This is a genomic window from Nostocoides vanveenii, assembly GCF_039531165.1.
Lineage (GTDB): Bacteria > Actinomycetota > Actinomycetes > Actinomycetales > Dermatophilaceae > Nostocoides_A > Nostocoides_A vanveenii.
On sequence record NZ_BAAAPN010000011.1, the window covers coordinates 57,672 to 98,885 of the forward strand.

The 41,214-nt window shown below is 69.3% G+C and carries 43 protein-coding genes and 1 pseudogene (1 of these 44 cut by a window edge); 26 read left to right on the forward strand and 18 right to left on the reverse strand.

Annotation, left to right across the window (positions count from 1 at the left end; all coding sequences use genetic code 11):
• The 4 genes from ABD209_RS02040 to ABD209_RS02055 all read right to left on the reverse strand — a co-directional run.
• Positions 1–726, reverse strand: the 5' portion of a protein-coding gene (locus ABD209_RS02040) for a TIGR01777 family oxidoreductase (protein ID WP_344061380.1). Its footprint begins 165 nt before the window's first position; 726 of the gene's 891 nt are visible here — the first part of the coding sequence; the start codon lies at positions 724–726; the stop codon falls past the left edge of the window.
• A 17-nt stretch (positions 727–743) separates the two neighbouring features.
• A complete protein-coding gene (sucB, locus tag ABD209_RS02045) occupies positions 744–2,636 on the reverse strand; it encodes a 2-oxoglutarate dehydrogenase, E2 component, dihydrolipoamide succinyltransferase (RefSeq protein ID WP_344061383.1) in 1,893 nt (630 codons plus the stop codon).
• A 98-nt stretch (positions 2,637–2,734) separates the two neighbouring features.
• A complete protein-coding gene (gene lpdA / locus ABD209_RS02050; protein WP_344061386.1) occupies positions 2,735–4,105 on the reverse strand; it encodes a dihydrolipoyl dehydrogenase in 1,371 nt (456 codons plus the stop codon).
• Positions 4,102–5,670, reverse strand: coding sequence for a leucyl aminopeptidase (locus ABD209_RS02055; protein WP_344061389.1), 1,569 nt, complete (start codon positions 5,668–5,670; stop codon positions 4,102–4,104). Before ABD209_RS02055 ends, lpdA begins: the two co-directional genes overlap by 4 nt.
• A gap of 38 nt (positions 5,671–5,708) precedes the next feature.
• Here ABD209_RS02055 and gcvT point away from each other — a divergent pair, with 38 nt between their 5' ends.
• Positions 5,709–6,818: a glycine cleavage system aminomethyltransferase GcvT gene (gene gcvT, locus ABD209_RS02060; RefSeq protein ID WP_324387015.1), complete on the forward strand. Its 1,110-nt coding sequence runs from the start codon at positions 5,709–5,711 to the stop codon at positions 6,816–6,818.
• 145 nt (positions 6,819–6,963) lie between these two features.
• Positions 6,964–7,143, forward strand: coding sequence for a hypothetical protein (locus tag ABD209_RS02065; RefSeq protein ID WP_344061394.1), 180 nt, complete (start codon positions 6,964–6,966; stop codon positions 7,141–7,143).
• Here ABD209_RS02065 and ABD209_RS02070 read toward each other — a convergent pair.
• Positions 7,113–7,331, reverse strand: a complete 219-nt coding sequence (locus tag ABD209_RS02070; RefSeq protein WP_344061397.1) for a hypothetical protein — start codon at positions 7,329–7,331, stop codon at positions 7,113–7,115. The genes ABD209_RS02065 and ABD209_RS02070 overlap by 31 nt on opposite strands.
• A 12-nt stretch (positions 7,332–7,343) precedes the next feature.
• The gene (locus tag ABD209_RS02075; protein ID WP_324387012.1) at positions 7,344–7,922 is read right to left on the reverse strand and encodes a DUF3043 domain-containing protein; all 579 of its coding nucleotides are present in this window, start codon (positions 7,920–7,922) and stop codon (positions 7,344–7,346) included.
• A gap of 87 nt (positions 7,923–8,009) precedes the next feature.
• On the opposite strand from ABD209_RS02075, the gene ABD209_RS02080 reads away from it, so the two are divergent.
• The 7 genes from ABD209_RS02080 (at position 8,010) to aat (ending at position 15,030) form a co-directional block, all read left to right on the forward strand.
• The gene (locus tag ABD209_RS02080; RefSeq protein WP_425564537.1) at positions 8,010–9,308 is read left to right on the forward strand and encodes a dipeptidase; all 1,299 of its coding nucleotides are present in this window, start codon (positions 8,010–8,012) and stop codon (positions 9,306–9,308) included.
• A 23-nt stretch (positions 9,309–9,331) separates the two neighbouring features.
• Positions 9,332–10,522, forward strand: a complete 1,191-nt coding sequence (gene nadA / locus ABD209_RS02085; protein WP_344061403.1) for a quinolinate synthase NadA — start codon at positions 9,332–9,334, stop codon at positions 10,520–10,522.
• A 64-nt stretch (positions 10,523–10,586) separates the two neighbouring features.
• Positions 10,587–11,756 carry a glycerate kinase family protein gene (locus ABD209_RS02090; RefSeq protein ID WP_344061406.1) on the forward strand — a complete coding sequence of 390 codons (1,170 nt, stop codon included), beginning with the start codon at positions 10,587–10,589 and terminating at the stop codon, positions 11,754–11,756.
• 115 nt (positions 11,757–11,871) lie between these two features.
• Positions 11,872–12,228, forward strand: coding sequence for an iron-sulfur cluster insertion protein ErpA (gene erpA / locus ABD209_RS02095; protein WP_344061409.1), 357 nt, complete (start codon positions 11,872–11,874; stop codon positions 12,226–12,228).
• Between the two features lie 241 nt (positions 12,229–12,469).
• Positions 12,470–13,042 carry a hypothetical protein gene (locus ABD209_RS02100; protein ID WP_344061412.1) on the forward strand — a complete coding sequence of 191 codons (573 nt, stop codon included), beginning with the start codon at positions 12,470–12,472 and terminating at the stop codon, positions 13,040–13,042.
• An 84-nt stretch (positions 13,043–13,126) separates the two neighbouring features.
• Positions 13,127–14,113, forward strand: a complete 987-nt coding sequence (locus ABD209_RS02105; RefSeq protein ID WP_344061415.1) for a carbohydrate kinase family protein — start codon at positions 13,127–13,129, stop codon at positions 14,111–14,113.
• Positions 14,110–15,030, forward strand: coding sequence for a leucyl/phenylalanyl-tRNA--protein transferase (aat, locus tag ABD209_RS02110; RefSeq protein WP_344061418.1), 921 nt, complete (start codon positions 14,110–14,112; stop codon positions 15,028–15,030). Before ABD209_RS02105 ends, aat begins: the two co-directional genes overlap by 4 nt.
• A 56-nt stretch (positions 15,031–15,086) precedes the next feature.
• Here the strand turns inward: aat and ABD209_RS02115 are convergent, their stop codons facing one another.
• Positions 15,087–15,359: a sulfurtransferase TusA family protein gene (locus ABD209_RS02115; protein ID WP_344061421.1), complete on the reverse strand. Its 273-nt coding sequence runs from the start codon at positions 15,357–15,359 to the stop codon at positions 15,087–15,089.
• A gap of 5 nt (positions 15,360–15,364) precedes the next feature.
• Positions 15,365–16,510, reverse strand: coding sequence for an aminotransferase class V-fold PLP-dependent enzyme (locus ABD209_RS02120; protein ID WP_344061424.1), 1,146 nt, complete (start codon positions 16,508–16,510; stop codon positions 15,365–15,367).
• Positions 16,511–16,678: 168 nt separating this feature from the next.
• Between ABD209_RS02120 and ctaC the strand changes: the two genes are divergently transcribed.
• The 5 genes from ctaC to ABD209_RS02145 all read left to right on the forward strand — a co-directional run bounded on the left by ctaC (position 16,679) and on the right by ABD209_RS02145 (position 20,440).
• Positions 16,679–17,563, forward strand: a complete 885-nt coding sequence (gene ctaC, locus ABD209_RS02125; protein ID WP_344061427.1) for an aa3-type cytochrome oxidase subunit II — start codon at positions 16,679–16,681, stop codon at positions 17,561–17,563.
• A 29-nt stretch (positions 17,564–17,592) separates the two neighbouring features.
• The gene (gene ctaD / locus ABD209_RS02130; protein ID WP_344061499.1) at positions 17,593–19,281 is read left to right on the forward strand and encodes an aa3-type cytochrome oxidase subunit I; all 1,689 of its coding nucleotides are present in this window, start codon (positions 17,593–17,595) and stop codon (positions 19,279–19,281) included.
• Between the two features lie 9 nt (positions 19,282–19,290).
• Positions 19,291–19,692: a cytochrome c oxidase subunit 4 gene (locus tag ABD209_RS02135; protein WP_344061430.1), complete on the forward strand. Its 402-nt coding sequence runs from the start codon at positions 19,291–19,293 to the stop codon at positions 19,690–19,692.
• 61 nt (positions 19,693–19,753) lie between these two features.
• Positions 19,754–20,077, forward strand: a complete 324-nt coding sequence (locus ABD209_RS02140) for a hypothetical protein (RefSeq protein WP_344061433.1) — start codon at positions 19,754–19,756, stop codon at positions 20,075–20,077.
• Positions 20,078–20,089: 12 nt separating this feature from the next.
• Positions 20,090–20,440: a metallopeptidase family protein gene (locus ABD209_RS02145; protein ID WP_344061436.1), complete on the forward strand. Its 351-nt coding sequence runs from the start codon at positions 20,090–20,092 to the stop codon at positions 20,438–20,440.
• A gap of 72 nt (positions 20,441–20,512) precedes the next feature.
• Here ABD209_RS02145 and qcrB read toward each other — a convergent pair whose 3' ends face one another.
• Genes qcrB through ctaE form a run of 4 tightly spaced genes read right to left on the reverse strand, consistent with a single transcriptional unit; the run spans position 20,513 to position 24,871 of the window.
• Positions 20,513–22,261: a cytochrome bc1 complex cytochrome b subunit gene (qcrB, locus tag ABD209_RS02150; protein WP_344061439.1), complete on the reverse strand. Its 1,749-nt coding sequence runs from the start codon at positions 22,259–22,261 to the stop codon at positions 20,513–20,515.
• Positions 22,258–23,394, reverse strand: a complete 1,137-nt coding sequence (qcrA, locus tag ABD209_RS02155) for a cytochrome bc1 complex Rieske iron-sulfur subunit (protein WP_344061442.1) — start codon at positions 23,392–23,394, stop codon at positions 22,258–22,260. The genes qcrB and qcrA overlap by 4 nt, the downstream gene beginning before the upstream one ends.
• Positions 23,395–23,397: 3 nt before the next feature.
• Positions 23,398–24,183, reverse strand: coding sequence for a cytochrome bc1 complex diheme cytochrome c subunit (gene qcrC, locus ABD209_RS02160; protein WP_344061445.1), 786 nt, complete (start codon positions 24,181–24,183; stop codon positions 23,398–23,400).
• A gap of 28 nt (positions 24,184–24,211) precedes the next feature.
• Positions 24,212–24,871: an aa3-type cytochrome oxidase subunit III gene (gene ctaE, locus ABD209_RS02165; RefSeq protein ID WP_486348459.1), complete on the reverse strand. Its 660-nt coding sequence runs from the start codon at positions 24,869–24,871 to the stop codon at positions 24,212–24,214.
• Positions 24,872–24,967: 96 nt separating this feature from the next.
• Here ctaE and ABD209_RS02170 point away from each other — a divergent pair, with 96 nt between their 5' ends.
• Together ABD209_RS02170 and trpD are read left to right on the forward strand one after the other, a co-directional pair.
• Positions 24,968–25,405: a response regulator gene (locus ABD209_RS02170; RefSeq protein ID WP_344061448.1), complete on the forward strand. Its 438-nt coding sequence runs from the start codon at positions 24,968–24,970 to the stop codon at positions 25,403–25,405.
• 7 nt (positions 25,406–25,412) lie between these two features.
• Entirely contained in the window at positions 25,413–26,495 is a 1,083-nt protein-coding gene (trpD, locus tag ABD209_RS02175) for an anthranilate phosphoribosyltransferase (RefSeq protein WP_344061451.1), read from the forward strand.
• A gap of 18 nt (positions 26,496–26,513) precedes the next feature.
• On the opposite strand, the gene ABD209_RS02180 is transcribed toward trpD, so the two are convergent.
• Positions 26,514–26,795 (reverse strand): Lrp/AsnC family transcriptional regulator, encoded by a 282-nt coding sequence (locus ABD209_RS02180; protein WP_324385833.1) that lies wholly within the window; start codon positions 26,793–26,795, stop codon positions 26,514–26,516.
• 17 nt (positions 26,796–26,812) lie between these two features.
• Positions 26,813–28,570 carry a DEDD exonuclease domain-containing protein gene (locus ABD209_RS02185; protein ID WP_344061503.1) on the reverse strand — a complete coding sequence of 586 codons (1,758 nt, stop codon included), beginning with the start codon at positions 28,568–28,570 and terminating at the stop codon, positions 26,813–26,815.
• Between the two features lie 164 nt (positions 28,571–28,734).
• On the opposite strand from ABD209_RS02185, the gene ABD209_RS02190 reads away from it, so the two are divergent.
• Positions 28,735–28,989: a hypothetical protein gene (locus ABD209_RS02190; protein ID WP_344061460.1), complete on the forward strand. Its 255-nt coding sequence runs from the start codon at positions 28,735–28,737 to the stop codon at positions 28,987–28,989.
• Here ABD209_RS02190 and ABD209_RS02195 read toward each other — a convergent pair.
• On the reverse strand, positions 28,970–30,400 hold the full coding sequence (locus ABD209_RS02195; protein WP_344061463.1) for a hypothetical protein: 1,431 nt from the start codon (positions 30,398–30,400) through the stop codon (positions 28,970–28,972). The genes ABD209_RS02190 and ABD209_RS02195 overlap by 20 nt on opposite strands.
• Before the next feature lie 115 nt (positions 30,401–30,515).
• Here ABD209_RS02195 and ABD209_RS02200 point away from each other — a divergent pair, with 115 nt between their 5' ends.
• The 5 genes from ABD209_RS02200 to ABD209_RS02220 are packed head-to-tail and all read left to right on the forward strand — an operon-like array spanning position 30,516 to position 34,473.
• Positions 30,516–30,962 (forward strand): SRPBCC family protein, encoded by a 447-nt coding sequence (locus tag ABD209_RS02200; RefSeq protein ID WP_344061466.1) that lies wholly within the window; start codon positions 30,516–30,518, stop codon positions 30,960–30,962.
• 8 nt (positions 30,963–30,970) lie between these two features.
• Positions 30,971–32,185, forward strand: coding sequence for an ArsA family ATPase (locus tag ABD209_RS02205; protein WP_344061505.1), 1,215 nt, complete (start codon positions 30,971–30,973; stop codon positions 32,183–32,185).
• Positions 32,182–32,793: a hypothetical protein gene (locus ABD209_RS02210; RefSeq protein WP_344061469.1), complete on the forward strand. Its 612-nt coding sequence runs from the start codon at positions 32,182–32,184 to the stop codon at positions 32,791–32,793. Before ABD209_RS02205 ends, ABD209_RS02210 begins: the two co-directional genes overlap by 4 nt.
• Position 32,794: 1 nt before the next feature.
• Complete coding sequence (locus ABD209_RS02215) at positions 32,795–33,793, forward strand: ROK family glucokinase (RefSeq protein WP_344061472.1); 999 nt, start codon at positions 32,795–32,797, stop codon at positions 33,791–33,793.
• Positions 33,790–34,473 (forward strand): endonuclease/exonuclease/phosphatase family protein, encoded by a 684-nt coding sequence (locus ABD209_RS02220; protein ID WP_344061475.1) that lies wholly within the window; start codon positions 33,790–33,792, stop codon positions 34,471–34,473. Before ABD209_RS02215 ends, ABD209_RS02220 begins: the two co-directional genes overlap by 4 nt.
• Before the next feature lie 21 nt (positions 34,474–34,494).
• On the opposite strand, the gene ABD209_RS02225 is transcribed toward ABD209_RS02220, so the two are convergent.
• A complete protein-coding gene (locus ABD209_RS02225; RefSeq protein WP_344061478.1) occupies positions 34,495–35,292 on the reverse strand; it encodes a hypothetical protein in 798 nt (265 codons plus the stop codon).
• Positions 35,293–35,445: 153 nt separating this feature from the next.
• Here ABD209_RS02225 and ABD209_RS02230 point away from each other — a divergent pair, with 153 nt between their 5' ends.
• The 4 genes from ABD209_RS02230 (at position 35,446) to ABD209_RS02245 (ending at position 39,580) form a co-directional block, all read left to right on the forward strand.
• The gene (locus ABD209_RS02230; RefSeq protein ID WP_344061481.1) at positions 35,446–36,267 is read left to right on the forward strand and encodes a lysophospholipid acyltransferase family protein; all 822 of its coding nucleotides are present in this window, start codon (positions 35,446–35,448) and stop codon (positions 36,265–36,267) included.
• Between the two features lie 7 nt (positions 36,268–36,274).
• On the forward strand, positions 36,275–37,501 hold the full coding sequence (gene macS / locus ABD209_RS02235) for a MacS family sensor histidine kinase (RefSeq protein ID WP_344061484.1): 1,227 nt from the start codon (positions 36,275–36,277) through the stop codon (positions 37,499–37,501).
• Positions 37,498–38,145, forward strand: a complete 648-nt coding sequence (locus tag ABD209_RS02240) for a response regulator (protein ID WP_344061487.1) — start codon at positions 37,498–37,500, stop codon at positions 38,143–38,145. Before macS ends, ABD209_RS02240 begins: the two co-directional genes overlap by 4 nt.
• 88 nt (positions 38,146–38,233) lie before the next feature.
• Positions 38,234–39,580, forward strand: coding sequence for a class II 3-deoxy-7-phosphoheptulonate synthase (locus ABD209_RS02245; RefSeq protein WP_344061490.1), 1,347 nt, complete (start codon positions 38,234–38,236; stop codon positions 39,578–39,580).
• 103 nt (positions 39,581–39,683) lie between these two features.
• On the opposite strand, the gene ABD209_RS02250 is transcribed toward ABD209_RS02245, so the two are convergent.
• Both ABD209_RS02250 and ABD209_RS02255 read right to left on the reverse strand, forming a co-directional pair.
• The gene (locus tag ABD209_RS02250) at positions 39,684–39,815 is read right to left on the reverse strand and encodes a hypothetical protein (RefSeq protein WP_344061493.1); all 132 of its coding nucleotides are present in this window, start codon (positions 39,813–39,815) and stop codon (positions 39,684–39,686) included.
• 922 nt (positions 39,816–40,737) lie between these two features.
• Positions 40,738–41,036, reverse strand: a pseudogene (locus ABD209_RS02255) (transposase); the annotation flags it as partial.
• Between the last annotated feature and the right edge of the window lie 178 nt (positions 41,037–41,214).

Below are 41,214 nucleotides of genomic sequence, written 5' to 3' on the forward strand. Positions count from 1 at the left end.
CGGGCGGTGCACGAGCCGGCCCAACTCGGCGGCCACTTCGCGTTGACGCGGTGGTTCGACGCCGACCAGGTTGACCGGGCCGGTGATCTCCGGGTGATCGATGAGGTGCATGAGCGCAGCGACCTCGTCACGCAGCGAGATGATCGGCCAGTACTGCTTGCCCGAGCCCAGCGGCCCACCGGCCCCGAGTCGGGTTGCTCGCAGCAGGGGAGCGAGGGCGCCGCCGCGCTGGGTCATCACCAGCCCGGTGCGGGCGAAACTGACGGGCCGGCCGGCCTCGACCAGGGGCGCGGCGGCGTCCTCCCACGCCCGGACGACTTCGGCGAGGAAGCCGACTCCGCGCGGGCTGCCCTCGGTCAGCACCTCCTCGCCACGATCGCCATACGCCCCGACGGCAGACCCGTTGACCAGCGCGATCGGCTCGTCGGACGCCTCGATGGCCGCGACGATCGTGCGTGTCGCCCGCACCCGGGAGGTGAGGATGGCGGCCCTGTGCTCGGTGTTCCACCGCGTGTCGCCGACGCCGGCGCCCGCGAGATTGACGACCGTATGCACGCCCGCCAGCCCCGCGTCGAAGATCTCCTTCGCGGGGTCCCAGGAGCGTTCGTCGGGTCCGGCGGCCGGGCGCCGGACCAGGACGATCACCCGATCGCCCCGATCCCGCAGGGCCTGCGTGAGCGCTGTCCCGATCAGGCCACTGGCGCCCGAGATCCCGACCGTGAGCACGGCGAGCCGCCCGAACCCTACAGGCCGAGGGAGGCCTCGAAGCGGCCCTCCTCGAGCCGCTCCTTGACCGTGCCCAGGAAGCGGGCCGCGTCGGCGCCGTCGACGACGCGGTGGTCGTAGGAGAGCGCAAGATACATCATCGAGCGGATCGCGATGGTCTCGGCGCCGTCCTCGTCCTTGACGACGACCGGGCGGCGCACGATGGCCCCGGTGCCGAGCATCGCCACTTGCGGCTGGTTGAGGATCGGGGTGTCGAAGAGCGCGCCCCGGCTGCCGGTGTTGGTGATCGTGAAGGTTCCGCCCGAGAGCTCGTCCGGGGTGATCTTGTTGTCCCGCGTGCGCGCCGCGATGTCGGCGATCGCGCGGGCCAACCCGGCGATATTGAGGTCGCCGGCGTTCTTAACGACCGGGACTATCAGACCCTTGGGGGTGTCGACCGCGATCGCGAGGTTCTCGCTGCCGTGGTAGACGATGTCGTCGCCCTCGACGCTGGCGTTGATATTCGGGTGCGCCTTGAGCGCCTCCACACTGGATAGCGCAATGAAGGGCAGGAAGGACAGTTTGGTCCCTTCTCGCTTCTCGAACTCGCCCTTGGCCCGGTCGCGCAACCGCGCGACTTTGCTCATGTCGACCTCGACGACCGTGGTCAGCTGGGCCGAGACTTGCAGCGACTCCACCATCCGCTGGGCGATGATCTTGCGCAGGCGGGTCATCTTCTCGCGTGTGCCGCGCTTGGTGGTGTCGGCCGCCGCGATAGTCGCGGCCGCCGGTGCGCTCGGCGCGGCGGGTGCCGGGGCGGCAGCAGGCGCGGGCGCCGGTGCGGCGGCGGCCTTCTTGGCCTCGGCCGCGTCCAGGACGTCCTGCTTGCGGATGCGTCCGCCGATGCCGGTGCCCGTGATCGACCCGAGGTCGATGTCGTTGTCCGCGGCCAGCTTGCGCACCAAGGGCGTGACGTATGCCGCTGCGTCCCGCCCGCCATCGCCCTCGCCGTCCGACGGCTCTGTCTCCGCGGCCGGGGCCGGGGCCGGGGCCGCGGCCGCGGGAGCGGGGGCAGCAGGAGCGGGGGCGGGAGGAGCCGGCGCTGCCGGGGCGGGGGCAGCGGCCGCCGGAGCCGGGGCAGGAGGCGCCTCGGGGGCCGGGGCAGCCGCGGCCGGCGCGGGCTCGGGAGCCTTGGCCGGCTCTGGCTTGGCAGCAGCAGCCGGTGCTGCCTCCGGGGCGGCAGCCGGGGCCTCGGCCACTGCTGTGCCGCCGATGATCGCCAGGTCCGCGCCGACGGCGACCGTCTCGTCCTCGGGGACGAGGATCTTGGTCAGGGTGCCGGCGGCTGGGGAGGGAATCTCGGTGTCGACCTTGTCGGTGGAGACCTCCAACAACGGCTCGTCGACGGCGACCTCATCGCCTTCCGTCTTCAGCCAGCGCGTCACGGTGCCTTCGGTGACGGATTCACCGAGCGCGGGCATGGTCACGGTCGTGCCGCCCTCGACGGAACCACCACCCGAGCCGGCAGCCGGGGCCGGGACTTCGGAGTCGACCGGCGCCTCGGTCGACGGTGCCTCCGGCGCCTGCTCGGCGGCGGCCTCGGCTTGGGCGGGGGCCTCGGAGTCGACGGGGGCCTCGGTCGACGGTGCCTCCGGCGCCTGCTCGGCCGGCGCTTCGGCAGCCGGTGCATCCGACCCGTCTCCGATCACGGCCAAATCGGCTCCCACGGCGACCGTCTCGTCCTCCTGGACCAGGATCTCGGTCAGCGTGCCGGCTACTGGCGATGGGATCTCGGTGTCGACCTTGTCGGTCGAGACCTCCAGCAGCGGCTCGTCGACTGCCACCTGGTCACCCACGGACTTCAGCCACCTGGTCACGGTGCCCTCGGTGACGGATTCGCCGAGCGCCGGCATGGTGACGCGTTCAGACATGGGGTCGATCTCCTCTGAGAAAAGGGTCGGTTCGGTCACATATGGAGTTTCAGATAGTCACACTCTCACGCATTCCCTGCCGTTGTGCCAGAGGCCGTTCAGGCATGCGCGTGCAGTGGCTTCCCGGCCAAGGCTAGGTGAGCCTCGCCCAGCGCTTCGTTCTGGGTCGGGTGAGCGTGGATCAGAGCGGCGACGTCCTCGGCATACGCCTCCCAGCCGACGATCAGCTGCGCCTCGCCGATCTGCTCGCCGACCCGCGATCCGAGCAGGTGCACACCCACCACCGGGCCGCCCTTCGCCCGGACCAGCTTGACAAAACCCCGCGTCCCGAGAATCTGGCTCTTGCCATTGCCGGCGAGGTTGTACTCGACCACGTCGATCTCGCCATAACGTTCGCGCGCCGCTGCTTCGGTGAGCCCGACAGAAGCCACCTCCGGCTCGCAATAGGTCACCCGCGGTATGCCGCTCTCCACGATCGGGGCCGGCTGCAACCCAGCGATCTCCTCGGCCACCAGGATCCCCTGGGCGAAGCCGCGGTGGGCGAGTTGGAGACCGGGCACCAGGTCACCCACGGCATACACGCGTGGGACGCGGGTGCGGCATACGGAATCGGTGAGGACGTAGCCGCGATCGGTCTCGACGTCGAGATTCTCGATCCCGGGCACCGGGGCAGGTCTGCGTCCGAGAGCCACGAGGACCAGGTCAGCGCTCAGCGGCTCGCCCTCGGCGAACGTCACCGTGACGCCGTCGGCGTCCTCGCTCACCCCGGTCACCGGCGCGTTGAGGCGGGTGGCGATGCCGCGCTGCCGGAAGGCGCGCTGCAGGCCGTCCGACAGGGCGGGATCCTCCGCGGCCACCAGCCGCGGCAGCGCCTCGACCACCGTCACCTGCGCCCCAAAGGAGGCGAAGACCGATGCGAACTCGACCCCGATCACCCCGCCACCGAGCACCACCACGCGCTCGGGGACCGTCGTCAGCGCCAGCGCCCCGTCGCTGGTGACCACCCGCTCGGACAACGCGATTCCGGGCAGGACTTTGGGGACCGAACCGGTCGCCAGCACCAGATGGCGCCCGCGGATCACCCGGTCGCCGACCGCGACGCTGGAGGCGTCCACGACGCGCCCCTCGCCCGCCACGACCTCGATGCCACGGCCCTTGACCAGCCCGGTCAGCCCCTTGAAGAGCCGGTTCACGACCCCTTCCCGGTATGCCGCGACGCGCCCGAGGTCGATGCTCGGCTCCCCGAGATCCACCCCGATCGCCGCGGCATGGCGGGCGGTGTCGGCAACCTCGGCGGCGTGCAGCATCGCCTTGGTCGGGATGCACCCGACGTGCAGGCAGGTCCCACCAAGCTTGTCGCGCTCGACGAGCACGACGGACAGACCGAGTTGAGCGGCACGCAGGGCGCAGGCATACCCGCCACTGCCGGCGCCGAGGATGACGACATCGGCATCGATATCGGGGCTCACGTCGCGGCCCAGCCGGCGGCGAGCGCGACGAGGGTGGCCACGGCATACCCGGTGCCGCCCTTGACGACGTGGCCGAACGGCGCATCGGTCAGATAGGCCGGGCCGGCGATGTCGAGGTGTGCCCAGGGGATCTCGGCGCCGTCGGCATCCTTGGCGAACTCGCGCAGGAAGAGGCCAGCGGTCAGCGCGCCGCCGTACTGGTCGCCCTTGTGTTGCAGGTCGGCGATCGGGCTCTCCAGCTTGGCGCGCAGATCGTCGGGCAGGGGGAGGGGCCACATCGGCTCGCCGGCCTCGCCGGCGCTGGCGAGCACACGGGCACCGAAATCGTCGTCATTGCTCATCAACCCCGCGACCTTGTTGCCCAGCGCGATCATGCAGGCGCCGGTCAAGGTGGCGACGTCGACGAGCGCGTCGGGCTGCTTCTCGCCGGCGAGGGCGAGGCCGTCGGCCAGCACCATCCGGCCCTCGGCGTCGGTGTCGATGATCTCCACGGTCGTGCCGCTGCGCATCGTGACAATGTCGCCGGGGCGTTGGGCGTTGCCGCCGGGCATGTTCTCGGCGAGGCACAGGTAGCCGCTGACGGCGACCGGCAGGCCCATCTCGGCGGCGGCGATGACGCTCGCGGCGACCGCTGCGGCTCCGGCCATATCGCACTTCATCGTCAGCATCGAGGCCGGCGGCTTCAGGCAGACGCCGCCGGTATCGAAGGTGATGCCCTTGCCGATATAGGCCAGGCTCCCGGCCGCCTTGCCGCGCGGCTTGTAGTGGAGTTCCATGATCCGCGGCGGTCGCGAGGAACCCTGGCCGACGCCGACGATGCCGCCGCACCCGAGGCCGGCCAACTGCTCCTCGTCGTGGACGACGATCTGGATCCGGGCCTTCGCCTTCGACGCGCCGACACGCGCCGTCACGCTATCGACGAAGGACTGCGGATAGAGCAGATTGGGCGGGCAGTTGACCAGATCCCGTGCGTATGCCGTTGCAGCAGCGAGGGTCTCGGCTCGCGTCACCGTGTCCTTGGCGTCTTTGTCGCCGGCGTCGGCGGCGTGCACGAGGATTTTCGCGACCTTGCCGGGGTCGGCCGCTTGGGCGCGGCCGCGCTTCGGCTTGGCCCCGGACTCGGGCTTGGCGGACTTCTGCGCGGTGTAGGCATAGCTGCCCAGCAGGGCGCCCTCGATCGCCGCGGCCAGGCGTGCCGCGTCGCCCGTGGGCAGCGCCAGCAGGACGGCGTCGGCAGATGTGACTGCGCGCAGGGCCGCGCCCGCGCCGGCGCGGATCGTGTCGGGGGAGACGGTGGTGCCCTCGCGCTTGTGCTTGGGCGCGAGGCCGGTGAGCACGACTTTGCGGGCGTTGACGCCCGGCACGAGGGCGACAGTGTGCACGTCGTCGAGGCGGCCGGAGGCCTCCAGCGCACCGAGGACCTCGGTCAGGTGCGTTGCCGCCTTGCGGGGCAGGCCTTGACCGGCGGCAAGCGCGGCTCCGGTCTCGTCGGGGACGACGCCGAGGACAAGGACATCGGCGTCCACGGTGGCGATGGGCTGATCGGTCAACAGGCACGAAGTCACCCCGGCAGGGTATCCGCCGCACCGAGTAGCGTCCTGCCATGAGCACCGAGTCATTGCTGACCTCGCCCCTGCACGATCGCCACGTCGCCCTCGGCGCGAAGATGGCCGACTTCGGCGGCTGGCTGATGCCGATCGAATACCCGGCGGGCGGCGTGATCGCCGAGCACACCGCGGTGCGTGAGCGGGTCGGGATGTTCGACGTCTCCCACCTCGGGAAGGCGCGGGTCAGCGGGCCGGGGGCCGCGGCATACGTCAATGCGTGCCTGACCAACGATCTCGGGCGCATCCACCCGGGAAAGGCGCAGTATACGCTGTGCTGCAACGACTCCGGCGGCGTGGTCGACGACCTGATCGCCTATCTGCGCTCGGACGACGACGTCTTCCTGATCCCGAACGCGGCCAACACGGCCGCCGTCTGCGCGCTGCTGGAGGCGTCCGCGCCCGAGGGCATCACGGTGGAGAACCTGCACGAGAAGTACGGCGTGATCGCGGTGCAGGGAACCTTGAGCGATGAGGTGCTGGAATCGCTGGGAATGCCGACCGGGCACGACTACATGTCGTTCGTCGAGACCGAGTGGGAAGGGCTTCCGGTCATCGTCTGCCGCACGGGCTACACGGGGGAGCGCGGCTACGAACTGGTGCCGATGTGGGAGAACGCCGGGCCGCTGTGGGACACCCTCGCGGTCGCGATCGCCGAACGTGGTGGGCTGCCGTGCGGTCTGGGCGCGCGCGACACCCTGCGCACCGAGATGGGCTACCCGCTGCACGGCAACGACCTCTCGCCGACGATCACCCCTGTCATGGCCGGATCGGCCTGGGCGGTGGGCTGGGACAAGCCGGCCTTCTGGGGGCGCGAGGCGCTGGTCGAGCAGCGGGCGGCGAAGTCGTCGCGCCTGATGCGTGGCCTGCTCGTCACCGGCCGCGGTATCCCCCGCTCGCACTGCGCGGTGCTGGACGCCTCGGGTGCGCAGGTGGGTGAAGTGACGTCCGGGACGTTCTCGCCAACCCTGAAGCAGGGCATCGCGCTCGCGCTCCTGGATCGCTCGGTCGCCATGGGCGACGAGGTCGCGATCGACGTCCGCGGCCGCGGCGTGGCCGCCACGGTCACCAAGCCGCCCTTCGTGGAGGTCCAAGTCCGCGAGGCCTGACCGCTTTACCCCCGTCGAGTGGCCGGTTCAGCCCCGTCGAGTGGCCGGTGAACCGGCCACTCGACGGGGCTCGACTCTGGGCAATGCTGGGCGATGGTCTTCCTCATCTCGCCGGTGGACCTCGCTCGCGACGCACGCAATCGGGATGGCGAGCATCGGGTATGAGCACCTGAGCCTGTCGAATCCGATGGCCCTGGCGTTCAGCCGCCTGTCCGACGTGGTGGTTGGCGCGGCATACGGGATCGCGCTGGGTGCCTTCGTCGTGCGCCCCGCGGCGTGGCGCCGGCCCCGAACTCAGGCCGGCGTGAGCGGCATCGGGCCGTAGACCACGTTCTCGACGTGCACCAGGCTCACGGCCGCCGCGCCGGCGTCGGCGAACTCTTCCCAGGATTCGGCGAACCACGCCTCCGCGTCGGCTTGCGTCGGAAAGAACCCCGCCGGTATGCCGTCACTCACCACCGCACCCGCCGAATCGAAAGCGACCCAGCGATAGTCACCCAACCCCGCACTCATCCGGTCCTCCGATCAGTGCGGGTACTCGCCGCGGCCGACTTGCGGACGCGGCATCCGGGTGGGACGCATCTGCATCATCCGCATCGCCATATAGGAGCCAAGGCCCTTGACGGCGACGTCCTCGCCGAACTTCGCTCGCAACTGCTTCTTCAAGCGGCGCCAGGCGAGCACGCCGTCGACGACCGCCACGATGACGAGGACGTAGACGAACAAGAAGATGTAGAAGCCCCAGTTCTTGTTCACGAACTGCGCGACCAGCACCAAGATCATGAAGGGCAGCAAGAACTCCGCGACATTCCATCGGGCGTCGACGGTGTCGCGGACGAAGCGGCGCACTGGGCCCTTGTCGCGATTGGGCAGGTGGCGGTCGTCTCCGGTGATCATCGCTTGCCGCATCTGCCCGCTCGCCTGCGAGCGCCGGGCCCGGTCGGCCGCCTTGGCCGCCTTGCGGTCGGTCACCACCAGCGGCTGTTTGCGGGCCGCCTCCTGGTCGCGCCGCTTGGGCGTCGGGCGGTTCTTCGCCCCGGGGCGAGCCTCGTGGACCGGGCTCGCTTCGACGGGGGCGGCGGCTTTGTCCTTGCGTCCGAACACGGCGCAAGGATACGTGCTGGCTAGAGTCGGCCCGTGACCGTGACACCCCTGACCATCGACGAACTCCGCCACCGGGTCCACACCCTGATGCCCCAGGTGCGCACCGACTTAGAGGCCCTGACGCGGATCCCGAGCGTCTCGCTCGATGCCTTCGATCAGGGCGAGGTCGAGCGGAGCGCGTCGGCGACCGCGGCACTGTTCGAGGCAGAAGGCTTCGATGTCGAGATCTCGCGCGAGGGCGGCCGCCCGGCGGTCATCGCCCGCAAGGCCGGGCCGGCCGGCGCGCCCACCGTCTTGCTGTATGCCCATCACGACGTCCAGCCGCCCGGTCCGGACGAGCTGTGGACCAGCCCGCCCTTCGTCCCGACCGAGCGCGACGGCCGGCTCTATGGCCGCGGCGCCGCCGACGACAAGGCCGGGATCATGGCCCATCTGGCGGCGGTCCGCGCTCACGGCGATGCGCTGCCCGTCAATCTCGTCCTCTTCGTCGAGGGGGAGGAGGAGATTGGCTCCGAGTCGCTCCCGGCCACCCTCGCAGCGCACGGCGAGAAGCTGCGGGCCGATGCCATCGTGCTGGCCGACTCCACCAACTGGGCGATCGGCGAGCCCGCTCTCACAGTCACCCTGCGCGGCCTGATCCGCGTGGTCGTCACCGTCTCGACGCTCGCCCACGGCGTCCACTCCGGCATGTTCGGCGGCGCTGTCCCCGACGCCATCACCGCGCTAGTCCGCCTGCTCGCGACCCTGCACGAGGACGACGGCGAGATCGCCGTGGCCGGCCTGGTCACGGGGACCGCCAGTGACCTGCCGTATGACGAGGCCCGCCTCCGCGCCGAATCCGGCCTTCTCGACGGGGTTGCCATCATTGGGCGCGGCCCGCTGCTGGACCGGATCTGGGCCAAGCCGTCCATCACGACGATCGGCATCGACGCCCCCACGGTGGCCACGGCGTCGAACACCCTGGTCGCCTCGGCGAGCGCCAAGATCTCGATGCGGATCGCGCCGGCGCAGGATCCGGCCGCTGCCTACGACGCCCTGCGGGCCCATGTGCTAGAGCACGCGCCGTGGGGCTCCCAGGTGGAGATGCACCTGGACGACTCCGGCGAAGGCTTCGCCGCCGACGCCCAGGGCCCCATCTACGACGCGGCCCGGGCGGCCTTCGCCGACGCGTGGGGGCACCCGCCCGTCGACATCGGTGTCGGCGGGTCGATCCCCTTCGTCGCGGCCTTCGCCGAGCGCTTCCCGGAGGCGGCCCTGCTGGTCACCGGCGTCGAGGACCCGGACTCCCGCGCTCATGGGGCCGATGAGAGCCTGCATCTCGGGGAATTCGAGAAGGTCTGCGTTGCCGAAGCGGCCTTGCTCGCCCGCCTCGGCACCCTGGCCTGACGAAGCCGCCTATCCTTCGGCGTATGACTGCACCGCTGCCCCTGTTGGTCCTGGGCAAAGGCCGCGACCTGCACACCGAACGCGGGGTCGAGTGCCCGGGCGAGCTGCCGGCCGCATCCGACCCGGGTCTGGTGGAGCGGGCCCGGGCGGCCAAGGCGGCGCTCGGCGACCAGGTCTTCGTCCTCGGACACCACTACCAGCGCGACGAGGTCATCGAGTTCGCCGACACCACGGGAGACAGCTTCAAGCTGGCCCGGGAGGCTGCGGCCCGCCCGGACGCGCCCTACATCGTCTTCTGCGGCGTGCACTTCATGGCCGAGTCGGCCGACATTCTGACCAGCGACCAGCAGACGGTGATCCTGCCCGACCTCGCCGCAGGCTGCTCGATGGCCGATATGGCGGCCATCGCGCAGGTCGAGGACGCCTGGCTCGACCTGCAGGACGCGGGCGTCGCCGATGTCACCGTCCCGGTGACGTATATGAACTCCTCCGCCGCGATCAAGGCCTTCACCGGCCGGCACGGCGGCACGATCTGCACCTCCTCCAATGCCAAGACCGCGCTGAGCTGGGCCTTCGGCGAGCGCGGCGACGCTCAGGTCGCGGCCGGCACCGGCAAGGTGCTCTTTCTGCCCGACCAGCATCTGGGCCGCAACACCTATGTCCGCGACCTCGGCGGCCGGCTCGATGAGTGCGTCGTCTTCGACCCGCATCGCCCGATGGGTGGCCTGACCCGCGAGCAACTGCGCGACGCCCGGATGATCCTGTGGCGCGGCCACTGCTCGGTGCACGGCCGCTTCAGTGTCGAGGCCGTCGACGCGGCCCGCCGCGAGATCCCGGACGTGAAGGTGATCGTGCACCCCGAGTGCCGCCATGAAGTTGTCGAACTCGCCGACGAGGTCGGCTCGACCGAAAAGATCATCAAGACCATCGCCGCCGCGCCGGCCGGGACCTCCTGGGTGGTGGGCACCGAGCTCAACCTGGTGCGCCGCCTGGCGCAGCAGTTCCCCGAGCAAAGGATCGCCTTCCTGGAGAAGAACGTCTGCTACTGCTCGACAATGAACCGGATCGACCTGCCGCACCTGGTCTGGGCCCTGGAGTCGCTGGTGGAGGGCCGCGTCGTCAACCCGATCCACGTCGACCCGGTCGTCGCGGGCCACGCCCGCACCGCCCTGGACCAGATGCTGGCCCTGCCCGGCGAGACGCACAAAGACTGATGCCAAGCCACGCGGTGACGACACGCCGTATGCCGCACGCGTCCCTCGGCTCTAGGCTGCCGGAGTGCACGTCGTCATCGCACCGGACTGCTTCACGGGCACCCTCACAGCCACCCAGGCGGCCGAGGCGATCGCCGACGGCTGGGCGCAGACCGCCCCGCACTGCGTCCTGACGCGCCTCCCCCTCTCCGACGGTGGGCCCGGCTTCCTCGATGTCCTCGCGGCCCAACTCGACGGGGAGATGATCGCCGCCACGGTCGCGGACCCGCTCGGTCGACCGGTGCCCGCGAACGTCCTGGTCGTGGACGCGGGGGGCGAGCGAACGGCATACGTCGAGTCCGCGCAAGCGGCCGGCCTGCACCTGCTCGGCGCCGGCGAACGCAACCCCGCAATCACTAGCACGTATGGCGTGGGGCAGCTCCTGCTCGCCGCGCGCGCCACGGGGGCGCGCCGGATCGTCGTCGGTCTCGGCGGCAGCGGCACCAATGACGGCGGAGCGGGGATGCTCGCCGCGCTCGGCGCCGGCTCGATCGAGGACCTCGGCCGTGGCGGCCTTCCGTTGGCGGATCTCGGTCCGGATGCCCTTGGCGCCCTGACGAGCACCATCGCCGAGTGGTCCGATATCGACCTGCTCGCCGCCACCGATGTCGACAGTCCGCTGCTCGGGCTGCAAGGCGCGAGCGCCGTCTTCGGTCCGCAGAAGGGCGCATCGCCCCAGCTCGCGCAGGACCTCGAATCCGCCTTGGGCCATTTCGCCGACCGCGTCCGCCGTCACCTGCCCTGCCGCCTCGACCTGCTCACTGGCAAACAGCTGCGGCTCGATCGCGAGCCGGGCGCGGGAGCGGCGGGTGGGCTGGCATACGGGCTGCTCATCCTCGGCGCGCGGCGCGTCAGCGGCGTCGACCTCGTGCTTGCTGCTGTCGACTTCGCCACCCTTGCAGCGGCGGCCGACCTGGTGGTCACGGGGGAGGGGTGTTTCGACTGGCAGAGCCTGCGCGGCAAGGTGGTCGCCGGCGTCGCCGAGTGCGCCTTGGCCGCAGCCACACCCACGATCGTGATCGCCGGGCAGGCGCTCGTCGGCCGCCGCGAGAGCATGGGTATCGGCCTGAGCGGCGTGTATGCCGTGGCCGGCACCCCCGCCCAGGAGGAGGCGGCGATGACCGATCCGGTGGGCACGCTGCGCGCCCGGGCTGCCCGGGTGGCCGCGACGTGGTCGCCGCCGCCGTGGCCCTGATCTGACGCCTCGGCGCGTATCCTGCTAGGACACGCGGGAACATTCGGCGCCCCGGATGCTGTTTGCATCGGCAGAAGGACGTCGATCCACCGAACACACTGCGAAGGACCCACTCATGACCGTTCAGGACGAGACGACCACGACCACCCACGGCGTGGTCCTGACCGATGTCGCCGCCGGCAAGGTCAAGTCCCTGCTGGAGCAGGAAGGCCGCGACGACCTGCGCCTGCGCGTCGGCGTCCAGCCCGGCGGCTGCTCCGGGCTGATCTACCAGCTCTACTTCGACGAGCGCACCCTCGACGGTGACCTCGTGCGCGACTACGACGGTGTCGAGGTCGTCGTCGACCGGATGAGCGCTCCCTATCTCGAGGGCGCGACGATCGACTTCGCCGACACGATCGAGAAGCAGGGTTTCACCATCGACAACCCCAACGCCGGCAGTTCTTGCGCCTGCGGCGACAGCTTCAGCTGACCAAACGCGCGAACCGCCCGGCCCTCACCCCCGAGGTCCGGGCGGTTCGTCGTTCCGGGCCCTTAGGCCCGCTGACCAGCACGGACGCGCCCCCGAGGCGTGGCTGAGGCTAGGCTCAGCTTAGTTGAAAGGTCAAGAACGACGCGTATAGTCGATATTGCTGGACACCACGCCGGCCCGGGGCTCACCCAAAGGGCCCGACACCGCAGGGCTCTCCCCGGAAACCACAGGGAGAACCCCCGTGCGCAGCACACTCGACAAGCTCATCTCCTACCTCGGCCTCGCCCTGGCCGGGCTGCTGCTGGTCGGCGGCGGCCTGTTGCTCTGGGGCGCGAACTTCACCAACAGCAATGTCCACGATCAGCTCAAGCAGCAGGACATCACCATGCCGTCCGGCCCGGCCATCGAGGACCCGCTGATCAAGCCCTATCTCGAGCAGTACGCCGGCCAGGAGATGACCACGGGCGATCAGGCCCGCGCCTTCGCCGAGCACTACATCAAGGTTCACATGGACAAGTCGTCCGGCGGCCGCACCTATGAGGATGTCTCCGGCGAGTTCATCACCCTGAGCAAGGACAAGAACGCCGACCAGACCAAGGTCGCCGAGCTCGGCCAGCTGCGCCAGAGCCTCTTCATGGGCAACACCCTGCGTGGCCTGCTGCTCAACGCCTACGCCTTCGGCACGATGGCCAAGATCATGACGTATGCCGCCGTCGCCGCCTTCGTGGGCGCCGCCGCCATGGCCCTGCTCGCCCTGCTCGGCCTGCAGCACGCGAAGAAGGTCGCCAACGCCGCGCCGGCCCGCGCCGCCTGAGCCAGGCGCGTCCGGCCCACGGCCCACCGACGGCCTCGCTCGCACCGGTCATCCCGGGCGGGCGGGGCCGTCATACTTGCGCTCGTGCAAATCCTCGTCACGGGCTCGATCGCGACCGACCACCTGATGACCTTCGAAGGCCGATTCGCCGACTCACTCGTCGTCGAGCAGCTCGACAAGATCTCGCTGTCCTTCCTCGCCCAGGATCTGGAGATCCGGCGCGGGGGGATCGCGGCGAATATCGCCTTCGGGATGGCCAACCTCGGAATGCGCCCGGTCCTGGTCGGCGCCGTGGGGGAGGACTTCGTCTCCTACCGCAGTTGGCTGGAGCGCCACGGCGTCGACTGCGAGTCGATCCTGGTTTCGCAGACCAAGCACACCGCCCGGTTCGTCTGCACCACGGACTCCGACATGGCCCAGATCGCCACCTTTTATGCGGGCGCGATGAGTGACGCCCGGCAGATCGAACTCGGCCCGATCGCGCGCCGCGTCGGCGGGGCCGACTATGTGCTGATCGGGGCGAACGATCCGCAGGCGATGCTGCGGCATACGCGCGAGTGCCGCACCCGCAAGATCCCCTTCATCGCCGACCCCTCCCAACAGCTCGCCTTCAGTGACGGGCCGGAGATCAAGGAGATGATCGACGGCGCGGCCTACCTGATCACTAATGAGTACGAAGCCCGCCTGACCGAGCAGAAGACCGGCTGGAGCGAGGCCGAGATCGCCTCCCGCGTCACTCACCGGGTCATCACCCAGGGCAAGGACGGTGTGACGATCACCAGCCCGGGCGTGGAGCCGATCCACGTCGGTGTGGCCAAGGTTGCCCGCCTCGCCGACCCGACCGGCGTCGGCGACGCCTTTCGCGCGGGCTTCCTGGCCGGACTGGCCGCCGGCCTGGGCCACCGGCGGTGCGCCGAAATGGGTTCGGTGCTCGCCGCGCACGTCATCGAGACGGTCGGCACTCAGGAATACGAGCTGAGCAAGCGCGTCTTCCTCGAACGCCTCGCCGACGCGTATGGCGCGGACTCGGCTGGGGAGATCGCCCCGCACCTGCGCTGCCCGAGACCGTGAGTCCGGGCGGGGTCGCCGCAGTCGAACCGCCCCTGAGCGGCGCGGAGCCCGGGACCCCCGATGGCGCCCGCGGCGCCTGGCCGCCGCCCCAGGTCACGCAGCGGCCGGCTGGCGCCGCCGACGCTCCGCGGGCCGACCCGCCAGACTGCCCGGCCGGCCCGTTCGGTATTCCGCCGCCTCCCACCCTGCCAAACCCGCCCATCGTCCCCGGCCCGACGAACTGGCGGCTGGCCGACGCCCTGGCTCATCCGGATCCTGATATCGACCTCGTGGCCTTGGGCGCCGACCTGGAGCCGGCGACGCTGCTCGCCGCTTACCGGATCGGGCTCTTCCCGATGGATGTCCCCGAGGCGGGACGGCTCGGCTGGTGGGCGCCCGTCGAGCGCGGCGTCCTGCACCCAGCCGATCTGCACATCTCGCGCTCCCTGGCCCGCTCCAGCCGCCGCTTCAGCATCACCGTGGACCGGGCCTTCGCGCAGGTCGTCGCGGGCTGCGCCGCCCCTGGGCGCAAGGGGGCGTGGATCACGCCGGAGTTCGCCGCGGCATACGAGAAGCTGCACCGGCTCGGGTGGGCGCACAGCATCGAGGTCTGGTCGCCCGCCGGCCTGGCCGGCGGGCTATACGGGGTGGCGATCGGTGGGCTGTTCGCGGGCGAATCGATGTTCCATCGGGAGACCGACGCCTCCAAGATCGCCGTTGCCGGGCTGGTCGACGTCGTCTCGAGCGCTCCCGGCGGGCTGATCGACGTCCAGTGGCAGACCGGGCACCTCGCCACCCTGGGGGTGACCACCCGCACCCGCGAGGCGTATGCCGCCGCCCTCCCCGCCCTGACCGCCGCCCCCGGCCCCGACTGGCCTGCCTGGCGCCGGCAGGAATGGCGGGCAGGGAGGGGACAGCCTTTCCGCCCGATGCCCTAAAGCCGCTATTCGCACGGGAAGACTGCCCCTCGCGAGCGAGGGCTTTGCCAGGCGAATCAGCCGCCGAGCCGGACCCGGCAGCCCACCAGTCCGTCCGCGTGCTCAATCCCGATGACCGTATGCCCGCGCATCCGGCACCAGGCGGGCAGGTCGGCCGCGGCCGCGGGGTCGGTGGCGAGCACCTGGATCACCGTGCCGGCGGCCAGCGTGGTCGCGGCGCGCGCCGCCAGGATCACCGGCATCGGGCATCGCGTCCCGCGAGCATCGATCACCAGCTCGGCGGCGAGTTCGGCATCCTCACCGGCCTCAGCCGTCCGGCCTGGCTCCACGCCGTTCACAACTCGCCCGCCCCCAGGTGCGCCCGCACATCCGCGATCACGACCGGAAGCTCGGCGATCAGCCGCTCCACACCCTCGGCGCGATCGGTCGCGACGGGGTCCCATGGCAAGGTGGCTCGGACGTTTCCGTGGGTGAGCACGCCCATCGCGGTCAGCACATGGCTCGGCTCCAAGGTGGACGCGGTGCACGCCGATCCCGACGCCAGCGCCAGCCCGCGGCGGTCCAACTCGGTGACCAGGCTCTCGCCGTCGGCGAACAGGGCGCTGAAGGTCACGATGTGCGGCAGCCGATCGACCGGGTCGCCGACGACATCGACGTCCGGGATCGCCGAGGCCGCTGCCCGCAGGCGCTCGGTCAAGGCGAACGCCTCTCGCGCATCGGCCGCGCGCGCCGCGGACGCCTGCTGCCAGGCTTCTGCCGCCGCCAGCGCGAGGGGAACCCAGACCGGCGCGTCCGCCCGGCCGAACTCCGCCTCCCGGGGCGGCCCGGATCGCCGGAAGGCCGTGCCCGGCGCCACCACGACGATCCCCAGCGGCGGACCCGCCACCGCGGCGGCGTCCGCGACCAGCACGTCGTATGCAGGCGGGGCCGCCACTCGGCCCACACTCGCCGACGCGTCCACCACCAAGGGCACGCCGGTCGCGCGGCATACGTCGAGCGCCGGCGCCACCGGTTGGATCGTCCCGACCTCCCCATTCGCGTGCTGGAGCGCGGCTACCGCCGTGCCAGGAACGCCGACCGCGGCGGCGAAAGCAGCCATGTCGACCCGCCCCAGCCGATCGACCGGAACTTCGGCGAAGTCCTCGGACTCGCCCGACTGGGCTGCGGCATACCGGCCGGGGATCAGGATGCTGGAATGCTCGACCGCACTCGCGACCACCCGCCGACCGGTCCGCCGTCGCGGCCAGGCCACCCCGTCCATGGCCGCCGCAACGCCCGCGGCCCCACCGCCTAAGTGGAAGGTCAACGACTCGGGCGTCACCCCGAGGTCAGCGGCGATCACCGCGCGCGCCTGATTGAGCAGACCCGAGGCGAGCCGCGCCTCGCGGTGCAGGCGCCGTGGATCGGCCCAGCCGGCGTCGAGCGCGGCGAGCAGGGTCTCGCGCGCCTGCGGATGCAGCGGCCCGGGGGCTGCATCCAAGAGCCCGGACCTCCCGGGCCCGACCGGAACGGACGCCATATCTCGAACGTTACCGACCCCTGCAGCGCATTCGGATCGGCCTACGGTAGTTTTGGCACAGCATGTCCCTGCGGTCATGCTGCCTTCACATTTCCGCCCGCTCTGGACCGAACGAGGTGCCCGTTGCGATTGCCTGACACCGTGGCCAAGGCCCGGCGCTCCCGCGCCGTCATCGGCCTCGCAGTGACGGCTGCCGTCCTGAGCCTGGGAGGCTGCGGCCTCGCCGGCGCCCAGGGCAAGCTGTCGAATGGCTATCTGCCCGAGGGGGCCACCGCGGGCGCCGAAACCGTCCGGTCCCTGTGGATCGGCTCATGGATCGCGGCGCTGGCCGTTGGTGGTCTGGTCTGGGGCCTGACCTTGTGGTGCGTCGTCGCCTACAAGCGCAGGGCGGACGACCCGCCATTGCCCGTGCAGCTGAAATACAACGTGCCGATGGAGATCCTCTACACGGTCGTCCCGATCTTCATGATCGCGGTGCTCTTTTACTACACCGACCGGGACACCAATGAGTTGACCTCAACCAAGGCCACGCCCGACTACGTCATCAATGTCGTGGGCAAGCAGTGGAGCTGGGACTTCAACTACACCACCTCCGATGCCCACGAGTCGGGCACCCAGGCGCTCCTGACCGGCAAGCCCGGCGTCGAGGAGACCCTGCCGACCCTCTACATTCCGGTCGGCAAGCGCGTCGAGTTCCAGCTCACCGCCAATGACGTCATCCACTCCTTCTGGGTGCCGGCCTTTTTGACCAAGCTCGACATGATCCCGGGCCGCGTCAACACCTTCCAGGTGGTCCCGACCCGCGAAGGGACCTTTGCGGGCAAGTGCGCCGAACTGTGCGGCGCCTACCACTCCGAAATGCTCTTCAACCTCAAGGTTGTCTCGGTCGCGGAGTACGACAAGCACATCGCCGACCTCAAGGCCCAGGGCAATGGCGGCCTGCTGCCGCCTACTGTCCTGCGCGAGCCGATCATCAAGCAGGACACGGACAAGCTCACGACAGGGGGCAACTGACGATGAGTAGCATCACCTCCGACTCCACGATGTTGCGCACGGCCGACCGGGTCGAGCACAAGCGCTTGGCCCCAGGGACCACGGTTGTGAAGTGGATGACGACGACCGACCACAAGGTCATCGGCAATCTCTACTTCATCACCTCCTTCATCTGGTTCCTGCTCGGTGGCCTGATGGCGCTGGTCATCCGGATGGAGCTCTTCTCCCCGGGCATCGGCTTCGTCGACGACAAGCAGCAATTCAACCAACTGTTCACCATGCACGGCACGATCATGCTGTTGCTCTTCGCGACGCCCCTCTTCGCCGGCTTCGCGAACGCCTTGATGCCCTTGCAGATCGGCGCCCCGGATGTGGCCTTCCCGCGACTGAATATGTTCGCCTACTGGCTCTACCTCTTCGGTGGCCTGATCGCGGCGTTCGGCTTCCTCACCCCGATGGGCGCGGCCGCCTTCGGCTGGTTCGCGTATGCCCCGCTCTCCAACTCGGTCTTCAGCCCCGGCGTGGGCGGTGACCTGTGGGTCTTCGGTCTCGCCCTCGGTGGCTTCGGCACCATCCTCGGTGGCGTCAACTTCATCACCACCATCGTGTGCATGCGCGCGCCGGGCATGACCATGTTCCGTATGCCGGTCTTCACCTGGACCGTGCTCGTCACCTCGCTGCTTATCATCTTGATCTTCCCCCCGCTCGCCGCCGCGCTCTTCGCGCTCGGCGCGGACCGCCGCTTCGGTGCCGAGGTCTTCGATCCTGCCAACGGTGGGCCGATCCTGTGGCAGCACCTCTTCTGGTTCTTTGGTCACCCCGAGGTCTACGTCATCGCCCTGCCCTTCTTCGGCATCATCTCCGAGATCCTGCCGGTCTTCGCGCGCAAGCCGATCTTCGGCTACAAGACCCTGGTCTTCGCGACCATCGCGATCGCCGCGTTGTCGGTCAGCGTCTGGGCACACCACATGTACGTCACCGGACAAATCCTGCTGCCCTTCTTCGCGGTGATGACGATGGCCATCGCCGTGCCGACGGGCGTGAAGTTCTTCAACTGGGTCGGCACCCTGTGGGGCGGCCACCTGGTGTTCTCCACGCCACTAATCTGGGCGCTCGGCTTCCTGGTGACCTTCCTCTTCGGTGGCTTGACCGGCGTCATCCTGGCCAGCCCGGCCCTCGACTTCAGCCTCTCCGACTCCTACTTCGTGGTGGCCCACTTCCACTACGTCGTCTTCGGCACCGTCGTCTTTGCGATGTTCGCGGGCTTCTACTTCTGGTGGCCGAAGTTCACCGGCCGCATGCTCGATGAGACCCTGGGCAAGATCCACTTCGTCCTGCTCTTCGTCGGTTTCCACACCACCTTCTTGATCCAGCACTGGCTCGGTGTCGACGGCATGCCCCGGCGGTATGCCGACTATCTTCCCGAGGACGGCTTCACCCTGGCGAACCGGGTCTCCACCGTCGGCGCCTTCATCCTCGGTGCCTCGATGCTGCCGTTCATGTACAACGTCTGGAAGACGTGGAAGTACGCGCCGCTCGTCGACTCCGATGACCCGTGGGGGTATGGCGCGTCCTTGGAGTGGGCGACCTCCTGTCCGCCCCCGCGGCACAACTTCAACTCGCTGCCCCGAATCCGTTCCGAACGGCCGGCCTTCGACCTGCACCACCCTGAGGCCGCGCCCGCGTCTTTGCGGGCCGCCAACACCGCCGATGAGCGCCGACTGGCACGAAAGGGCTGATGACTTCCCATGAAGGCCGAGAGCTACTTCTTCGCCCTGATTGCCGTCTTTGGTGCGGTCATGGGCCCGATTTACGGGCACTTCACCCACTGGCAGGAGCCGGTCGGCCCCGTGGGGCTTTTCCTCGCCGCGGCTCTGGGCGCCATGGTTGCCTTCTACTTGTGGATGACGGGCAAGCGCATCGGCTACCGGCCGGATGACAACCCGGACGGCGAGATCGCCGAGGCCGAGGGCGACTACGGCGCGTTTGCTCCCTACTCGTGGTGGCCGCTATGGCTCGGCCTGACCTCGGCCCTGGTGTTCATGGGCATCGCGGTCGGCTGGTGGATCGCCTTCATCGGTGCCTTCTTCGGCCTCTTCGCCCTGGTCGGCTGGGTCTTTGAGTTCTACAAGGGCCAGCACGCCCACTGATCGACAACGCGCGGCGGCCTCCCCTCATCGAGGGGAGGCCGCTGGCCGTTAGGCTGCGGGCATGGCCAGCCAGCGCTCGCGTCCGTCTTCCTCCGGCCATCGACGAGGGTCGGGCCGGTCGTCGGCCGCCGCAGATCGCCGCGGGCAGGTGGAGAGAAACGGACCCAAGGGCATCCCTGCCGGGACGGTGATCGTCCTGTTGGTCCTGGCCTGCATCGTCCTGGTGGAGATTTGGCTGCTCAAGGTCAACTGGGCGACGGTCAGGGCGAGCACCCGCAACACCCTGCTGGCCGTGGCCTGGTGCCTGGTGCCGCTCATCGCCATCGGACTGGGGATCGGCTCCTCCATCCGCTATCAACGCCAGCAGCAGCGGAACGGACGCTGAAGGCGTCGGCACATGGTGACCATGAGCCCCGAGGAGTTCGACGCGGCCGTCGCCGACGCGCTCGATGAGATCCCCGCCGAACTGATGGCTCACCTGGACAATGTCGTCTTCTTCGTCGAGGACGAGCCGCCGGCCGACGAGCCGGAGATCCTCGGACGTTACGAGGGGATCGCCCTGACCGACCGACCGCAGTGGGGCGGTATCCAGTTGCCCGACCGGATCACGATCTATCGCGGCCCCCTGTGCCGGATGTGCTGGACCCGCGAGGAAATCGTCGACGAGATCGGGATCACCGTCGTCCACGAGATCGCCCACCACTTCGGCATCGACGACGAGCGCCTGCACGAACTCGGCTGGGGCTGACCACGCGCAACGGGTAAGGGCCCCGGGAGTCGCCTTCCGGGGCCCTTGCGCGCCGTACGCCGTGGTGTGGCGTCAGGGTCGGCCCGTAATACCGGCCGTCTCTTCACCGTAGGACTCCTCGGCGGCTTCGATCGCCTCGAGGTGCTCGGTGGAGTGGCCGTCGTGGTGGGCGGCCGCCAACTCGGCCGGGGTGACCGGCAGGAGGTTGTCCTGGAAGTAGAACCGGCTCAGGCGGGCCCGCAGGTTGCGCTTGCCACCGGCTGGGGAGGCCACGCCATGCGCGTCCACACCGGTGGTGAGCTGCAGGGGCTCCTGCGGGTCGTGCTGGACCAAGGTCCACCGGGTGTACTCATCCAGCGGCTCGTGAGCCTCGAAGAACTTACCCTCCGCGGTTCGCACGATCCGTCCGGTCTCCCGGCCGTGCAGGACGAGATTGCGGTCGGCGCGCTGCAGGCTCAAACAGATCCGGCGAGTCACCCAGAACGCCACGACCGGCAAGACGAAGGTCGCGGCGCGGAAGAAGTAGGTGATGTCGTTGATCGACATGTGCAGCTTGATCGCCATGATGTCGTTGGCCGCGGCGAACATGAGCACGCCGTAGAAGGTCAACGCCGCGACGCCGAGGCCGGTGCGGGTGGCCTGGTTGCGCGGGCGGTCGAGCAGATGGTGCTCGCGCTTGTCGCCTGTCACCCAGGACTCGATGAACGGATAGGCCGCCATCGCGCCGTACATGACCGGGATCAGGCCGAGAGCTCCGATGGCGACGTTCAGGCTGAGGGTATAGCCGAAGGCGTGGAACTCCAGCCAGCCGGGCAGGAGCCGCAAGGCACCATCGGCGAAGCCCATATACCAGTCCGGCTGGGAGCCGGCGGTGACAGGGGAGGGGTCGTAAGGCCCGTAAACCCAAATCGCGTTGATCTGCACCAGCGCGGCCACGACGGCCAGGAAGCCGAAGACGATGAAGAAGAAGCCACCGGCCTTCGCCGCATACACCGGCATCACCGGGAAACCGACGACGTTGTTGTTGGTGCGCCCGGGCCCGGGGAACTGCGTGTGCTTCTGCACCGCGACCATGACGATATGCGCCGTGAACAAGCCGATCAGGATGGCCGGCAGCAGCAGCACGTGGACGCTGAAGAGCCGGGGGATGATCGCCTCGCCCGGGAAGGGGCCGTCGAAGACCATGAACGCCAGATACGACCCGATGACGGGGGCGGACTGCATGAAGCCTTCCGCGGCCCGCAAGCCCGTACCGGAGAGCAAGTCGTCGGGGAGCGAGTAGCCAGCGAAGCCTTCGACCAGGGCGAGCATCGACAGGATGCAGCCGACGACCCAGTTAAGCTCACGTGGCTTGCGGAAGGCGCCGGTGAAGAAGACCCGGAGCATGTGCGCCGACAGGGCGACGATGAACATCAGCGCCGCCCAGTGGTGCATCTGGCGGATCAGCAACCCGCCCTTGATATCGAAGGAGATGCGCAGCGAGGACGCATAGGCCTCCGACATCTGCACACCCTGGAGCGGGACATAGGAGCCGTCGTAGGTCGTGTGGCCGGCGCTCGGGACGAACCAGAAGGTCAGAAAGACACCGGTCAGTAGGCAGACGATCATCGAGTACATCGCGATCTCGCCGAGCATGAAGGACCAATGGTCGGGGAAGACCTTCTTCATCAAGTAGTTGACGCCCTTGGCGGGGCCGAGGCGGTCATCCACCCAGCCGACCACGCCACCGAGCTTCTTAGCGCCGGCCGAGGGCGGCGCGGTCACGCGGGCATCGCCGGCACGCAGGCCATCGGCCGGTCGGGCGTTGTCGATGGTGGTCATCCACGCTCCCAGAAGCTCGGGCCGACAGCCTCATGGAAAGGCTGTGCGGCGACAAGGTAGCCCTCACCGTCAACGGTGATCTTCAACTGCGGCAAGGGGCGCTTGGCCGGACCGAAGATGACCTTGCAGTCGTCGGTCACATCGAAGGTGGACTGGTGGCAGGGGCAGAGCAGGTGATGCGTTGTCTGCTCGTACAGGCCGACGGGGCAGCCGACGTGGGTGCAGATCTTGGAGTAGGCAACGATGCCCTCGTGGCCCCAGGCCTGCGCCTTGCGGCCGCCGTCGGTGTCCTGGAACTGCGAGGGGTCGAGACGCATGAGCAGGACAGCCGCCTTGCCCTTCTCCTCGAGTACACCGTGCTCCAGGCCGCCTTCGCCCGTCTCGGGGTCGGGCAGCAGGCCCTCGGGCAGGACGTGGTAGACCGAGCCGATGGTGACATCCGAGGCCTTGATGGGCAGGTTCTCGGGGTCGCGCATCAGGCGCGGGAAGCCATTGGCGTAGGGCTCGTAGGTGCCGTCGTGCGCCGGCGTGCCATTCCACATGGTTTGGGAAAGCTGCTTGCGCGGCAACGGGCCGAGGCTGCCGACCAACTGCACCAGAAGGGGGAGTGAGAACAGGCCGAGCGCACCGCCGAGAGTGGCTTTGATCAACGGGCGCCGGAACAGCTGGCTCGACTCGCCGCCGCCGCGCATGACGTCGACGAAACCCTGGCGGGCCTCGTCGCTGCTGCGCATCGGGTGGCGTTCTTCGACGACCTCAGCGTCGGGCATCAAGGTCTTGGCCCAATGGACGGCGCCGAGCCCGATGCCCAGCAGGCCCAGCCCGAGGCCGATACCCAGGAGCAGATTGCTCGTGGCGATCTTGCCCAGGCCCGGCACGAAGCTGCGGTCGTGCGTTCCGACCGCGAAATACGCGACCAGGAACAGCAGGGTGCCCAAGATCGAGAGCCCGAACAGGCCAGCGACTTGGCGTTCGGCGCGCTTGGCACCCTTGTCGGACAGGTCCGACAACCGCTCGACATGCGGGGGAAGGCCGGGATTGACGAACTGCTCGGGAATGCCACCGTCACCGATGTGGTGGCCATCGTCCAGGCGGACGACGGTGGTCTCGTGTTCGGACTGGTGCGAACTCACGGATCAGGCTCCCTTCTGTCCGAGCCAGTAGGCGGCGCCCACGAGGATGCCCAGGCCGAAGACCCAGGCGAATAAGCCCTCGGGCACCGGGCCGAGCGAGCCGAGCGCCATACCGCCGGGGTTGCCGGTCTCGTTCATGGCCTTCAAGTAGGCGATGACGTCGTTCTTACTCTCGGGGCTGATGTTGTTGTCATTGAAGACCGGCATGCTCTGCGGGCCGGTCTCCATGGCTTCGTAGATGTACTTGCCGTCGACCCCCATCAGCGATGGGGCGTATTTGCCACGGGTGAGCGCGCCACCGGCGCCGGCGGAGTTGTGGCACATCGAGCAGTTGGTGCGGAAGATCATCCCGCCCTTGCCCGGATCGCCGCCCTCACCGGAGGTGTACTTCGCGTCCGGAATCGCCGGTCCGGGAGCCAGGGAAGCGATATAGGCCGCGAGCGCCGAGATCTTCTCGTCATCGAAGGTGACGTCCTTGCCGCGCGGCGCCTGCACGCCGGGCTCGGCCATCGGCATCCGTCCGGTGCCCACCTGGAAGTCCACCGAGGCCGCGCCCACGCCGGCGAGGTTTGGACCCTGCTCAGTGCCCAGAGCGTTCTTGCCGTGGCACGAGGCGCAGTTAGAGGCGAACAATTGCTTGCCCAGGGTGATCTGGTCGGCGGTTGCCTCGGCGGCCGTTGCGGCCTTGGGGGCGAAGGCGGCATAGGCGCTACCCGTGATCAGCAACCCCAGCAGAAGCAGGAAGAGGATTGCGGCCGGATGGCGCCGCCGCGCGGCGAGTGCGTTCACAGTGGTCTCTTTTCGTTGCGGCCGGAGGTCACTTGAGCAGGTAGATCGTCGCGAACAGCGCGATCCAGACGACGTCGACGAAGTGCCAGTAGTAGGACGTCACGACCGCGCCCGTGGCCTGGGCGTGGCTGTAATGACGGGTGGTGAAGGTCCGGCCGATGATCAGCAGGAAGGCGATCAATCCGCCGGTGACGTGCATGCCGTGGAAACCGGTGGTCAAGTAGAAGACCGAGCCGTAGCCGTCGGAGGAGAGGGTGATCCCGTCGTGCACGAGGTGGGCGTACTCATAGACCTGACCGCCGATGAACAGGGCGCCGAAGATGTACGTCAGGACGTACCACTCACGCATACCCCAACTGCCGACATTGAAGAAGCTGCCGGTGCGGGCGGCCTGGCCGTGCTCGGCCTTGTAGACACCGAGCTGACACCAGACCGAAGAGATGACCAGGACGGTGGTGTTCGCGGCCGCAAATGGCACGTTCAGGGTCGGCGTGTGCTCCGCCCACAGGTCTGGGCGCACCTGGCGAATGGTGAAGTACATCGCGAAGAGTCCCGCGAAGAACATCAACTCACTGGAGAGCCAGACGATCGTCCCGACCGAGACCATATTGGGGCGCGTCACCGGCCCCAACGAGTTGCCGTGAGTGGGCGATGACGTGCCGGAATGAACCGCGGATGCTGTGGCCACGCGGCCATTATGTCGGTAACGGAATCGGAAGTACGCGCGACCCCCCCGATTTATGTGCAGGACGTTATGAACCCTGCACGTGGCTAGGCTGTTCCCATGGCCCACAGCACCTCCGCGTCCGAGCCCACCGGTCCGCGCCGACTCTCTGTTCTCCTCTACAGCGATGACATCACCACGCGCGACGCCGTTCGCGCCGGGGTCGGGCGCCGGCCGAGCGCGGATCTGCAGATCGATTCCTGGCGGGAGTGCGCGACCGCCGCCGCGGTTATCGAGGCGGTCGAGAACGACGCCTTCGATCTGCTCGTGCTGGACGGGGAGGCCGCTCCGGTGGGCGGGCTCGGCCTGTGCCGTCAGCTCAAGAACGAGATCTTCAACTGTCCGCCCGTCCTGGTACTGACCGGGCGCCCCCAGGACGTTTGGCTGGCCTCGTGGTCGCTGGCCGATGCCGCCGTTCCGGCCCCGCTCGACCCCGTGGCGCTGTGCGCGGGGATCGGTCAGGCCCTGTCGGCCGCGCCGGCTCCCGCCGCGCGCTGACGTGCCGATGAGTGGTCCTGCTCCGGCCGCGAGTTGGCCGGATGTCTTGACGCGCCTGGTCAGCGGGTGCGATCTGACCCATGACGAGGCGGCCTGGGCGATGGATCGGGTTTTCTCCGGGGACGCGACCCCCTCGCAGGTCGCCGGCTTCGTCATCGCCCTGCGGGCCAAGGGCGAGACGGTCGAGGAACTGCGAGCACTGGCCGACGTCATGCTGGCCCACGCCCACCGCTTCCAGGCCCCGGCCGAGAGCATCGACATCGTCGGCACGGGCGGGGACCGCGCTCATACGGTCAATATCTCCACGATGTCGGCGATCGTGCTCGCGGGTGCGGGCCTGCAGGTCGTCAAGCACGGCAATCGGGCGGCCTCCTCGTCCTCGGGGAGCGCGGATGTGCTGGAAAGTCTCGGGGTCGACTTGAGGTTGAGCCCAGCTGACGTCGCTTCGGTTGGCGAACGGGCGGGTATCACCTTCTGTTTTGCGCAGGCCTTCCATCCCTCTATGCGCCACGCGGCGACGACCCGGCGAGAGCTGGGCATCGGCACAGTGTTCAACATGCTCGGTCCGCTGACCAACCCGGCGCAACCGACGTATGCCGCGGTGGGCGTCGCCGACGTGCGTGTCGCGCCGCTCATGGCCGGCGTCTTCGCCGCGCGCGGACGGGAGGCGGTCGTCTTTCGCGGGGGCGACGGGTTGGATGAGTTGACGCTCGCCGGGCCGTCGGATCTGTGGTGGGTGCGCGGCGGCCAGATCGTGCTCGACACGTTGACCCCGGGCGAGGTTGGCCTGGCCGAGGCGCCGTTGTCGGCCTTGCGCGGCGGCGAGCCCGCCCACAATGCCGAGGTCGTGCGCGAGTTGCTGGCCGGGCGGGGGAGCGACGGCGCCGGCTGGCCGGTGCGGGACGCCGTCCTGCTCAATGCCGGGACTGCGTTGGCTCTCGCTCGGGGGGCGGCTCGGCTCGCCGGCGATCGGCCCAGCCTGCTAGCGGCGCTCCGGGCGGGGATCGACGCCGCCGCGGCGACCCTGGACTCCGGGGCAGCGGCGGCTGTGCTCGATCGGTGGGTCTCGGCGACGCGCGCACCTGCTTGAGGCGGCTCGCCTTCGGCGTCAGTTCTCGATGCCGAGGCTGAACGCTGCTTCGAGGTCGTGCCGGGAGTAGGCGCGGAAGGCGATGTGGGTCGCGGTGCGGAGCACTCCTGGGGTCTTGTTGAGCCGGTCGGCGATGACGGCCGCGAGGTCTTCGTGGCGGGCGACCCGGACCATAGCCACGAGGTCGGCCTCGCCGGTCACCGAGTAGACCTCGCTGACGCCGTCCAGATCGGCAATCGCTTGGGCGACCTCCGGGATCTGGTCGACCTCGGCGTTGATCAGGACGATGGCGGTGATCATGGTCGTCAATGTAGCGATCAGGAGCCCTCGAAACGCTCGGGGGGCACCGCTGCCAGGTGGTCCCCGAACCGGCTGGCGCCACCGACCGGGCACGACCAGACGCCGTCGACCGAGACCAGCCGGACGCCCGGTTCTTCGAGCCAGCGCAGGATCTTCTCGCACTCCTCCGGCAGGGCAGCCGGTGCGGGGGCGGGCGCCGGTGCCACCACTTCGGCGCTCGCGCTCAGCGCCTCGACGTAAGGCATGGGGTCGGCGCCACGGGGGCTGCGGGTGCTGCCTGCGAGCCGCCCGAAGCGCACGCAGATCAACTCCCACCCGCCCAGGGGCGAGCGTCGAGCGGCGACTATTTCGGCGGTGGTGGCCAGTGGGGCAAGGCGTTGTGAGCGAGTCAGGCCGCGCACGAGCGCGGCCAGCCGGTCACGCAGGGTGGCGGCATCCTCATACCGCTCGTCACCGGCGAGTTGTTGCATGCGGCGCTCGAGGGGCGATAAGACGAAGCTGGGATCCCCGACGAGCGCTTCTTGGGCGGAGCGGACCAGCGCGCCATAGTCATCGACCGTCTGAGCGCCGGTGCAGGGCGCGCCGCACCGGCCCATCTCTGCGAGGGCACACGCGGCGGTGAAGCGGGTAACGGAGAGCCGCTGATGGCATCGGCGTAGCGGCACGGCGTCGTGGACGGCCGCCATGGCGTCCTCGGCGGCTGCGCGGGAAGGGAAGGGGCCGACATACGTCGTGGCGTCGCCGCGGACCTGCTTGACGATAGAGAGCCGGGGGAAGGGCTCGACGGTGAGCTTGATCCACACGGCCTTCTCGGGGTGCCGCGAGCGGCGGTTGTAGGGGGGCTTGTGCTCGGCGATCAACCTGAGCTCGCGGACCTGGGCCTCAAGGGCGGTCGCGCAGACGATAGGGGTGACGCTCTCGGCGATCCGCACCATCTCCGACATCCGTCGGCGCTGCTCCGAGGCGGTGAAATAGGAGCGCACCCGGGTGCGGATGTCGACCGAAGTGCCCACATAGAGCACGCGACCGTTGCCGTCCTTGAACTGGTAGACCCCGGGAGCCGACGGCAGGTCGTCGGCGAGATAGCGCTTGCGGCGACGGGCAGGCGGAACGCGTGCGGAGTAGGTCGCGAGCTCCTCGAGCGTCGTGACTCCGAGGCCGCCCACCCGGGCGATCAGGCCGTGCAGGACATCGACAGTCGCCTGGGCATCGTGCAGGGCCCGGTGATCGGGGGCGACGTGGGAGTGGAAGACCCGGGCCAGTGAGGACAGCTTGTGGTTGGGCGCTTCGTCGCGGGTGACCAAGGCTCGGGCGAGCAGGACGGTGTCGAGAACGGTGGGGCCGGGCCAGGGGGTGCTGGTGGCCGCAGCCGCCGCTTTGAGGAAGGAGATGTCGAAGCGGGCGTTGTGGGCGACCAGGACGGCGTCACCGGCGAACTCCAGGAAGCTCGGGAGCACCGACTCGATGCGGGGAGCCGAGGCGACCATGGCGTTGGTGATGCCGGTCAACGCGCTGATGACCGGTGGGATGGGCACGCGCGGATTGACCAGGCTCTGGAACTCGCCGAGCACCTCGCCACCGCGGACCTTGACGGCGCCGAACTCAGTGATGTGGTCGCCGTGCGCGCTGCCGCCCGTCGTCTCGAGATCGACCACGACGAAGGTCACCTCGTTTAAAGGGGTGCCGAGGTCGTCGAGCGTCCCTTGGATCGCCCGGGGGAGGGCCGCGGAGCCGGGAGCTCGCTGCGAGGGGCGGGTCAGCGTGGTGGTCGACATGGGAAAGACGCTAGAGATGACCACCGACAAGCCTCCCCAGGCGCCGCCGACACGCGGCGAAAGGGGCTTGTCGGTGGTCATCTCTAGCGTCTTTCCCAAGGGTCACCGGGCTTCGGATACCCGAGCACCTGATCGACGCAAGTCACCGAAGGAAGGAAGCCACCATGTGGATCGATTGCCAAAGCTGCCCGGTCGCGCAGACGCACTGCGGCGAGTGCGTGGTCACCAGCCTGCTCGACATCATCCCGGTCGGCCGGGCCGAGATGCAGATCGACGTGGATGTCGCCCTGGATGCACGGGAGCGGGCTGCGGTCACCGCCTTGGCCAGTGCCGGACTGATCTGCGCCGAGACGGCCGCGACCGCCCGGGCCCGCATCAGCCGGCCGGCCCCCGTGGGTTTCAGATCGGCGACGGGGTAAGGGCGGCCGCGACGTCCTGGTCACGCGGCTGCGGACCGTGATCGCGCTCGGCGGCCGCATCGGCGACCAGCGAGACAGCGACCAGGCCGGCCACCAGCCAGAACTGGTTATAGAAGGCCTGCTTGTTGACGAGATTCGCGGCGAGTAGCACCAGGGCCACCCAGCGCAGCAGTTCACCGAGCGGCGGCTGCCGGCGCCGGACGGCGATCATGCCGGCCGCCAGAGTGCCGAGGATCACCAGGCCGGTGATCCAGAACGGCAGCGTGACTCCGAATTTGTTCAGAGCCAGGAGATACCACGTGTTGGCGAATTTGATCGGGTGGAAGCCCACCAGCAAGGTGATGGTGTCGTGGACGAAATCCGCCGGGGCGGTGATGAACCACGGCGCGATCAAGACGCCGGTCAGGGCCCCGGTGGCGATCGCGCGCGCCGGGCCGAAAGACCGCCAGCACAGCAGCAGGGGGAGCACCAGTGCCAGGTGCTGCTTGCTTGCGCAGGCGAGCGCCAACGGCACGATCGCCCACCAGGAGCGTCCCGACCGCACGAGAACCGCCCACCAGACCAGGGCGGTCAGCAGCAGCGGTTCGGTCCAGGCCTGGTCGACCTGGGTCAAGGTCCCCGGTGGCAGAAAGATCAGGCAGATCGCCGCCGCGGTCGCCCACCGCGCGTCGGCCGCGCCCGTGGCGGCGAGGAGCCGGTGGCGCAACTCCGAGCGGGCACCCCCGGCGCGTGATCGAACGGAGCCTTCAGCCGCAGCGATGCGGGTCGGAGCGCCGATCGGACGAGAGAGTTGCCAGATGCCGGCCGCGAGCACCAATGACCAGATCAGCAACATCCAGCGGACATCGCCGAAGAGCCACCGTCCGGGGGCGAGGAGCACCGTGCTCCACGGCAGATAGGTATAGGCGTCCTTGATGCCCGGCGAGCCGGTCCAGGTCATCGTGTAGAAGTTCTCGAAGCGCGCCAGGGCGTCCGACGATTGCTGCAGGATCACCCAGACGTCGATTTTGGGCCGGCGATCGGTGGTGATGGCGATGACGCTCGCCGCGACATAGGCGCTGATCGCAGCGACCCAGGCCAGTCCGGGGCGATTGCGGCCCAGAGCCAGGGCGGCTCCGAGGGCGCCGATGGCCAAGGCGATCCGTGCCGTCCACTCCCAGCCGTCCGACAGCCAACTCCACAGCGGCACGGCGAGGCCCACAACGGCCGCCCCGCACAGGGCCAGGGCCATCGTGCGTCGTCCCATGCGCACGCGGGTCTCGGTGACCAACCACCAGGCGAGCAGGCCGCAGACGGCCGTCAGGGTGAGCACGATGGCGACCCGGAAACGCACCACGCTCCACTGCAGGACGCCGAAGTAGGCCAACCATGCGCAGGCCACCAGCCACGGCGCGAACCGGCGGGCAGGCATACGGGCTCCAAGAGGGGACGGGCGGATGGGGGCTCGGACAACAAGCATCGGGCGGCGTCCCGCGGACGCATGCCGCGGCAATCCTAGGCGGTGCGCACAGGTTAGGCTTCCGCGCATGGCGGACAGCACCGAGTCCTCGATCGTCATCAACGCCGAGCCCGGAGCGGTGCTCGACGTGATCGCCGACCTCGAGGCCTATCCCGAGTGGACCGGCGAGATCAAGAATGTGACGATCCTCGCCGAGGAAGGTGACGGCTGGCCCGACCGCGTCGAGATGACGATGGACGCGGGCGTCATCAAGGACACCTATGTCCTGGATTACGAATGGGATGTCACCGAGGACGGGACTGGGCAGGTCTCGTGGACCCTGGTCGAGGCGAGTGTCCTGAAGGCCATGGATGGCGCCTACACCCTGGCCGCGGTCGCTGAGGGGACGCTGGTCGAATACCGGCTGCTCGTCGACCTGAAAATTCCCGTGCTGGGCATGCTCAAGCGCAAGGCCGAGAAGGTCATCATCGAGACCGCGCTGAAGGAACTGAAGAAGCGGGTCGAGTCGCTCTGAGCCGGGTCCTGCTTTTCACTGGTAAGGGCGGCGTCGGCAAGACCACGACAGCGGCCGCCACGGCGGTTGCCAGTGCTCGATCGGGCGTGCGCACGCTGGTGATGTCCACCGATGCCGCACATTCTCTCGGCGATGCCCTCGACCGCGACCTGACCGCGACCGCCATTGACGGGCCGGCGCTCATCGAGCCGGTGCTGGCCGCCTTGCAGGTGAGTGGTCGTCGACATGTCGACGGCTCCTGGGGCATCGTCCGGCGCTATCTCGTGGAGACCCTCGGTGCCCTCGGCGTCGACCCGGTGGTGGCCGAGGAGATGACGTCATTGCCCGGTGCGGAGGAGATTGCCGCCCTGCTGGAGTTGCGTGAGCAGGTGGATTCCGGGGAGTGGGAGTTGATCGTCGTCGACTGCGCGCCCACGGCGGAGACCCTGCGGTTGCTCGCCCTGCCCGAGAATCTCGCCTGGCACCTGAATCGGATGCTGCCCGGGACCGCCGGGATCCGCCGTGCCGCGCGGCCGGCCGCGGCCGCGGCCCTTGGGATCCCCCTGCCCGGCCCGGAGATCGTCGACGTCGTCCGGGGCTGGTATGCCGCGATGCTCGAGATCCATCGCCTGCTGGCCAGCGCTTCGGCATCGGTGCGCCTGGTGACGACTCCCGAGAGCGTCGTGATTGCCGAGGCCCGGCGCACGTGGACCTCGCTGAGTTTGTACGGCTACGCCGTGGATGCCGTCTATGTGAACAAGATCTTGCCGACCCCCGCCGAGACCGGTGACGACGGCAGCGCGGCCGCCTGGTTGCACTCGTGGAATGCGGCGCAGGCGCGGGGAATCGACGAGGTGGTGGTCTCCTTCGCGGGCCTGCCCGTCGTCACCTCGCCCTATCTCGATCGCGAGCCCATCGGGCCGGACGCCCTGGCCGACCTCGCCGCTCGGCTGGTCCTGGGCGACCTGGCCGATCGCAGCCCCCTCGATCCCGTCGACGTCGCGGCGATGACGGTGGAACGAACGGCCGACGGCTATGCCCTCGGGCTCCGGTTGCCGTTCACCAGCGCCGACGAGGTCGGTCTGCAGCGTAGGGACAACGATCTCTTGCTGACGGTGGGGGAGCACCGGCGGATCGTCACGCTGCCCTCGGTGCTTCGGCGCTGCGATGTGGCCGGCGCGCGGGTTCGGTCGGGGACTCTGACGGTGGCTTTCGTCCCCGACCCCGCACAATGGCCGCGATGAACGACGACCGGAGTGAGCGGGCGGACGCCCTGGCCGACGAGGCTGCCCGGCTTTTCGACGCGGTAGAAGCCGTGACCGGGTTATGCGCGTCGTCGCGGCAGACTCGCTCGCGCCCGCCCCGGCAGCAGTCGGCGCAGCGTCCCGCGCCCCCGGTTGAGCCCGATGCCGCCGGCTGGCAGCCGCCGGCCGATGCGGACGACGCGAGCGCCGGACCCGCTGAAGCGAACCAGCCGCCCAGTTCCCACCCGGGTGGTGAACACCCGACCACGTGCACCTGGTGCCCGGTATGCCGCGGGGTCGACACCCTGCGCGCCGTTGACCCGGACACCGTCGCCCGCCTCGCGGACGCCGTGGGCATGCTCGCCACCGCCTTGGGCGAACTCGCCGGCACGCTGCGCGAACGTCTTCCCGTCCCCCGTCACGACGACCGCGGCAGGCCGGGCGATCCTGGTGGGCCGGGCGAGGGTGACGGGCCGGCCCGGGGCCATCGGCCAGCACCTAGCTCCGTCGCGGCGCGCGACGGACTCGACGCAACGTGGAGCCGCGGGGGCGGCGGGGGCCGGGGAACGGCATACGACATACCGGTGCTGGGCGAGGAGGAGAACTGACATGGCGCAGGATGCGGCGCAGCGGCCCGTGGGCGATCTTGCGATCGGGGTCGATATCGGCGGCACCAAGGTCGCGGCCGGGATCGTCGACGAGCAGGGTGCGGTCGTGGCGCGGGCCCGCGCCGACACCCCGGACCGCTCGGTGCGGCCCAAGGTCGTCGAGGACACCATCGTCGGCGTGGTCAACGAGTTGCTGCAGCAGGCCCCCGGTCGGATCGCCGCCGTCGGGATCGGAGCGGCCGGCTTCGTCGCGGCGGACCGGGCGACCATCGTCTTCGCGCCGCACCTGTCCTGGCGCCAGGAGCCGCTGCGCGACCGCCTGAGCGCCCTGATCGAGCCGCCGATCTTCATCGACAATGATGCCAATGCGGCGATTTGGGCCGAGGGCAAGTTCGGGGCCGCTCGCGGGGAAACCTCGGCGATGATGATCACCCTCGGCACGGGCATCGGCGGCGGCATCCTGATGAATGGTGAGGTCATCCGCGGCCGATTCGGGATCGCCGGCGAGTTCGGTCACATGCAGGTGGTGCCGGCTGGGCACCGCTGCGAATGCGGCAACCGCGGCTGCTGGGAGCAATACGCCTCCGGCAACGCCCTCGTGCGCGAGGCCCGCTCGCTCGTCGCCGCGAACAGCCCCCTCGCCCGGGACCTGTATGAGCGCGTCCAGGGCGACGCGAGCCAACTGACCGGTCCGCTGGTGACCGAGGTGGCCAAGGCCGGCGACCGGACGGCCATCGAATTGCTCGCCGAAGTCGGCGACTGGCTGGGCGTCGGGCTGGCCAATCTGGCCGCGGCCTTCGACCCGGGCGCCTTCGTCATCGGCGGTGGGGTCAGCGCGGCTGGTGATCTGCTCATTGAGCCCGCTCGGGCGGCCTTCCGGCGCCAGCTGACCGGCCGCGGCTTCCGGCCCGAGGCGCGTATCGTCCGGGCCGAACTCGGCAATGAGGCCGGCATGATCGGTGCAGCGGACCTGGCCCGGGCGAGCGTGCTCGGCGGATGACGGCGTTGCGGGTCGCGAGCTACAACACCCGTGACTTCCTCGATGACCGGGCGGCCGCCGCGCGGATCGTGCAGGCGATCCGCCCCGACGTCCTGTGCCTGCAAGAGGTGCCGCGCCGGCTCTTCGCCGCGCATCGGATTCACGCCTTAGCCCTCGCCTGCGGGATGCGGTGGCCGGGTCATCACCGCGGCAGCGGGGGCACGACGATTCTCCTCGGCCCGCGCGTGCGCCTGACCTTCAGCCAGCATCACCGCCTCCCTGTCCGCTTGGGTCAACGCACCCGCGGGTATGCCGTGGCTCGCCTCGCAGTCGCCGGTTCGGCTGCAGTGACGGTGGCTTCCGTGCACCTGTCCCTACGGCCGCTGGAACGCGCGGCGCACGCCCGAGCGATTCTTGCCGCGATCGGTTCCGACGAGGCGATCATCTGCGGGGACTTGAACGAGCAGGCGGACGGCCAGGCGTGGCGACTTATCGCCACTCCGTTGCGGCTGGTCTCGCCCTTGACCCCGACCTTCCCGGCCCGCGCGCCCCGCAAGCTGCTCGACGTGGTCTTCGCCTCACCAGGCATCGAGGTGGTGCCGGCGCAGCCGCTCGAATTGGATGCGGACGATCTGGTGGCTGCCAGCGATCACCGCCCGGTGTGGGCCGACCTCGTGCTCCCGCCCGTCCCGGGCGCCTGAGCCCGGACCGCCGAAGCGCGGTCAGACGACCGCGCCGTTGTCGTGGTCGTCGTCCGACGAGCCACGAAGCACGAGGAGCACAAAGCCCCCCAGACTCATGGCGATGGCCAGCCACATCCACCAGCCGGCCACGTCGGGCCGGAAGAGCACCAGCCACAACAGCAGGAGCGGCCCGCCCACCAGACCCACGATGATGCCCCAGAAGTGCAGATCCTCCTGCGGGGGCAGCGGGCGCGGCTCGGGCGGCTCGAAGTGGTCCTCGTCGTCGACTTGGTCGAGGATCTCGTCATAGGGCGCCTCATTGGTCGCGCCCCGCCACACCGGGAAGTTGGGCGCGGCCGGCGGTGTCCGGCGGATCGGGCGGCGCTCGAACAAGGGCGGATTGATCGGGCCTCGGCGGCTCTCGAGGCCGGACAGGCCGGTGCCTTGCCCGTCCGCCCCGGCGGCCTCCGTGTCCGTTTCGGAAGCCCGAGCGTGGGTATCGCCATCGCCACGGTCACCGGGTGAGTTCGCGTCCGAGATGATCGGCGGGCTGGCCGCAGCGGATGAATTCTCTTCCGGCCCATGATCGTTGGCCTCCGAGGAACTGGCCATGGCGGGGTCCGCATCCGGCCCGTCCTCGCCGGAGACGATTGGCAGCCTCGCCGAGTCGGTTGGCTCCTGCTCGGCCGAGGGGTCGTCCAGTGCGGTTGACTCCACGCCCTTGGCGAGTGCGGCATTGCGTTCGCTCTGCGCGCCGGTCAGGTGCCAGCCCGCGACGATCTCGGCGAAACGACGATCGATATCGTCATCGCGCAGTTGCGGGTCGGGCTCACGCACGGGTCAATCCTCGCACGGCGCGGCCTCGGTTGGCGGTCTCTCGCTTACGCCGTCCGTCCCGACGCGTCGGCGCCACCGCGACGGCCCGGTGCCGTAGAGTGCCGAAAAGATAACGGCGGCATAAAGCCATGATGGCGGGGAAAGGTGCGGGCCTTGTTCTATTGGCTCCTGAAGGTCGTTCTCGTGGGGCCGCTGCTGCGTCTGTTGTTCAAGCCGCAGGTCGAGGGCCTAGAGCACGTCCCGGCCGAGGGCGCCGCGATCCTTGCCAGCAATCACCTTTCCTTCTCCGACTCCTTCTTCCTGCCGCTCGTCGTCGACCGGCGCATCACCTTCCTGGCCAAATCCGACTACTTCACCGGACGCGGGGTCAAGGGGTGGTTGACAGCGGCCTTCTTCCGCGGTGTCGGACAGGTGCCGATCGATCGCTCGGGTGGGCGCGCGAGCGACGCCGCGCTGCATACGGGCTTGCGGATCCTGCGCGAGGACAAGCTGTTGGGGATCTATCCCGAGGGCACGCGCAGCCCCGACGGCCGCCTCTATCGCGGGCGCACCGGCGTGGCCCGGATGGCCCTCGAAGCGGGCGTCCCCGTCATCCCGGTCGCCATGATCGACACCGACAAGGTCCAGCAACCGGGCAAGGCCATCCCGACGATCCGCCCGGTGGGCGTACGCATCGGCGCGCCGCTGGACTTCTCGCGCTATGAGGGCATGGCCGACGACCGCTACGTCCTGCGCTCGATCACCGACGAAATCATGTATGCCCTGATGGAGTTGTCGGGCCGCGAATACGTCGATGTCTACGCCACCACGCAGAAGAAGCGCCTGCTTGCGGCCGCCCGGGCCCGTGCTGAGGCGGTTTTGCCCCATCGTGCCGCACCGGTCCCGCCGGTCATCGCACTCCCGGAGTCCGCGGTCGACCGTTCCACCGAGCAGGCGCCGCCCGCCGAGCCGGACACCTTGCGCCGCGCAAGCTGAGCCACCCGTGGCCACCGTCTCCGCCCCGATGCCCGGGGTGCTCGTGGCGTTCACGCGCGGTCTGGCGATCTTCCGACCCCTGGCCTTGGCGTATGCCGGCGTGCTCGCCTGGGTGCACCGCGCCGACATGATCCGCCCATCGGCAGCGATAGCGACCTTCGCCGTGCTGGCGATCTGGTCGATGATCGCCTCGTGGCGCCGGACGATCACGCTCCGCATGGCTGCCATCGACCTGACCCTCGCCAGTGCCGGCATCGCGGCGACCAGCCTGGCCTATCCGCGCGCCACCGTAGTCGCCGGGGCCTTGACCCTCCCGGGGATCTGGTCGAGCTCCGGAGTGGTCGCGGCAGCCATCGCCGGGGGCACGCGCTGGGGCATCGTCGGCGCGACGGTGATCTCCCTCGCCGACCTTGCCTCGGTGATCACGCCGAACTTCGGCACCATCCACAACATCGTGCTCCTCTATCTCCTCGGAGCGCTCATCGGCCTGTCCACCTCGTTGGCCCGCGAGAGCCAGCGCCTCTTCGAGATCTCGGTGCGCGCCCAGGAGGCGTATGCCGAACGCGAACGCCTGGCGCGCATCGTCCATGACGGCGTGCTCCAGACCCTGGCCTATGTGCACCGCCGCGGCACCGAAATCGGGGGCGAGACCGCCGAACTGGGCATTCTGGCCGCCGATCAGGAGCGGTCTCTGCGGGCGCTGGTCAGCGGGCGGGCCACGCCCACGGCCGCGGCCACCGACATGGATATCGCGGCGTGGCTGCATACGCTCGCCGCCCCTGGCATCACTGTGAGTGCGCCCGCGGAGGCGGTCACCATGCCGAGCGCGCGGGCCCGAGAGATCCAGGCTGCGGTCGAAGGCGCGCTGGAGAATGTCCGCCGGCACGCCGGCCCGGAGGCACGCACGTGGATCCTGTTGGAGGATCTCGGCGACCAGGTGAGCCTGACGATTCGTGACAATGGCGCCGGTATGCCGTCCGGTCGCCTCGCCGAGGCTGCCGCCGAGGGCCGCCTCGGGATCGCCTCCTCCATCCACGGGCGCCTGGTCGATCTCGGCGGCACGGCCACCTGGGACAGCGCGCCGGGGCGAGGATGCACGGTCACCCTGCGCGCGCCGAAGGATCTCGAACCCCTTGCCAGACCGGCCGCGCGGCCGGATTCCGCGCGGACCACGGCCCTGCGCGAGGCGCGCCGCGCCGGCATACCGGCCCCGATCCCGAAGGAGGAGCGATGACCCTGCGTGTCTTCGTCGCCGACGATCATCCGTTGTGGCGCGATGCCTTGGCAGCCGACCTGGAGCGCGCCGGCTTCACGATCGTCGGCACGGCCGCCGACGGGCCGGCCACGGTGCGGCGCGTCACGGCCGTGCAGCCGGATGTGTTGCTGCTGGACCTGAACCTGCCCGGCCTGCATGGAGCCGATGTGTGCGCCCAGGTCGCGGGGCTCGGCACCAAGGTGCTCATCCTCTCCGCGAGCGGGGAGGAACGCGATGTGCTGGCCGCGATGAAGGCCGGGGCACTCGGCTATCTGGTGAAGTCCGCCACCAGCGCTGAGATCGTCGACGCGGTCGCCGCCACCGCCCGCGGTGAGGCCACGTTCACGCCGGGCCTGGCGGGGCTGGTGCTGGGGGAGTACCGCAAGCTGGCCAGCGAGCCGCCCGCCGATGAGCGCCCGGTGCCTGAACTGACCGACCGCGAGGTCGAGATCCTGCGGCTGGTCGCGATGGGCCTGTCGAGCAAGGAGATCGCTGAGCAGCTGGTCATCTCCCACCGGACGGTCCAGAACCACGTCCAGAACACGCTGGGCAAGCTCCAACTGCACAACCGTGTCGAACTGACCCGCTTTGCGATCGAACGCGGTCTGGACGAGGTCCGCTGAGGCGTCGGGCCGCCGAGCGACCGCGTGCCGGGGTGCCCGCGATCCGGGCGCGAGGCCCGCAAACGCGGCGGCAACCTATCCTGTATCGGTGACAACGACGGCTGCCCCCTTGACGCATCTGCTGGACGGGCCGGCGCGACCGGCCGCACAGCAGCCGTCCTGGCCGGACGCCGAGGCGCTCAAGGGTGCCATTGACACGCTCGCGAGCTTCCCGCCGCTCGTCTTCGCCGGCGAGTGCGATGTGCTGCGGGAGCGGATGGCGCTCGCCTCGCAGGGCAAGGCGTTCGTGCTCCAGGGTGGCGACTGTGCCGAAACCTTTGCGGCGGCGACCGCCGACAACATCCGCGACCGGGTCAAGACGATCCTGCAGATGGCGGCGGTGCTCACCTATGGGGCATCGGTGCCGGTGGTCAAGGTCGGACGTATGGCCGGTCAGTATGCCAAGCCCCGCAGCAGCGATGTCGAGACCCGCGACGGCGAGACCCTGCCGGCCTACCGCGGCGATATGGTCAACGACTTCGAGTTCACGCCGCAGGCGCGCATCCCCGACCCGCAGCGCATGGTGCGCGCCTACCATGCGAGCACGGCGACGCTCAATCTGGTGCGCGCGTTCACCACTGGCGGGTATGCCGATCTACGGCACGTGCACGACTGGAACAAGGGCTTCGTCGCGACGCCAGCCAATGCGGCATACGAGAAGCTGGCGCGCGATATCGACAAGGCGATGCGCTTCATGCTTGCCTGCGGCGCGGACTTCGACGCGATGCGCGCGACCGAGTTCTTCGCGGCGCACGAGGCGTTGATCCTCGATTACGAACGGCCGCTGACGCGCGTCGATCACCGGTCCGGGCGACTCTATGACACCTCCGGGCACTTCATCTGGATCGGGGAGCGAACCCGCGATCTTGACGGTGCCCACATCGATTATGTTGCGCGCGTTCACAATCCGATCGGTGTGAAGCTGTCGACCAAGACGACGGCCGATTATGTCGAGCAGGTCATGGACCGGCTTGACCCCGAGCGCACGCCCGGCCGGCTGACCTTCATCACCCGGATGGGCGCGCGCCAGATCCGCGATGCACTGCCGCCGATCATCGAGGCGGCGACCGCAGCCGGTGCGGCGGTGACCTGGATCTGCGACCCGATGCACGGCAACACGTTCGAGTCCTCCTCGGGCTACAAGACGCGCGACTTCGCCGATATCGTCGAGGAGGTGCACGGCTTCTTCGACGTGCATCGCGCGTTGGGCACCGTCCCGGGCGGCATCCACATCGAGTTGACGGGCAATGACGTCACCGAGTGCATCGGCGGCGCCGAGAAGATCCTCGACGCCGACCTGACCAAGCGGTATGAAAGCGTGTGCGATCCCCGCCTGAACCACCGGCAGGGCCTCGAACTCGCCTTCCTCGTCGCCGAGATGCTCGGCGACGACTGACGGTCCTCGTCTGACGCCAGCCTTTCCGCCCGGCGCCGGAAGACCCTCGTTCGCACGGGAACATTGCCCAGGCGAACGAGGGGTTTGTGTTGCGCAGGGCCGCCTACAACTCGGGCACTCCGGCAAGGGCGGCGCTCAGCGCGTTCTCGGAGAGGGCTTCGTCGGTGAGGGTCCCGCCGAAGTAGCTCTGATAGGCGCCGAGTTCGAGCAGGCCATGGCCGGAGAGGCCGATCACGATGACCTTCTCCTCGCCGGACTCGGTGCAGGCGAGCGCCTCGCGGCGGGCCTGGGCGATGGCGTGCGACGACTCCGGTGCCGGGATAACGTCCTGGGACGGAACGGTGACCGGATTCGAGCGGTTGAGACCCGATAACGCTCCGCCGGTGGTTGAGCGGAAGCCCGCGTCCTTACCAGAGGGGGTGGTGCCTACCCTGAAGCTTCAGGGTTCCCGCAAAAGTCGAACCGTGGCCCACGCGGTGATGGCGAACGACAAGCCGATCATCAGTAGACCCTATGGCAGTGGGGTGCCACCCCACATCGAGAAGACGGAGAAGCCAGCCATGGCCAGCCCGAGGAGCATTAGGGCCATTCCGGGCACCCTTCGATGAAGTGGACGAAACCTGCGCGCGTCTCCCTGATGCGACCTGTTCGATCATCTGACAGCGCATCGCCCATGAGGCATACCCTTCTGGCTGCGTCGGTCTCCGCCACTCTGGCCCTGGTGTGTCTGCCTATGGCCGACGGGGCCCAGGCGGCGCCCAACATGGGGACGACCCCAGTGATATCCACATCGGCGATGCCTGCCCTTGCTGAGGCCGTTGCCGCAGCAGTGACACCGTCGACCGGATCGCCTGTGTATGTCGCTCTCCCGGCCAACTCGGTCGCCATGGTTTAGGCGTCTGCGAATGCCTCGGCAACCGGCGGCATCGCCCTGGTCGCCCCGGCCAACTATGACCCCGTGGCGTTCAAGCAAACCTTGGGGAGATGGCCCGTGGGACAAGTCCGGCTGGTCGGACCAACGGGAGCGTTTCCGGCGGCCTTCGTCAGCGGTCTGCAACCCGCTTACACCGTGGACTCGACGCGGGTCGGCGCAAGCCGTTACCAATGGTCGGATGCATCCGTGAACGCCTCGTTGCGCCGGGACGTAGTCCTAGCCAACGGTCCCGCGGGACCTCGATGGTCACCTCGCCGGGCGGCGGGGGTGGTCACGGTCTTGGCGCGAGTTCCGTTGCGGGAGTTACCGTTGTTTCGGCCCTCGGCGGCGTTTTTGTCGTAGCCGAGGTGCTCGGTCATCTCCTCCTCGATGGCGATCCAGCACATCCTTGGTCAGGACCTTCAACAGCCCGTTCGGGCCGGTCAGGTCCTCACCGCGGCCGCGGGCGGCCTTGACCAACTCCCGCACCGCAGCACGTTGAGTCTCCGAACGGGAGACCCTCTTTTTCGCTTCCTTCGGCATCGAGCTCACGCTCGGCAGTGTCTCGGTCTCCACTGACCTTTCCCGCCAACCTCGTTGGCGCGTCGGGCCAGTTACACCGTTGGTCGGACTTACATGCTGGTATGGCTGCGCGAGGGTCGTGACCCTTGATCTGACTGGTGCCCTGCTGGGTTGCCGATGGACTGATCCGTCCGGCCCT

Bases quoted from the DNA above. Each gene is read 5' to 3' on its own strand.
- sucB (WP_344061383.1), bottom strand. From the start codon at position 2,636: ATGTCTGAACGCGTCACCATGCCGGCGCTCGGCGAATCCGTCACCGAG.
- gcvT (WP_324387015.1), top strand. From the start codon at position 5,709: ATGAGCACCGAGTCATTGCTGACCTCGCCCCTGCACGATCGCCACGTC.
- ABD209_RS02065 (WP_344061394.1), top strand. From the start codon at position 6,964: ATGGCGAGCATCGGGTATGAGCACCTGAGCCTGTCGAATCCGATGGCC.
- ABD209_RS02070 (WP_344061397.1), bottom strand. From the start codon at position 7,331: ATGAGTGCGGGGTTGGGTGACTATCGCTGGGTCGCTTTCGATTCGGCG.
- ABD209_RS02080 (WP_425564537.1), top strand. From the start codon at position 8,010: ATGCCCCAGGTGCGCACCGACTTAGAGGCCCTGACGCGGATCCCGAGC.
- nadA (WP_344061403.1), top strand. From the start codon at position 9,332: ATGACTGCACCGCTGCCCCTGTTGGTCCTGGGCAAAGGCCGCGACCTG.
- erpA (WP_344061409.1), top strand. From the start codon at position 11,872: ATGACCGTTCAGGACGAGACGACCACGACCACCCACGGCGTGGTCCTG.
- ctaD (WP_344061499.1), top strand. From the start codon at position 17,593: ATGTTGCGCACGGCCGACCGGGTCGAGCACAAGCGCTTGGCCCCAGGG.
- ABD209_RS02135 (WP_344061430.1), top strand. From the start codon at position 19,291: ATGAAGGCCGAGAGCTACTTCTTCGCCCTGATTGCCGTCTTTGGTGCG.
- ABD209_RS02140 (WP_344061433.1), top strand. From the start codon at position 19,754: ATGGCCAGCCAGCGCTCGCGTCCGTCTTCCTCCGGCCATCGACGAGGG.
- ABD209_RS02145 (WP_344061436.1), top strand. From the start codon at position 20,090: ATGGTGACCATGAGCCCCGAGGAGTTCGACGCGGCCGTCGCCGACGCG.
- qcrB (WP_344061439.1), bottom strand. From the start codon at position 22,261: ATGACCACCATCGACAACGCCCGACCGGCCGATGGCCTGCGTGCCGGC.
- ABD209_RS02170 (WP_344061448.1), top strand. From the start codon at position 24,968: ATGGCCCACAGCACCTCCGCGTCCGAGCCCACCGGTCCGCGCCGACTC.
- trpD (WP_344061451.1), top strand. From the start codon at position 25,413: ATGAGTGGTCCTGCTCCGGCCGCGAGTTGGCCGGATGTCTTGACGCGC.
- ABD209_RS02180 (WP_324385833.1), bottom strand. From the start codon at position 26,795: ATGATCACCGCCATCGTCCTGATCAACGCCGAGGTCGACCAGATCCCG.
- ABD209_RS02185 (WP_344061503.1), bottom strand. From the start codon at position 28,570: ATGTCGACCACCACGCTGACCCGCCCCTCGCAGCGAGCTCCCGGCTCC.
- ABD209_RS02190 (WP_344061460.1), top strand. From the start codon at position 28,735: ATGTGGATCGATTGCCAAAGCTGCCCGGTCGCGCAGACGCACTGCGGC.
- ABD209_RS02195 (WP_344061463.1), bottom strand. From the start codon at position 30,400: ATGCCTGCCCGCCGGTTCGCGCCGTGGCTGGTGGCCTGCGCATGGTTG.
- ABD209_RS02200 (WP_344061466.1), top strand. From the start codon at position 30,516: ATGGCGGACAGCACCGAGTCCTCGATCGTCATCAACGCCGAGCCCGGA.
- ABD209_RS02210 (WP_344061469.1), top strand. From the start codon at position 32,182: ATGAACGACGACCGGAGTGAGCGGGCGGACGCCCTGGCCGACGAGGCT.
- ABD209_RS02215 (WP_344061472.1), top strand. From the start codon at position 32,795: ATGGCGCAGGATGCGGCGCAGCGGCCCGTGGGCGATCTTGCGATCGGG.
- ABD209_RS02220 (WP_344061475.1), top strand. From the start codon at position 33,790: ATGACGGCGTTGCGGGTCGCGAGCTACAACACCCGTGACTTCCTCGAT.
- ABD209_RS02240 (WP_344061487.1), top strand. From the start codon at position 37,498: ATGACCCTGCGTGTCTTCGTCGCCGACGATCATCCGTTGTGGCGCGAT.